General features: G+C 63.9%; 52 protein-coding genes and 2 tRNA genes (1 of these 54 cut by a window edge). 31 read left to right on the forward strand and 23 right to left on the reverse strand.

Going from position 1 to position 56,542, the window contains the following annotated elements:
• From AC3YMN_RS14150 to AC3YMN_RS14185, 8 genes are all read right to left on the reverse strand, one after another.
• A protein-coding gene (locus AC3YMN_RS14150) for an alanyl-tRNA editing protein (protein WP_489890478.1) crosses the window boundary here: on the reverse strand, positions 1–627 show its 5' portion. 90 nt of this gene lie to the left of the window's left edge; 627 of the gene's 717 nt are visible here — the first part of the coding sequence; the start codon lies at positions 625–627; its stop codon lies off the left edge, out of view.
• 8 nt (positions 628–635) lie between these two features.
• Positions 636–2,087: a cardiolipin synthase gene (cls, locus tag AC3YMN_RS14155; RefSeq protein WP_248305255.1), complete on the reverse strand. Its 1,452-nt coding sequence runs from the start codon at positions 2,085–2,087 to the stop codon at positions 636–638.
• A gap of 67 nt (positions 2,088–2,154) precedes the next feature.
• Complete coding sequence (locus AC3YMN_RS14160; RefSeq protein ID WP_489890479.1) at positions 2,155–3,204, reverse strand: cysteine synthase A; 1,050 nt, start codon at positions 3,202–3,204, stop codon at positions 2,155–2,157.
• A gap of 157 nt (positions 3,205–3,361) precedes the next feature.
• A complete protein-coding gene (locus AC3YMN_RS14165; RefSeq protein WP_489890480.1) occupies positions 3,362–3,817 on the reverse strand; it encodes an SRPBCC family protein in 456 nt (151 codons plus the stop codon).
• A gap of 113 nt (positions 3,818–3,930) precedes the next feature.
• Positions 3,931–4,006, reverse strand: a tRNA-Asn gene (locus tag AC3YMN_RS14170).
• 80 nt (positions 4,007–4,086) lie between these two features.
• On the reverse strand, positions 4,087–4,716 hold the full coding sequence (gene mobA, locus AC3YMN_RS14175; protein WP_489890481.1) for a molybdenum cofactor guanylyltransferase: 630 nt from the start codon (positions 4,714–4,716) through the stop codon (positions 4,087–4,089).
• Positions 4,713–5,867: a benzoate/H(+) symporter BenE family transporter gene (locus AC3YMN_RS14180; protein ID WP_489890482.1), complete on the reverse strand. Its 1,155-nt coding sequence runs from the start codon at positions 5,865–5,867 to the stop codon at positions 4,713–4,715. Before AC3YMN_RS14180 ends, mobA begins: the two co-directional genes overlap by 4 nt.
• A 135-nt stretch (positions 5,868–6,002) precedes the next feature.
• Positions 6,003–6,076: transfer RNA gene (locus AC3YMN_RS14185), tRNA-Cys, on the reverse strand.
• 49 nt (positions 6,077–6,125) lie between these two features.
• Between AC3YMN_RS14185 and AC3YMN_RS14190 the strand changes: the two genes are divergently transcribed.
• Positions 6,126–6,494 (forward strand): hypothetical protein, encoded by a 369-nt coding sequence (locus tag AC3YMN_RS14190; RefSeq protein ID WP_489890483.1) that lies wholly within the window; start codon positions 6,126–6,128, stop codon positions 6,492–6,494.
• Between the two features lie 6 nt (positions 6,495–6,500).
• Here the strand turns inward: AC3YMN_RS14190 and AC3YMN_RS14195 are convergent, their stop codons facing one another.
• A complete protein-coding gene (locus AC3YMN_RS14195; protein WP_489890547.1) occupies positions 6,501–7,433 on the reverse strand; it encodes a GGDEF domain-containing protein in 933 nt (310 codons plus the stop codon).
• A 5-nt stretch (positions 7,434–7,438) separates the two neighbouring features.
• Complete coding sequence (locus AC3YMN_RS14200) at positions 7,439–7,678, reverse strand: hypothetical protein (RefSeq protein WP_489890484.1); 240 nt, start codon at positions 7,676–7,678, stop codon at positions 7,439–7,441.
• 349 nt (positions 7,679–8,027) lie between these two features.
• Here AC3YMN_RS14200 and AC3YMN_RS14205 point away from each other — a divergent pair, with 349 nt between their 5' ends.
• From AC3YMN_RS14205 to AC3YMN_RS14230, 6 genes are all read left to right on the forward strand, one after another.
• On the forward strand, positions 8,028–8,681 hold the full coding sequence (locus AC3YMN_RS14205) for a protein-L-isoaspartate O-methyltransferase family protein (RefSeq protein ID WP_489890485.1): 654 nt from the start codon (positions 8,028–8,030) through the stop codon (positions 8,679–8,681).
• A 129-nt stretch (positions 8,682–8,810) separates the two neighbouring features.
• Positions 8,811–10,175 carry a TolC family outer membrane protein gene (locus tag AC3YMN_RS14210; RefSeq protein ID WP_489890486.1) on the forward strand — a complete coding sequence of 455 codons (1,365 nt, stop codon included), beginning with the start codon at positions 8,811–8,813 and terminating at the stop codon, positions 10,173–10,175.
• Between the two features lie 184 nt (positions 10,176–10,359).
• Complete coding sequence (locus AC3YMN_RS14215; protein ID WP_489890487.1) at positions 10,360–11,130, forward strand: PopZ family protein; 771 nt, start codon at positions 10,360–10,362, stop codon at positions 11,128–11,130.
• Positions 11,131–11,253: 123 nt separating this feature from the next.
• Complete coding sequence (locus AC3YMN_RS14220; protein WP_489890488.1) at positions 11,254–14,010, forward strand: valine--tRNA ligase; 2,757 nt, start codon at positions 11,254–11,256, stop codon at positions 14,008–14,010.
• A 5-nt stretch (positions 14,011–14,015) separates the two neighbouring features.
• Positions 14,016–15,023 carry a CorA family divalent cation transporter gene (locus AC3YMN_RS14225; protein WP_489890489.1) on the forward strand — a complete coding sequence of 336 codons (1,008 nt, stop codon included), beginning with the start codon at positions 14,016–14,018 and terminating at the stop codon, positions 15,021–15,023.
• Between the two features lie 360 nt (positions 15,024–15,383).
• A complete protein-coding gene (locus tag AC3YMN_RS14230; protein WP_164854771.1) occupies positions 15,384–16,181 on the forward strand; it encodes a tetratricopeptide repeat protein in 798 nt (265 codons plus the stop codon).
• Positions 16,182–16,187: 6 nt separating this feature from the next.
• On the opposite strand, the gene xth is transcribed toward AC3YMN_RS14230, so the two are convergent.
• From xth to AC3YMN_RS14245, 3 genes are all read right to left on the reverse strand, one after another.
• Positions 16,188–16,967: an exodeoxyribonuclease III gene (xth, locus tag AC3YMN_RS14235; RefSeq protein ID WP_489890490.1), complete on the reverse strand. Its 780-nt coding sequence runs from the start codon at positions 16,965–16,967 to the stop codon at positions 16,188–16,190.
• Positions 16,968–17,031: 64 nt separating this feature from the next.
• Entirely contained in the window at positions 17,032–18,177 is a 1,146-nt protein-coding gene (locus AC3YMN_RS14240; protein WP_489890491.1) for a serine hydrolase domain-containing protein, read from the reverse strand.
• Between the two features lie 58 nt (positions 18,178–18,235).
• On the reverse strand, positions 18,236–18,583 hold the full coding sequence (locus AC3YMN_RS14245; protein ID WP_172122954.1) for a HesB/IscA family protein: 348 nt from the start codon (positions 18,581–18,583) through the stop codon (positions 18,236–18,238).
• 88 nt (positions 18,584–18,671) lie between these two features.
• Between AC3YMN_RS14245 and AC3YMN_RS14250 the strand changes: the two genes are divergently transcribed.
• The 11 genes from AC3YMN_RS14250 (at position 18,672) to AC3YMN_RS14300 (ending at position 31,078) form a co-directional block, all read left to right on the forward strand.
• Positions 18,672–19,865: a deoxyguanosinetriphosphate triphosphohydrolase gene (locus AC3YMN_RS14250; protein ID WP_489890492.1), complete on the forward strand. Its 1,194-nt coding sequence runs from the start codon at positions 18,672–18,674 to the stop codon at positions 19,863–19,865.
• A gap of 31 nt (positions 19,866–19,896) precedes the next feature.
• The gene (gene argS, locus AC3YMN_RS14255) at positions 19,897–21,642 is read left to right on the forward strand and encodes an arginine--tRNA ligase (RefSeq protein ID WP_489890493.1); all 1,746 of its coding nucleotides are present in this window, start codon (positions 19,897–19,899) and stop codon (positions 21,640–21,642) included.
• A gap of 102 nt (positions 21,643–21,744) precedes the next feature.
• The gene (locus AC3YMN_RS14260) at positions 21,745–24,051 is read left to right on the forward strand and encodes an SPOR domain-containing protein (RefSeq protein WP_489890494.1); all 2,307 of its coding nucleotides are present in this window, start codon (positions 21,745–21,747) and stop codon (positions 24,049–24,051) included.
• A 91-nt stretch (positions 24,052–24,142) separates the two neighbouring features.
• Positions 24,143–24,928 (forward strand): segregation and condensation protein A, encoded by a 786-nt coding sequence (locus AC3YMN_RS14265; RefSeq protein ID WP_173087556.1) that lies wholly within the window; start codon positions 24,143–24,145, stop codon positions 24,926–24,928.
• On the forward strand, positions 24,925–25,554 hold the full coding sequence (scpB, locus tag AC3YMN_RS14270) for an SMC-Scp complex subunit ScpB (RefSeq protein ID WP_489890495.1): 630 nt from the start codon (positions 24,925–24,927) through the stop codon (positions 25,552–25,554). The genes AC3YMN_RS14265 and scpB overlap by 4 nt, the downstream gene beginning before the upstream one ends.
• A gap of 121 nt (positions 25,555–25,675) precedes the next feature.
• Positions 25,676–25,891 (forward strand): twin-arginine translocase TatA/TatE family subunit, encoded by a 216-nt coding sequence (gene tatA, locus AC3YMN_RS14275; RefSeq protein WP_127752608.1) that lies wholly within the window; start codon positions 25,676–25,678, stop codon positions 25,889–25,891.
• 54 nt (positions 25,892–25,945) lie between these two features.
• Positions 25,946–26,647: a Sec-independent protein translocase protein TatB gene (gene tatB / locus AC3YMN_RS14280; protein ID WP_489890496.1), complete on the forward strand. Its 702-nt coding sequence runs from the start codon at positions 25,946–25,948 to the stop codon at positions 26,645–26,647.
• Positions 26,647–27,465, forward strand: coding sequence for a twin-arginine translocase subunit TatC (gene tatC / locus AC3YMN_RS14285; protein ID WP_172122961.1), 819 nt, complete (start codon positions 26,647–26,649; stop codon positions 27,463–27,465). The genes tatB and tatC overlap by 1 nt, the downstream gene beginning before the upstream one ends.
• Positions 27,466–27,572: 107 nt before the next feature.
• Positions 27,573–28,901, forward strand: coding sequence for a serine--tRNA ligase (gene serS, locus AC3YMN_RS14290; RefSeq protein ID WP_489890497.1), 1,329 nt, complete (start codon positions 27,573–27,575; stop codon positions 28,899–28,901).
• Positions 28,901–29,677 (forward strand): 5'/3'-nucleotidase SurE, encoded by a 777-nt coding sequence (surE, locus tag AC3YMN_RS14295; protein WP_172122963.1) that lies wholly within the window; start codon positions 28,901–28,903, stop codon positions 29,675–29,677. The genes serS and surE overlap by 1 nt, the downstream gene beginning before the upstream one ends.
• A gap of 627 nt (positions 29,678–30,304) precedes the next feature.
• Positions 30,305–31,078 carry a M23 family metallopeptidase gene (locus tag AC3YMN_RS14300; RefSeq protein WP_164854772.1) on the forward strand — a complete coding sequence of 258 codons (774 nt, stop codon included), beginning with the start codon at positions 30,305–30,307 and terminating at the stop codon, positions 31,076–31,078.
• 44 nt (positions 31,079–31,122) lie between these two features.
• On the opposite strand, the gene AC3YMN_RS14305 is transcribed toward AC3YMN_RS14300, so the two are convergent.
• Positions 31,123–31,998: an ATP-binding protein gene (locus AC3YMN_RS14305; RefSeq protein ID WP_489890498.1), complete on the reverse strand. Its 876-nt coding sequence runs from the start codon at positions 31,996–31,998 to the stop codon at positions 31,123–31,125.
• Between the two features lie 206 nt (positions 31,999–32,204).
• Between AC3YMN_RS14305 and yajC the strand changes: the two genes are divergently transcribed.
• From yajC to AC3YMN_RS14325, 4 genes are read left to right on the forward strand one after another with little or no spacing between them, the layout of a single operon-like run.
• A complete protein-coding gene (gene yajC / locus AC3YMN_RS14310; protein ID WP_489890499.1) occupies positions 32,205–32,561 on the forward strand; it encodes a preprotein translocase subunit YajC in 357 nt (118 codons plus the stop codon).
• Positions 32,562–32,609: 48 nt separating this feature from the next.
• On the forward strand, positions 32,610–35,162 hold the full coding sequence (secD, locus tag AC3YMN_RS14315; RefSeq protein ID WP_489890548.1) for a protein translocase subunit SecD: 2,553 nt from the start codon (positions 32,610–32,612) through the stop codon (positions 35,160–35,162).
• Between the two features lie 4 nt (positions 35,163–35,166).
• Positions 35,167–35,562, forward strand: a complete 396-nt coding sequence (locus AC3YMN_RS14320) for an Mth938-like domain-containing protein (protein ID WP_489890500.1) — start codon at positions 35,167–35,169, stop codon at positions 35,560–35,562.
• Positions 35,562–36,425, forward strand: coding sequence for a phytoene/squalene synthase family protein (locus AC3YMN_RS14325; RefSeq protein ID WP_489890501.1), 864 nt, complete (start codon positions 35,562–35,564; stop codon positions 36,423–36,425). The genes AC3YMN_RS14320 and AC3YMN_RS14325 overlap by 1 nt, the downstream gene beginning before the upstream one ends.
• A gap of 147 nt (positions 36,426–36,572) precedes the next feature.
• Here the strand turns inward: AC3YMN_RS14325 and AC3YMN_RS14330 are convergent, their stop codons facing one another.
• The 5 genes from AC3YMN_RS14330 to uvrA all read right to left on the reverse strand — a co-directional run bounded on the left by AC3YMN_RS14330 (position 36,573) and on the right by uvrA (position 42,156).
• On the reverse strand, positions 36,573–37,019 hold the full coding sequence (locus tag AC3YMN_RS14330) for a YiiD C-terminal domain-containing protein (protein ID WP_489890502.1): 447 nt from the start codon (positions 37,017–37,019) through the stop codon (positions 36,573–36,575).
• On the reverse strand, positions 37,016–38,401 hold the full coding sequence (trmFO, locus tag AC3YMN_RS14335; protein WP_489890503.1) for a methylenetetrahydrofolate--tRNA-(uracil(54)-C(5))-methyltransferase (FADH(2)-oxidizing) TrmFO: 1,386 nt from the start codon (positions 38,399–38,401) through the stop codon (positions 37,016–37,018). The genes AC3YMN_RS14330 and trmFO overlap by 4 nt, the downstream gene beginning before the upstream one ends.
• Before the next feature lie 257 nt (positions 38,402–38,658).
• Complete coding sequence (locus tag AC3YMN_RS14340; protein ID WP_127752621.1) at positions 38,659–38,808, reverse strand: DUF1127 domain-containing protein; 150 nt, start codon at positions 38,806–38,808, stop codon at positions 38,659–38,661.
• Between the two features lie 196 nt (positions 38,809–39,004).
• A complete protein-coding gene (locus tag AC3YMN_RS14345) occupies positions 39,005–39,157 on the reverse strand; it encodes a hypothetical protein (RefSeq protein ID WP_164854773.1) in 153 nt (50 codons plus the stop codon).
• Positions 39,158–39,264: 107 nt separating this feature from the next.
• Positions 39,265–42,156 carry an excinuclease ABC subunit UvrA gene (uvrA, locus tag AC3YMN_RS14350; RefSeq protein WP_489890504.1) on the reverse strand — a complete coding sequence of 964 codons (2,892 nt, stop codon included), beginning with the start codon at positions 42,154–42,156 and terminating at the stop codon, positions 39,265–39,267.
• 460 nt (positions 42,157–42,616) lie between these two features.
• On the opposite strand from uvrA, the gene ssb reads away from it, so the two are divergent.
• The 3 genes from ssb (at position 42,617) to bsh (ending at position 45,144) form a co-directional block, all read left to right on the forward strand.
• Positions 42,617–43,117, forward strand: coding sequence for a single-stranded DNA-binding protein (ssb, locus tag AC3YMN_RS14355; RefSeq protein WP_172122972.1), 501 nt, complete (start codon positions 42,617–42,619; stop codon positions 43,115–43,117).
• 282 nt (positions 43,118–43,399) lie between these two features.
• Positions 43,400–44,107: a hypothetical protein gene (locus AC3YMN_RS14360; RefSeq protein WP_489890505.1), complete on the forward strand. Its 708-nt coding sequence runs from the start codon at positions 43,400–43,402 to the stop codon at positions 44,105–44,107.
• 62 nt (positions 44,108–44,169) lie between these two features.
• Positions 44,170–45,144 carry a choloylglycine hydrolase gene (gene bsh / locus AC3YMN_RS14365; protein WP_489890506.1) on the forward strand — a complete coding sequence of 325 codons (975 nt, stop codon included), beginning with the start codon at positions 44,170–44,172 and terminating at the stop codon, positions 45,142–45,144.
• Here bsh and AC3YMN_RS14370 read toward each other — a convergent pair.
• Positions 45,113–45,577, reverse strand: coding sequence for a DUF2267 domain-containing protein (locus AC3YMN_RS14370; protein ID WP_489890507.1), 465 nt, complete (start codon positions 45,575–45,577; stop codon positions 45,113–45,115). The two genes, bsh and AC3YMN_RS14370, sit on opposite strands and share 32 nt — an antisense overlap.
• Before the next feature lie 142 nt (positions 45,578–45,719).
• Between AC3YMN_RS14370 and AC3YMN_RS14375 the strand changes: the two genes are divergently transcribed.
• Positions 45,720–46,460 carry an SDR family NAD(P)-dependent oxidoreductase gene (locus AC3YMN_RS14375; protein WP_489890508.1) on the forward strand — a complete coding sequence of 247 codons (741 nt, stop codon included), beginning with the start codon at positions 45,720–45,722 and terminating at the stop codon, positions 46,458–46,460.
• A 67-nt stretch (positions 46,461–46,527) separates the two neighbouring features.
• Here AC3YMN_RS14375 and AC3YMN_RS14380 read toward each other — a convergent pair whose 3' ends face one another.
• From AC3YMN_RS14380 to AC3YMN_RS14390, 3 genes are all read right to left on the reverse strand, one after another.
• Positions 46,528–47,055: a hypothetical protein gene (locus AC3YMN_RS14380; protein ID WP_489890509.1), complete on the reverse strand. Its 528-nt coding sequence runs from the start codon at positions 47,053–47,055 to the stop codon at positions 46,528–46,530.
• Between the two features lie 122 nt (positions 47,056–47,177).
• Entirely contained in the window at positions 47,178–49,565 is a 2,388-nt protein-coding gene (locus tag AC3YMN_RS14385; protein ID WP_489890510.1) for an efflux RND transporter permease subunit, read from the reverse strand.
• 126 nt (positions 49,566–49,691) lie between these two features.
• Positions 49,692–50,567 carry an SDR family oxidoreductase gene (locus AC3YMN_RS14390; protein WP_489890511.1) on the reverse strand — a complete coding sequence of 292 codons (876 nt, stop codon included), beginning with the start codon at positions 50,565–50,567 and terminating at the stop codon, positions 49,692–49,694.
• Between the two features lie 217 nt (positions 50,568–50,784).
• Between AC3YMN_RS14390 and gyrA the strand changes: the two genes are divergently transcribed.
• From gyrA to AC3YMN_RS14415, 5 genes are all read left to right on the forward strand, one after another.
• Positions 50,785–53,562 carry a DNA gyrase subunit A gene (gene gyrA, locus AC3YMN_RS14395; RefSeq protein ID WP_489890512.1) on the forward strand — a complete coding sequence of 926 codons (2,778 nt, stop codon included), beginning with the start codon at positions 50,785–50,787 and terminating at the stop codon, positions 53,560–53,562.
• Positions 53,563–53,568: 6 nt separating this feature from the next.
• The gene (locus tag AC3YMN_RS14400) at positions 53,569–54,783 is read left to right on the forward strand and encodes an MFS transporter (protein ID WP_489890513.1); all 1,215 of its coding nucleotides are present in this window, start codon (positions 53,569–53,571) and stop codon (positions 54,781–54,783) included.
• Positions 54,784–54,814: 31 nt separating this feature from the next.
• Positions 54,815–55,309: a pantetheine-phosphate adenylyltransferase gene (gene coaD / locus AC3YMN_RS14405; RefSeq protein WP_127752640.1), complete on the forward strand. Its 495-nt coding sequence runs from the start codon at positions 54,815–54,817 to the stop codon at positions 55,307–55,309.
• Positions 55,306–55,875 (forward strand): peptidylprolyl isomerase, encoded by a 570-nt coding sequence (locus AC3YMN_RS14410; protein ID WP_489890514.1) that lies wholly within the window; start codon positions 55,306–55,308, stop codon positions 55,873–55,875. Before coaD ends, AC3YMN_RS14410 begins: the two co-directional genes overlap by 4 nt.
• Positions 55,876–56,049: 174 nt before the next feature.
• Entirely contained in the window at positions 56,050–56,529 is a 480-nt protein-coding gene (locus AC3YMN_RS14415; RefSeq protein WP_172122980.1) for a peptidylprolyl isomerase, read from the forward strand.
• Positions 56,530–56,542 lie beyond the last annotated feature (13 nt).

Here is a 56,542-nt window from a genome sequence, read left to right on the forward strand (position 1 = left end):
GGCCACATGCGTGCCCCCACAAGGCTGCAGGTCGATCGAGCCGATCCGGATCAGCCGCACCCGCCCCTGGCCCATCGGCGGCTTGACATTCATGGTCTTGATCAGCTCGGGATTGGCTTCCATCTCCGCGTCGCTGATCCATTCCTGGCTGATGGGGTGCGCCGCTTCCACCATGGCGTTGAGCGCCGCTTCCACTGCCGCCATGTCCCCGGGCACTTCTGGCATCTGGAAATCCAGCCGCCCCTTATCCGCCCCGATCGAGCCGCCAGTCACGGGGAAGGGCAGGGCAACCGACAGCAGATGCAGCGCGCTATGCATGCGCATCAGCCGGTAGCGCCGCTCCCAGTCGAGCTCGAGCACAGCTTCTTCCCCCACCTCCGGCAGCGCCGCCCCAGCCTCGGGCACATGCACGATCTGCGTCTTGTCGCCATCGGGGTGAACGGCCGTCGCAATACTGATTGCCGAGCCTTCCGCCCGCTGCAGCGTGCCGCTATCGCCCGGCTGCCCGCCCGAGGTGGCATAAAACACCGTCCGGTCGAGCACGATCCCGCCTTCGGGCGTGATCGCCGTCACGGTGGCAGCGGTGGAGCGAAGATAGCTATCGTCGCGAAACAGGAACTGGGTCATCTCGGCACTCAAAGCAGGGGGGAAAGCAGGCGCGCCGCCTGCGTCAGGAAGCGCATGGGCAGGCTCCGGGTGGTCACTTCTTCCATGTCCACCTGCCGGCAGCCCTCGAAATCCTGGATCAGCATGGATTCCACCGCCTGGATCGATTTGGGATCGGCGAACCACAAGGTGATCTCGAAATTGATCGCAAACGACCGGTTGTCGAAATTGACACTGCCCACCGATGCGATCTGGTCATCCATCAGCACCACCTTCTGGTGCAAGAAGCCGTTCACATAGCGGTAAATGGACACGCCATGCTCCACCATCGCATCGGCATGGGCAATGCTGGCGAGCCATACCATCTTGTGGTCGGGGACATTGGGCAGCATGATCCGCACATCCACGCCCCGCAGGCGGGCGGCAAACAGCGCCGTGCGGATATCGGTGTCGGGCACGAAATAGGGGCTGACGATCCACAGCCGCTCGCGCGCCCGCCCGATGATATCGGTAAAGGCGATGGCGCATTCCTCGAGCTTGTCGGCCGGCCCGCTCCCCATCACCAGCACCGATTCATCGCCTGGTGTCTTGACCACTTCGGGGGGCGTCGAGGGCAGCACTTCCCCCGTCGCCCATTCCCAATCTTCGCGGAACAGCAGCGCGCAGCCAAGCGCGGCAGGGCCCGAGACCTTCACATGGGTATCGCGCCAATGGCCGAACCGCTTGTCGAGGCCGATATACTCCACCCCCACATTGTGCCCGCCCACCCAGGCTTCCTCGCCATCCACCACCACGATCTTGCGGTGGTTGCGATAGTTGATGCGGCTCGGCCCATACATGCGCAGGAATTTGTGCCGCTGGTTAAAGCCGGCAACGCTGATACCCGCTTCGCGCAGGCGCTTGCGATACTTCCGGGGCATCCCGGTGCTGCCCACATCGTCATAGAGCAGTCGGATCTTGACGCCCGCCTTGGCGCGCTCGATCAGCCGCTCTGCCAATTCCTGCCCCAGCGCGTCGTCGCGCACGATATAGAACTGCACGAGGAGATAAGACTTGGCCCGCGCTATCCCGGCAAAGATCGAGTCGAAGGTGGCCTGCCCATCGATCAGCAGTTCCACCTCATTGCCGTTGAGAAAAGGCACCTCGGAAACCTTGCTCTGCACCGGCCAGCGCTCACTGGTTTCCCGGTCGATCAGCGACAAATCCTTGGCCCGCAACGGCCGCGCCGAACGCCCGTTGCGAATGCGGTCGGTGGCGTAGTCGTCAAAAAACTTCCAGCCAAAGATCAGGTAGAGAAACGCGGTGGGGAAGGGCAGCAGCAGCAGCGACAGCAGCCAGGCGATGGAGCCCTGCGAGGTGCGGGAATTCATGATTTCGCGCACAGCGCAAACCAGCGCCAAGAGGTAGATGAGTGCGGACGCGATGGCGATCAGGTGCAGATCGGCCGCCACCATGTCGAGAATATCTATTAAACTAAACAATGCTGTGCCCGAACCTGTTGCGGCGTCAATCTAGCAGGCGCCGGCCCGGGCACAATGGTTGAGTGGCTCAGGCCGGGTCTGCTTCCAGCACCGAGGAAATGTCGATGCTTGGGCGCTCCTCGAGCCAGCGGGGGACCGGCAGTCCCTTTGCTCGCAGGAACTCGGGATTATAGAGCTTGCTCTGATAGCGGTTGCCGTAATCGCAAAGTATGGTGACGATCGTCTTTCCGGGCCCGAGGTCACGCGCCATGCGCACCGCGCCCGCGATATTGATCGCGCTCGAGCCGCCAAGGCAGATGCCTTCATGCTCGAGCAGGTCGAACACATAGGGCAGGGCCTCTGCGTCCGGGATTTGGTAGGGATTGTCGACCGTCAAACCTTCCAGATTGGCCGTTATGCGGCCCTGGCCGATGCCTTCGGTGATCGAATCGCCCGAGGACGTCAGCTGGCCCGTCGTGTAATAGCTATAAAGCGCCGCCCCTTCGGGATCGGCCAGCCCGATGCGCACATCCGAACTGCGCGCCCGCAGGGCTTCGGCTACACCGGCGAGCGTGCCGCCCGAGCCTACCGCGCAAATAAAACCATCGATCCGGCCATTGGTCTGCTGCCAGATTTCGGGACCCGTGGTTTCCACATGCGCGCGGCGGTTCGAAACATTGTCGAACTGGTTCGCCCAGATCGCGCCGCCCGGCAACTCCCGCGCCAGCTTTTCGGCCAGCCGCCCAGAAACCTTGATGTAATTATTGGGGTGGCGATAGGGCTTGGCCGGAACCTCGATCAGCTCGGCGCCAAACAGGCGCAAGGCGTCCTTTTTTTCCTGGCTCTGGGTTTCGGGGATCACGATCACCGATTTGAAGCCGAGCGAATTGGCGACCAGCGTCAGCCCGATGCCGGTATTGCCTGCCGTGCCTTCCACGATCGTGCCGCCGGGCTTGAGCGCCCCGCTCTTGACCGCGTCATGGATGATGAACAGCGCTGCCCGGTCCTTGACTGACTGGCCGGGGTTCAAAAACTCGGCCTTGCCCCAGATTTCGCAGCCCGTCAGCTCGGAAACACGGTTGAGGCGGATCAGCGGCGTGTTGCCGATAGCGGAAATCAGGTCTTTGTGCTTGGCCATGGATCGTGTGCGTTCGGGTTGGGGAGAGCTTAGTGTAGGTGTGCACCCAACGTGTCACAAGGCAGAAGGGTGCACTGGGGGAAGCTGTTCTCCACGCACCGGCTCGGGTGGGCCCTCATGCTGGCAAGCCGCTCCCCGCTAGAACCCTGTTCCCGCGTCAGCCGATCACTTCGGCCAACTGCTCCATGGCCGCGCTCCAGGCTTCCATGGAAAAGATGCGCGTTTGCGGATCGGCATGGGGCAGGCCCCGCTCGGTGAGGGTAATCCGCGTGCGCCCTTCGCCCGCGGCCTCGAACACGATATCGAGCACGAACAGCAGCTCGTTCTCTTCGTCTTCCTCGTCCTTGTGCACCCAGGACAGCACCAGCCGCTGATTTTCGACGAACTGCAGCACTTCCCCGCTGACCACATGCTCTTCGGGGTCTTCGTCATCGCCATAGGTGACGAACCGATATTCCCCGCCCTCAAAGGCGTCGAACTCCGCATAGTCGGCCTGCCACTGCTCGATCAGTGCCGGATCGGTCCAGGCGGCAAACACATCGGCCAGTTCGGCATCGATGGTGCGGGTCAAAGTGATCTGGCTTTCGCCATCGAGGTCCATGCCGTCGCTCATCGGGGAGCCTTTCTGTGCAAGCCAGCGTCATCGGCCACAATGTCGTGGTCGCCGAACTGGTTCAATGCGGTGCTGGGTAGGTGGGGAGCTAAGCTCGACCCTTGAAAAACGAATGGCTCCGCGAGTAGGACTCGAACCTACGACCCAGCGGTTAACAGCCGCTTGCTCTACCAACTGAGCTATCGCGGAAGACATTCGGTGGCCTTCTTGCGAAGGCGTGGTCCGTGTAACCAATGTGATTTGGTTTGCCAACCCCCTAAGCCACCAGTTCACGAAATTTGCGGTGGATTATGTTGGCGCTCGCGTTTTTCGGCCGCCAGCAGCTCGGCTAGGGTGTTGATGTTGATGAAGGGATTACTCTCCCCCGCCGGCCAGTCCAGTTCCGCCGAACCCAGCTGCCGGTGCAGCGCCTTGAGGCTGGCTGGCGCGCAGCCCCTGCCAACATCCCCGGGCAGCGATTGCAGCGCCTCCAGCCGCCACGCGGCAATCGGCGGGTAGAAGTCTTGCCCATGCCTTGCATAGATCGCCTCTGCCTGCCCCAGTGCATCGGCTATCACCTGGGCAAAACCGGTCGGCAAAAACGGCGTATCCACCGGTGCCGACACCAGCACCCCCGATTCGATGCCGCTTTGCTTCAGTGCTGCCACCGCAGCCGCCAGCCCAGCCAGCGGGCCGCCAACCGGGGCAGGGAGGTCGGGGACGGCGAGCGCCCCGTCCGGCAGCGGAGCCGGCGCTCGATGAGGCCCTGTCGCAATCAACAAGGGCGCAGCGACAGGCCCGAACGCGGCTGCCACCCGCTCGAGCAGGCGCACCCCGCCGACGCGCAGTTCCGCCTTGCGCACCCCACCCAGCCGCTGCCCTGCACCCCCGGCGATGATGACGCCGAAGGGGAGGCTCATGAGCGCGTCGCTGTGTTGCGGTTCAGCTTCCAGCCCAGCAGCACCAGCATGCCGATGCCCCCGACGAGACCCCAGAACGGGGCGCCAAGTCCGGCGATGGTGATGCCGGAAGCCGTGGTGATGAAGCACATCATTGCCGGCAGCCGCACCTCTTCCTCCGCCAGCGCCCCAGTCAGCGCCGCCACGAGGCTCGACAGCAGTGCGAGGCCTGCCACCGTCTGAATCAGCAAGGGCGGCGAAGCGGCAATGAACGCCGCCGCCAGGCTCGCGGCCAAACCCAGAAACAGGTAGACGACACCCGCAGCGATTGGCGCGGGCCAGCGATGCTGAGGTTCCGGGTGGGATTCGGGGCCGGCACAAATCGCCGCAGTCAGCGCGGCCAGATTAACAGTATGCCCGCCGAACACCGCCGAAACGGCGCTGGCCAGCCCCGTCACTGTGAACAATGGCGCGGGCGCCGGGTGATAGCCATTGGCCTGCAGCACTGCGAGCCCGGGCAGATTCTGCGACGCCATGGTGACGATAAAGAGTGGCAGGCCCAGCCGCAGCGCGCCATCGAGCGTAAAGTGCGGCATCAACGGCAGCAAGGCAGGCCAGGTCCCGTCCAGCGAGCCGGGCGCCAGATGCGTCGATACCGCCAGCATGACCGCCGTCACCGCCACGGCAATCGGCACCGCATAGCGGCGGGCAAAACGCAGCGCCACCACCCAGGCCAGCAGAATCGGCAGCGCCAGCGCCGGCAGTTCCGCCACGGCGGTCAGCGGCACCAGGCAGAGCGGCAGCAGCATGCCGGCGAGCATGGCGTTGGCGATCGGAGCCGGAATCGCGCCCACCAGCCGCGCCAGGGGTTTGAACAGGCCCGTCAGCACGATCAGCCCGGCTGCCACCATGAACCCGCCCAGCACCGCCGGGAACCCACCCTCGGTCGCCCCCGCCGTCAGCAAGAACGCCATGCCCGGTGTTGACCAGGCAAAGCTCACCGGCACGCGCAGCCTTGCGCTGCCCACAATGTTGAGGACCCCGATCACCAGGCACGCAGCAAACAGCCCCGATCCGGCCTGCTGGGGCGAAGCGCCGGCTGCGGTCAGCGCCGCCAGCACCACGGTAAAGGTGCTGGCATAGCCAACCACCGCCGCGAGCGCGCCAGCCATGATTGGCTGCAGATAGATTCGCCAGCCAGTGTCTTGTGTTGATGTGTTGGTGGACACGCTTGCTCTTCCCAGTGGCGACCGCCCAAGCTGCGCCGCAACAAGGCGCCGGTTGCTCGGGCTCCTGGGATGATGATTTGGAGGCCACGCCCGGAATTGAACCGGGGTTCACGGATTTGCAATCCGCTGCGTCACCACTCCGCCACGTGGCCTCACCGGCGAGGTTTCTAAGTTAGCCCCTTGGCTTGCGCAAGAGCGCTGATGCAATTTCGCTCGTCATTCGCGATTAGCAGTCAACTGGCCGGTGCCGCCGCTGCATCCGCGGGTCAAGAGATGTTGAACTTCGTGGCCGCTGCGGAACCGCGCGCCACCGCGTTTCCCTCGTCCGGTATCCTGCAACAGCGGAGCGCAGCGATGAACGGCAGAGAAATCTCCAACATTGTCGAGACTTCAATCACGGCGGCGGTGCGGGAGCGCAACTCCAGGCACCCGGTACTGCCGGTGTCGCGGGCCGTGAGCCTGGCCATGGAGCGGATGAAGGCGGCGGACAAGGAGCGGGCGATGGTGTCTCGCCTGGTCTGCGACCACGGCATTCGCCGCGGCCTTGTGCTTCAGTTCGATGACAGGTGACTTCCGCTACCCAGCGGCGGCAACGGTTTTCAGCGCGATTGGAGCCATCATGGCCCGGTTCTTGCCGCTGGTCTTGGCGTGATAAAGCGCTTCGTCCGCGCTTGCCACCATGGCCGAGAGTGGCTCGGACTGGTGCCTTGTGTGGATGCCAATGCTGATGCTGAGGGGATAGTCGTCGGGCATGCCCGCGATCTGGACCCGCGGAAATGCGGCGCGGATGGATTCGGCAATCGCCAGCAACTCGCTGCGCTGGCATTGGGGAAAGAACAAAGCGAATCCTTCGCCCCCCGTCCGGCCCACCAATGGGGTCTGCCCGAAGCTGGCCAGCACCCTGCTCGCCGCCGCTATCACCTTGTCGCCCGCAATGTGGCCAAAGCTGTCATTGACCTGTTTGAAGTTGTCGATGTCGACCAGCATGATTGCCGCCTGGGCTCGTCCCGCGCCTGGGGCCGCCATTGCGGCGTGCACGCCGGCATCAAATCCCCGCCGGTTCAGCAATCCGGTCAGGTGGTCGCGGTCGGCCTCCATCCGCAACTCGCTCAGCGCCCGCACCGTCCAGGCGGCAAAGAATGCCAGGGCCGTCGTGGTGGCGAGCACCGGGGTCATGGCCTGCACCGTCGCCCAATAATCGGAGGCCTGCAGCGAGCCGCCCGCATTGGTGTCGAGCGCATGCGCCACGGTGGCAAGCGGGCGCGCCAGTGCCAGGGTAACCAGGAGCCCACCCAGCCCGACAAACAACCAGTCCACCGCTGATTTGGGTGTCGCCCGCAACAATTGCCATACTGTCACGGCACCCATGATCGCCAGGGTGGTGTTTGCCGTATAGATGCGCCCTTCCGTTGAGGGGGCAACCAGTAAGAACCACAGGAACAACACCGCCCCGAGCATATTGGTGGCGGCAAAGGCCGCAACCGGCACCGGGGCGCCAACACGCACCATGGCGCTCACACAAAGCGCACCACGGCTACCGTGAGCAGCAGATTAACCGCGATCCGAAGCCCCGGTCCCTCCCAGTGTTGCAGGAAGTCATTGGAGACAAAGGCCGCTCCGCAGCACACAAAGGCCAGCGCCAGAACGCAAAGGTAATCGTGGTTGGGTCGCAGGCGCCACAGCAGCAGGAAGGTTAGCCCCAAAACTGCCGATAATGCTGGGTTCAACAGCGCGAAAATGAACTCACCGGTCACAACTGCGAACTCACTTCCTGAACGCGGGCCTGGACCATGTCGCTGCACCGTCACCAAGAAAGGGTTAAGTTGATTGGTTGGATTGTTCCTACCCTTAACAATTCATCTGCACTGTGCATGGCTGTATACTCTCCCTGGCCCCCTGAGCTCACCTAGGTGCGGACAGTAGCGTCTCGCCAAAGCTCTGGAACGCTTCCCCTGCGGGGTCCCTTGTGGCGCAACGGCTCGATCCGGACACATTAACTAAAAATTAACCATTCTTTCGGTCGTGGTTAAAACCAGCGGCTTGCCAGCGGTCCGAGGCAGGGATATTCACGTCCGGCATATCACCTGCCAGGACGTCGAGCCGATGACCGATTACGAACGCGCGCGCAAGCAGATGGTGGAGAATCAGCTGCGCACCAACAGCGTGGTGGACCGGCGCCTTTTGGCTCAGATGGGCCACGTGCCGCGCGAACTGTTTGTTCCGCCCGAGCGCCAGCCGGTCGCCTATATCGATGACATCCAGCCACTCGGCGAAAACAGCCAGCGCTTCCTTTCCATGCCACTCACTTTTGCCCGCATGGCCCAGCTTGCCGACGTCCAGCCAGGGGACGCTGTGCTCGATATCGGCTGTGCCACCGGCTACTCGGCTGCAGTTCTGGCTGGCCTTGCCGCTTCGGTGGTAGGTCTGGAGGAGGATGAGAGCCTGGCACAATTGGCTGCCGCGACCCTCGGTGAGCTTGGCATTACCAATGCTGAGATACTGGCCGGCGGACCCGAACAGCTATCAGGGCGCGATTTCGACGTCATCATCGTTGAGGGCACGCTCGATGCCGCGCCCCAGAACCTTTATCCGCTGCTGCGTGATCACGGGCGCATGGTCGCCTTGATTCGCGATCGAGGCGTGGCGGTAGCCCACCTCTTTGTTCGCACCGGCAGCAACGTCGCCGCGCGGGCCGAGTTCAACGCCCATTTGCCGCCGCTCTGGCTCGCCAAACCCGAAGAAAACTTCGTGTTTTGAGGTGTCTGGAGTGTTGCGTTCAAAGCACGAGTTTCAACGATTCGTGCACCTTGTCGTGCTAGCTCTTGCCCGCCGGTTGTTTGCCGCGGCTGTGCAGCGTACAGTTTTTTTGAGTATTGGAGGCGCGCGATGAGCATACGCGTTAGATTAACCGCGAGCGCCTTGGCTATTGCATTGGCAATGGGTGGGACCGCCGCGCAGGCGCAGTCCATCACCCAGGCGCTGACCGCAGCATATTCCTATGCGCCCGATTTGCAGGCGGCAGTGCTTGACGCCAAGTCCCGGGCCGAGAATATCGTCCAGGCCAAGTCCCGCAAGCTCCCCACCATCGGTGCATCGGTCAACGGCACCTATAACTGGAGCATTGCAGGCGGCCAGTTCCAGGACAGCACCTCCTTGAATGCCGGGCTGTCCTACAGCCAGACCCTTTTCGACAACTTCCAGACCGAAGCGCAGATCGAAGCGGCGCGCGCCGGTGCGGAGGCTGCAGAATACCAGATCCGCAACACCGAGCAGAACGTGCTGCTCAATGTGGTGCAGGCCTATATGTCGGTGCTGAGCGACCGCCAGCTGGTCGGCCTGCGCCAGGAAAACGTCAACTTCTACAACACCCAGCTGTCTTCGGCTCGCGATCGGCTCGAAGTGGGCGAGGGCACCCGGATCGACGTTGCCCAGGCCAATGCGCGTCTGGCGCAGGGTCAGGCCGCCTATCAGGCCGCGGTCAACAGCCTTGAAGTCAGCGAAGCCACCTTCCAGCGCTATGTCGGCCAGGCGCCCCGGGACCTGCAAAGCTCGCACAGCTTTGCCCGGCTGATCCCCAATTCGCTGCAGTCTGCCATTGCCGAAGCCGAAAGCGGTCACCCCGCTATCTTGACCGCCAAGGCTGCGATCCGCGCCGCCCAGGCTGGCAGTGATGCCGCCCAGGGTGCCTTTGGTCCCACGATCGATGTCACCGGCAGCATCGGCGCCAGCGATGGCACTTCCAGACAAGGCACTCCCCAAGCCGTCAGCGGTCAGATGCGCCTCAACATCAGCGTGCCGATCTATGCCGGTGGTGCCCTGGGTTCGGGCGTCCGCCAGGCCAACCTCGATCAGATCCGCTCTGAAGTTGACGCCATGTCCATCTATGACCAGATCCGTGAAGCCGTGATTTCGGCCTGGGCGGGCATCCAGAATGCCGATGCCCAGATCCAGGCGGCCCAGTCCGCCGTTTCGGCTGGCCAGGAAGTGGTCAATGGCGTGATCCAGGAACGCGATCTTGGCACCCGCACCACGCTCGACGTCCTTAATGCCCAGGCCGAACTGATCAGCGCCCGCGAAGGACTGATCAATGCTTCGAGCAGCAAGGTCATCGCCACCTTCTCGCTCCTCGCTTCGATCGGTCGCCTGACCGCGGGCGATCTTGGCCTGCCGGTGCAAACCAAGACTGCCGTCAACTACACTCAGGAAGTGGAAGATGTCTGGCAGGAGCTGCGGGTCGTCAAGGACGAGTAGGTCCAGGCGCATCGCAACAAGTTCTGGTGGCTGGGCAGTGCTCGGCCACAACTTTTAGGGGACATCTCTCCGGGCGGCCTCGCGGGTGATTCCCCATCGCTGCGCCCGGAGTTAATGTGTTGTTGACGAATCATGCGGCTGCGCCGGCGAGCAGCCCTCGTCCAGCGCAAGCGAGAGGCCCATCATGAACAAGCCTGCACCCAAAGAACCCTCCATGGACGAGATCTTGTCGTCCATCCGCCAGATCATCGCCGATGATGATGCGGCGGGGCTTCCGCGACGCTCCTCGGCTCAGGCCGCGCCCGCGCCAATGCAGCCCGCCTCCGCTTTCGCGCGAGCCTATAGCGCCCCCGCACCCATCGACCTTGATGACCAGTTCGAGGACGCCGAGCCCCTGGCCCTGTCCCCCGCCCAGATCATCGAGCAGCGAACCGAAGAGGCCCCATCCCCGTTCAGCTTCGAGAGCATGCTCGCTGAAACGCCGTCCGTTCGCCAGGACGATGCTCAAGACGAAGAGGAGGCCCCCTTGGCCGCACCCGAACCCGTAAGCTTTGAGCCCGAGGAACCCGAGGAACGCCCGGTTGCGACCGCTGCGCCGCTGCGTGTGCCTGGCTCCGATGCACGTCCCACGCCTGAGCCCGCTCGTGCCGAAACCGTACGTGTGCCCGAGCCGCCGCGGCCCGCGGCGCCAAGTGCCCAGGCTGCAGCCTTGCCCGATCCCACGCTCAGCAGCGATTTCGCCGAAGAACTGCTTGGGCCCGCCACCAAGGCTGCTGTGCGCGGCTCCATCACCAAGCTCAACGCCATTGGCCTTGGCAATGCCGGGCTCACCATCGAGTCCTTGATGCGCGACATGCTCCGCCCCATGTTGAAGGAGTGGCTGGACGAAAACCTGCCCGCCGTGGTCGAGCGCATGGTTGAGCGCGAGATTGCCCGCGTTTCGCGCGGCGAGTAAGTTGATGCACCCTTGCGCGCGCCGCTGTTGACCATCCGGCGCGCATTTGGTTGATACACCGACAGATTTAGAGACGGCCCGCTCAGTGCGAACTGGCGGGTCATTGTTGTTGCGAGTGACGCTATGATTGAAAAGAGCTATGAGCCCGGCGCCGTTGAAGGACGCATCTACGAGCAATGGCTCGAGGCTGGCGCTTTTGCCGCCGGGGCAGGGGCCGCACCCGGTGCGGAAACTTTCACCATCGTCATTCCCCCGCCCAATGTCACCGGCTCGCTCCATATTGGGCACGCGCTCAACAACACCATCCAGGACATCCTGATCCGCTTCAACCGGATGCTCAAGAAGGATGTCCTCTGGCAGCCCGGCACCGACCATGCCGGCATTGCCACCCAGATGATCGTCGAGCGCCAGTTGGCCGCCAAGCAGATGAACCGCCGCGACATGGGGCGCGAAAAGTTCATCGAGCGCGTCTGGGAATGGAAGGCCGAGTCAGGCGGCACCATCATGAACCAGCTCAAGCGGCTGGGCGCGTCAGCCGATTTCAGCCGCGAACGCTTCACCATGGGCGATAATGGCTCGGCTGACGACCAGATGGTGCGCGCCGTCACCAAGGTGTTTGTCGAGCTGCACAAGCGCGGCCTCATCTATCGCGCCAAGCGCCTCGTCAATTGGCATCCGGGCCTCGAAACCGCGATCTCGGACCTCGAAGTCGAGAATATCGAGATCAAGGGCCATATGTGGCACCTGCGCTATCCGCTCGCCGATGGCGTCACCTATCAGTTCCCCATTGCCCATGACGAAGAGGGCAAGCCCACCGAATGGGAAACGCGCGACTACATCATCGTCGCCACCACCCGCCCCGAAACCATGCTCGGCGATGCTGGCGTTGCCGTGCATCCCGAAGATCCGCGCTATGCCGATCTCGTCGGCAAGTTCGTCGATCTGCCGCTGGTCGGGCGACGCATCCCCATCGTTGCTGATGAATATGCCGACCCCGCTCTCGGCACCGGCGCGGTCAAGATCACGCCCGCCCACGATTTCAACGACTTCGAGGTCGGCGTTCGCAACAACCTCGAACAGATCAACGTCTTTACGACGCGCGGCGCCATCGTCGATGAGCCCTTCATCCCCGCCGCTTATCGTGGCCTGGATCGTTTCGACGCCCGCAAGCGCATCGTCGCTGATCTCGCCGCGCTCGCCGAGGAAAATCCCACTCGTGGCCTCGATCACATCGAGGACAAAAAGATCATGGTGCCCCATGACGAGAAATCCAAGCTCGTCGTCATCGAGCCCTTCCTGACCGACCAGTGGTGGGTCAAGGCCGATATCCTCGCCCAGCCGGCGCTGGCCGCCGTGCGCGAGGGCCGCACCAAATTCGTGCCCCAGCAATACGAAAACACCTATTTCGCCTGGCTCGAAAACATCAAGCCCTGGTGCATCTCGCGCCAGCTCTGGTGGGGTCACCAAATTCCCGCATGGTATGGCCCGGACAACCACGCCTTTGTCGCTTCGAGCGAAGCCGAAGCCCAGGCCCAGGCCGACGCCCATTATGGCGCGCCCACCCCGATCAAGCGCGACGAAGACGTGCTCGATACCTGGTTCTCTTCGGCCCTCTGGCCGTTCTCGACCCTCGGATGGCCGGACGAAACTCCCGAGCTCAAGCGCTACTACCCCACCGATGTGCTGGTGACGGGCTTTGACATCATCTTCTTCTGGGTCGCCCGCATGATGATGATGGGCCTCGAATTCCTCAAGGAAGAACCCTTCCACACCGTCTACATGCACGCCCTGGTCCGCGACGAAAAGGGCCAGAAGATGAGCAAGACCAAGGGCAACGTCATCGACCCCCTGCAGCTCATCGATCAATATGGTGCCGACGCCACCCGCTTCACCCTCGCGGCCATGGCCGCACAGGGCCGCGACATCCGTCTCTCGATCAACCGCGTCGAGGGTTATCGCAACTTCGTCACCAAGCTCTGGAACGCCGCGCGCTTCCTCGAGATGAACGAATGCCGCCGGGTCGAGGGTTACGATCCCAAGGCCACTACGCTCCCGCTCAATCGTTGGATCGTTGGTGCCACCGCCCGTGCCGTCGCTGCGGTGCGCCGCGGCATCGAGGACTACAAATTCAACGAAGCCGCCAACTCGGCCTATGACTTTGTCTGGGGCACCTTCTGCGACTGGTATGTGGAATTCGCCAAGCCCGTCTTCATGGGCACCGATGAGGGCGCCAAGGCCGAAACCCGCGCCACGGCCGCCTGGGCGCTCGACCAGATCCTCAAAATGCTGCACCCCTTCATGCCCTTCGTCACCGAAGAGCTGTGGGCGGAGACGGGCGCTTTCGGCCCCTCGCGCGACAACCTGCTGATCCTATCGACCTGGCCTGAGCTCGATGGTCTCGAAGATCCTGCGGCCGATGCCGAGCTCAGCTGGTTGATCGAGGTGATCACCAATATCCGCTCGGTGCGCAGCGAGATGAACGTGCCCGCCAGTGCCAAGCTGCAGCTGGCTGTGATTGGCGCGGACGACACCACGCTGCGCCGCCTCGTGGCCGGTACCAGCCTCATCACCCGCCTCGCGCGGCTCGAGGCCATCAGCCCGCAAGGCAACGTGCCCGGCGAATCGGCGCAGTTCGTCGTGGGCGAAGCCACCTGGGCGCTGCCCCTGGCCGAGTTCATCGACATCACCGCCGAAAAGGCCCGCCTGCAAAAGGAAATCGGCAAGCTCGACGCCGAAGTCGCCCAGATCGACAAGAAGCTGGGTAATGAGCAGTTCGTCGCCAAGGCGCCCGAAGAGGTAATCGATGAACAAAAGGCCCGTCGCCAGGCGGCCGCCGATCGCCGCAGCCGCATCGGCGACGCCCTGCAGCGGCTCAGCTGACCGCGATGGATGGTCAGCCTCCCGAGCCGACGGCCCGCGCCATCCAGAACGGTCTGGTTGGCGTGGGCACGGTGCTCGTCTTTGACGGCAAGGGAGGGGTTGGCCGCCAAGGCCCCAGCAGCGACCAGCCAATGGTGCCAAGCCGGGGTTTCAAGCTGATCTCGGGCAATCCCAAGTCGCCCGAGTTCGCCGCCTGGCTAAAATCCGACCTCGGCGACTTCAATGCCGGCCTGCTGACGACGCCCAGCACCCGCACCCGCTGCACGGTGCTGGAAGACAAGGCGCTGGTCGTCCTGCGGGTCGCCCGGCCTGGTGCCGAGCCGGAGGATATCGGCCGGCAGTTGCTGACCTTATGGATCGAGCGCGGCCGCGTTATCATCGCCTCCGAACTCAACATCATCGACTTTCTTGGTGTGTCCAAATGGGAAGCCTCTCACCACGCTCCCCTCAGCCCGGCGGACCTGATTGCGCGGCTGGGTCTGCGGGCCGCTGATCGGCTGGAGCCGCTGGTTGAGCGCCTTGCCGAACGACTGGACGAGATTGAAGAAAAGCTGCTTTCCGAAAATGGGGCAAAGTCGCGTAGCCGGCTGGCGCATCTGCGGCGTACCCTGATCAGCTTTCGCCGTTTGATCTGGCCGCAACGCGACGTGCTCAACACGCTCGAAATCGAGGACCTCTCGTTCTTCACCGCCAAGGACCGCCTGCGCCTGCGCGAAGCCTCGGGACGAACCGGGCGAATTGGCGAGGAGCTCGCCGCCCTTTCAGAGCGTGCTGTTCTGGTCCATGAGCAACTGGCCGACGCGCGCGCCGAGCAGATGAATCACACCATGCTGATTCTTGCCGCCGTCACGGCGGTCTTCATGCCACTGACGCTGCTCACCGGTGTGCTCGGCATGAATGTGGCGGGCATTCCCTTCTCCGAAAGTGCCCACGCCTTTTGGGGCGTTTGTGTCATGCTCCTGGTGCTGGCGCTGGTGATTGTTGGGTGGATGCGCAGAAGGCGCTGGCTCTAGTCCGATTTCGCTCCGAGAGCCTGCTTGTCCGCGGCACAAGGGCTTGAATCAAACTCTGCGCCACCCGACCTTACTGCTTCCAAACACATGCGATTTTGCTCAGCAAGCATTAGGCGCATTCCTGCTTTGTGCTTATTGCGCAACAGCGCAGTTGATTCACTGCATTAACATCGTCATGCAACGATTTAGCGACATTTCCCGCCACAATGTTTGGGTATGAAGCAAGTCATGACAGGCATGGGCGTTGACCTAGGGGATCGCGGTTCCCAGTTGATCAGCATGCGGGGATTGGTCCGCGGTTTCGGGCCATGGTTCGACGACGTCCACCTTGGAGTGGGCGAAAGGAGTGAGATGCGGATCATGGGGGAACATTCCCTGATCTCCGTCGCGATGGGCGCGGTATTCGCTTTGGCGATGCTGGTACCCGCGCAGGCGCAGACTGCGGCAGATGCAGCGCTGGATATGGCCAAGATGCTCGACGGGGCAGGGGGCGGTGTGTCGGGCGACGACCTCGTCGCCGCGCTCGAGGATGCGGCCGCCGCTGGCCAGCCTATGGCCATGTGGCAGCTTGGTACCATGTATGAGAACGGCGAGGGCGTCGCCCGGGATCCGGTCAAGGCCTTTGGCTATTTCGCCCAGATTGCCAACCAGCATGCCGATGCCGCCCCCAAGGGCGTGGAGTCCGACATCGTCGCGCAGTCCTTCGTCAAGATCGGCGATTATTTCCGCGACGGCTTGCCCGATGCCGGTATCAAGGCCGACGCCGATCGCTCCCATGCTTTGCTCCTCCATGCCGCCACCTATTTTGGCGATGCGGATGCGCAATATCGCGTTGGCCTGTTGTATCTCGATGAAAATGAACTGGGCCTGAACCCTTTGCAAAGCGCCCGCTGGTTTTCGCTGGCCGCCCGCAAGGGCCATGGCGCGGCTCAGGCCCATCTGGGCGATCTGCTGTTCCACGGCGTTGCCGGGCTCGTGCCCCAGCAGGTCGAAGGCTTGATGTGGCTGTCCCTGGCGCAGGCCCGGGTCGCCGGCACGGCCGACGAGGTCTGGGTCAACAAACTGGTCAGCAATGCCATGTCGGTGGCAACGCCCGAGCAGCGCGCCGAAGCCGGTTCACTGGCCGCCAGCGTTGCCCCGCAATTCGCCTCGTTCTGAGCGGCGCTAGAAGGTAAACCAGCCTTCCACGGGCACATGGTCGCTCGGCTTGTCCCAGCCGCGCACATCCTTGTGCACCACCACATCGTCGAGCCGGTCGGCAGCCTGCGGCGACAGCAGCAGGTGATCGATGCGGATGCCGTGGTTGCGCCGCCAGGCGCCGGCTTGGAAATCCCAGAACGTATAGGACGGCTCGGCCGTGATCGCGCGCAGGGCATCGGTGAACCCCAGGTTGACCAGCGTGCGGAACCGCTCAAGGCTTTCAGGCCGGTAAAGCGCGTCGCCCCACCAGTTTTCCGGGTGATGCGCATCGATGGGGGCGGGGATCAGATTATAGTCCCCCAGGATTATAAACGGTTCTTCGAGCTTGAGCCGCTCCTCGGCAAAGGCCGTCAGCCGCTCCATCCATCGCAGCTTGTAGGGGAATTTCTCGCTATCCACCGGATTGCCGTTGGGCAGGTAGATATTGCACACGCGAATGGCCCCTGACGCGACCGAGAACACACCCTCGATCAGCCGCGCCTGCTCGTCTTCGTCATCGCCCGGCAAGCCGCGCGTCACCTCATCAAAGCGCATCAGTGACAGGATGGCGACGCCATTCCAGCTCTTTTGTCCATGCGTCTCGATATTGTAGCCCAGCGCCTCGATTTCGGCGCGCGGGAAAGCCTCGTCGACGCTCTTGATCTCCTGCAGGCAGACAATATCGGGCTTTTCCTGCTCCAGCCATTGCAGCAGCAGCCCCAAACGAGCCTTGATGCCATTGATGTTCCAGGTGGCTATGCGCATGCGATGGTCAACTCCTTGCGGGCGCGCGAAAGCTAGTCCGCAACGCCGCGCACCGCAACCGCCCTCAGGTCGGCCAATAGATGGCGTCGCGGATATCGAGGGGAAAAATCCCGTCGCTGCCCTCGAGCCCCGTATTGGTCATGGCCACGACCGATAGCCCCGCCACCGGATCGATGAACCAGCTATGCCCATAAATCCCGCCCCAGCGCATCGTGCCCACGGCACACGGGCTGTCGGCAGCGATCGGATCAACCAGATACGCCCCGAAATAGCCGAACTGCCAGCCCGGCCCGCTCGCATGCTCCAGTTGCGGCGTTTGGTTGCCCAGCCCCGCCGCCGTGGTTTCCCCCTTGATCACTTCACCGCCCCCGGTGCGTAGGGCTTCGAGCAGCACCATGAAGTCGGGCGCCGTGCCGGCCATCCCGCTGCCTCCGGAATGATAGGCCTTGGCATCAAAGATGCGCCCGGGCGAGAATGTCGTGAGCGTACCGGCGGGATTGGGGACGCTATGGGGATCGCCCATCAGCACCGGCGGCTCGCCATGCTCGGGATTGTCGGCATACGCCGCCGCCAGCCGCGGTTCTCCTTGCGGCAGCAGAAACACCGTGTCGCTCATGCCCAGCGGTCCGGTCACATGGCGCGCCACCGCCTCACCCAGCGTCGTTCCCGTGACCCGCGCCACCGCCGCGCCCAACAGATCGGTGGATTGGCCATAAGCCCAGCCCGCTCCGGGCGCAAAGGGCAGCGGCACGCCGGCAAGCAATTCCATGTTCTCGTCCAGGGACAAGTGCCAGCGATTGCCTCCCACCGCCTGCACGGCCGACTCCGCCAGATCAGTCTCCGACAGCACATATTCGCGCCCGAGCCCCGATGTGTGGGTCAACAGCTGCCGGATCGTGATCTCGGCGCCTTCGCCGCTCGCGAGCTTTGGTCGGAAATAGGGGAGATACCGGCTCACCGGCGCCTCAAGCTCGAGCAGCCCGGCATCCACCAGCGCCAGCGCCGTTGTGGCAACGATAGGCTTGGTCAGCGAGGACAACCGGAACACGGTGTCGAGCGCCATGGGGCGCTCGGCCTCCCGGTCGGCCAGCCCCAGCGCGTTCTCGTAGATGGTTTGTCCACGCTCCTTGGCGATCACCACAGCCCCGACAATGCGATTGTCGCTGATGGCGCGCTTGATCGTGGCGTCGAGGCGTTCGGCTATTGGCACATCGATTCTCCCCCTGAGGAAGAAACGATCACCGCGAAATCAGCTCAATCGCAAGTGCTTAAACGGCAAAGCTCGTGCCACAGCCGCAGGACGCCACGGCATTGGGATTGCGGATCTGGAACGCTTGCCCGATCAAATCGTCCACAAAGTCGATCTCGGCGCCGCCCATGAATTCAAGGCTCATGGCATCGATCAGTACCACCGCATCGCCTTTTTGCAGCACGACGTCGTCGGCCGCGGGCTGTTCTTGCACGAGGTTATACTCGTACTGGAAGCCCGAGCAGCCCCCGCCGGCGACCGAGATACGCAGCACCGTGCCGTCCGGCTCCTTGCTGAGGATGCGCGACACGCGCTTGGCGGCCCGATCGGTGAGCACAACTTCCGGAGCGAGGGCGATAGCTGACATTTGCGATTCCATGCCGTTTTAGGGGGACATAACGGTCAGGCTAAAATAGGAACCTTTGGGCCAATTGGAAAGAGCCCTGCGATCACCGATGAGCGACACCGCGCCCTATGCCTCCAAACCCGAACAATCCCTAGGCCGTCTTTACGGCACCGGGCCCAGTCCAACCCGTTCGGAATTTCAGCGCGACCGCGATCGCATCATCCATTCCACCGCCTTTCGCCGTCTGCAGCACAAGACGCAGGTGTTCCTGCACCATGAGGGCCGTCACTTCCGCAACCGGCTGACCCACACGCTCGAGGTCAGCCAGATGGCCCGCTCCATCGCCCGGGCCCTGAGGCTCGACGAAGACCTCGCCGAAGCCGTCGCCCTGTCCCATGATCTGGGCCATACCCCGTTCGGCCATGCCGGCGAACGGGTGTTGCAGAGCAAGATGGCGCCCTGGGGTGGGTTCGACCACAACATTCAGGCGCTTCGCGTCGTGACCCGCCTCGAAAACCGCTATGCTGAGCATGACGGGCTCAATCTCACCTGGGAAACCCTGGAAGGCATCCTCAAACACAACGGCCCCCTCATCAATGCCGATGGCACCCCCTTTGGCAAATATGCGCTTGAGGGCCTGCCCGCTGGCCTCGATGATCTGCCCGCCAGCGCCGATCTGCGCCTGTCCACCTTCGCCTCGCTCGAAGCCCAGGCGGCGGCCGTCGCTGACGACATCGCCTACAACGCCCACGACATCGACGATGCCCTGCGCGCCGGCCTCTTAACCCTCGATGCCCTCGCGCCCGTTCCCCTGGTCGGCCCCATGGTCGCCGAAGTGCGCGCCCGCTATCCCGAGGTAAGCCCCAAGCGCCAGGCCCATGAAGTGCAGCGCCGCCTCATCACCTCCAGCATCGAGGATGTTATCGCCGCGTCCTCCGCCAATATCGCCACCGCGGGGATCGAGACCGCCGAGGATGTGCGCCATGCCGGCACGACCCTTGTCAACTTCTCCCGAGCCATGGCGACGCAGGTGCAGGGCCTCAAGCAATTCCTCTTCGAGCAGGTTTATCGTCACCCCAGCGTCATGGCGCCAGTGCGCCAAAGCCAAGACGTGGTCGCGGCCCTCTTTGATCATTATCTTGCGACCCGGGATCTTCCCGAGCGCTGGGGCACTCTCGCCGCCGCCGCGCCGACTCAGGCCGAGCTTGCCCGCGTCACTGCCGACTTCATCGCCGGGATGACCGACCCCTATGCCCTCGATGAATATGCCCGGCTGTTTGACGCTCGCCCGGAATTCCGTTAACCCGGCCCTATATTCCCTGTCAGGTTGAATCATGGACGTTTTCGCGCTCTTTGCCGCACGAGTGGCCGATGCTTTGGCATCGCTCTATCCCGATCTTGCCCCCGAGCTGCTGGCGCGCATCGTCGTGGAGCCGCCGCGCGATCCCGCCCATGGCGATCTCTCCACCAATTCCGCCATGATCGTGGCCAAGCCGCTGGGCAAGAATCCGCGTGAAGTGGCCAATGCCATCGTCGAGCACTTCCAGGCCGATACCGACGTCAACTCGGTTGAAGTGGCCGGCCCCGGCTTCATAAATTTTCGGCTCGCCCCCGCCATCTGGTTCCAGGTGCTGCGCTCGGTCGCCGAGCTCGGCCCCGATTTCGGCCGCTCGACCCTGGGCAAGGGCGAAAAGGTCAACATCGAATATGTCTCGGCCAACCCCACCGGCCCCATGCATGTGGGCCACACCCGGGGCGCGGTCTTTGGCGACACCTTGGCCTCGCTCATGGCCTATTCGGGCTTTGAGGTGACGCGCGAATATTACATCAATGACGCCGGCAGCCAGATCAACACGCTCGCCAGCTCCACCCTGCTGCGCTATCGCGAGGCCTTGGGCGAAACCATCGAGATCCCCTCGGGCTTCTACCCCGGCGATTATCTGGTCCCCGTAGGGCAGGCCTTGGCCGCCGAATTCGGCCCCAAGCTGCTCGCCATGCCCGAAGCCGAAGCCCTCGCACTGGTCAAGGATCGCGTCCTTGTCGCCATGCTCGAACTGATCCAGGGCGATCTGGCCAAGCTCAACATCCACCACGACGTATTCTTTTCCGAAAAAACGCTGCACGGGCAGGGCGGGGACATCGACACCACGCTCGAATGGCTGCGCGAGCAGGGCATGGTCTATCAGGGCCGGCTCGAAGCGCCCAAGGGCAAGACCCCCGAGGATTGGGAAGACCGCGAGCAAACCCTGTTCCGCGCTACCGATTGGGGCGACGACGTCGATCGTGCGCTCGTCAAGTCAGACGGCAGCTACACCTATTTCGCCGCCGACATCGCCTATCACCGCAACAAATATCTGCGTGGCTTCAAGCACATGGTCAATGTGCTGGGCGCCGATCACTCCGGCTATGTCAAGCGCCTGCAGGCCGCCGTAAAGGCCGTGTCCGGTGGCGCCGCCGATATGGACGTCAAGATCTGCCAGCTCGTGCGGCTGATGAAGAACGGCGAGCCGTTCAAGATGAGCAAGCGCTCGGGCGATCTCGTGACCCTTGCCGACGTCGTAGAGGAAGTGGGCGCCGATGCCGTGCGCTTCATGCTCCTGTTCCGGCGCAACGATGCGGCCATGGATTTCGACTTTGCGCTGGTCAAGGAGCAGACCCGCGACAATCCGGTGTTCTATGTCCAATACGCCCATGCGCGCACCTTCTCGGTGTTCCGCACCGCTGCGCGCGACCTGCCAGAAATGGATGTGTCACCGGCAGCGCTCGCGACTGCCCAGCTTGATCGCCTCGATTCCCCAGCCGATCTCGAGCTGATCCGCGCTCTTGCGGCCTGGCCGCGCTCTGTTGCCGCAGCCGCAGTTGCCCACGAGCCGCACCGGGTTGCCTTCTACCTGCATGAGCTCGCTGCGGCCTTCCACGGCTTTTGGGCCAAGGGCAATGAAGACCAGCGCTTACGCTTTGTTAACGCTGAAGATCCAATGCTGTCATTGGCGCGGCTCGCGCTTGTTGATGCCGTTCGTCAGGTGCTTGGCAACGGCTTGGCGATCCTGGGCGTGTCTGCGCCCGAGGAGCTTTCATAATTCGGGCGTAATACTATGTTGTCTCGCCGCCAATAGCCGGGCTTCGGCTATTGCAGGAACCTAGAGGGCGCTGCTCCAATAACGACAGCGAAACCGCAGCCAATGGGTGCACAGTCCACATCCCCTGATGATCTGATCGCTGAACTCGCGCGTCTCATGGCCGAAGATGCCACGCCGACCCAGCCCAGCCCTCCACCCGCTCCGCCTGCGCCCGCACCGGCTGCGTCGGCTGCTGGCGTGCGCGTACCGGGCGCCCATGCGCCTGAGCCGAGCCAGCCTGTGCCGGCGGCGCCAGCCGCTCCGGCATCGCCGTCGCGCTATGATTTCGGCCGCTTCACCCCGGCCCCAGCACCGCGCACCGAGCCCGCGCCCGATCAGTTCCGCCTTGAGCCTCGGCCGCAGGCCGCAGCACCCACGCCCCCTGAGCCGGTGGAGCCGACTGCTCCCGCGCAGCCCGCCGCAGCCGAGCCGGCCCCGCGCCACGACCCCTTTGATTTTGACTTCGGCTTTGGCACCCCCACGGCACCGGCTCAGCCGGCAGCGTCGGCGCCGCTCGCTGCCTCCACTTCTCCCGCTGCTGATCCCGTGCCGACGCCCGAGCACGATTCCATTGGCGATCTGATCGCCGCCGAATTGTTTGGCGAAACCCGCGACGAACCTTCGCCCGGGCAAGCGCCCGACGTGGTGATGCCGGGCACCCAGTCCCGCGTCGAGCCCGAGACCGGCCGCGAGCCGGGCCAGCCACAATCGGGCGCCCGCATCGAGCCCTCCATGGGTGCGACGCGGCCAACGCCTTCGGCCCCGCCGCCATCCGCTTCGCAATGGGCCGCGCCGCCGGTGAATATGTCGCGCACTCCGGAGCCCGCGCCGGCACCCGTGAGCCCGCCACCACCTGAGCGCGAACTGCCATCCGCTGCCGCAGCGCCGGTGCGGGGTACGCCCCAGTCCGGCGCCTCGGGTGATCCTATCAGGGACATCGAAGATCTGATCGGGCGCGCTGCCCGCGTGGATATGGAAACTCCGCCCCCTCGGCCCGCGCCCGCGACACCGCAGCGCAGCCTTGCGACCCCCACTTTGCCGCCTCAGCCAACGGGCAAGCGCGTTGTTTCTGGCGCCGACGAGGCCATCCTCGCCGCTGCCGCCGCCACCGGGGCGGAAGTGGGTTGGGTGGATGATCCCGAACCGGTTGAACCCGCGCCCCGTGGCCGCCGCGTCAAGGCCGAGCGGGCACCCAAGCCGGAACGTGCGCCCAAGCCGCCGCGCGTCCGCCGCGTCAAGCCCGACCGCGCGGACAGGGCCCCGCGCTCCTTTGCTTGGAGCCGCGCCCTTATTGGTCCCGGCGTCGCGCTGGTTCTGCTCCTGCTGGCCGGTGGCGGCCTTTACTGGGTGCTTGGCAATAACGGCGACAGCGGTCCTGCGCCGCTGCTCACCGCTGACGCTACCCCCGTCAAGGAAGAGCCCCCTCCGGTCGATGAATCCGCTGCCCCCCAGCAATCGGTGATCTTCAACGAGATCGATGGCGTCGTGCCCGGCGCCGAAGAACAGCTGGTGTCGCGCGACCAGGCCGATGTCAACGAAGTCACCCAGGTGCCGCCCCCGGCAGCTGCGCCCGAGCCTGAAGGCGTGGTCAATCGCAAGGTCCGTACCGTTACGGTTCGTCCGGACGGCACCATTGTCAGCGGTGACAACAGTGTCGCCGGCAGCGCCATGCTGCCGGTGGACCGGCCCAATGTCCCGGAAGTTCCGGGCGCCAATCCCGCCGAGCCGAGCCTGCTGGGCAGCCTTGGCGCCGATCCCGCGCCCGGTCTCGCTCCTCCGCCGGGCGGCGCTGCTCCTGCAACGCCTGCCGCCCCTCCCGAGGCGCAAGTCCCCGCGGGGCCACCGGTCACCCCCGTTGTGCCTGGCTCCACGGTTCCCGCTGTTGACGTCAGCGGTGCGCCCATCCCGGGCAAGACCGCGCCAGTGCCGCTCAATCGTCCCGCTTTCACCGCCCGGCCAACCGCTGCAGCGCCAGCTGCTGCGGCGGGCGGCACCAACCTCGCGCCGCCACCGGCCGCAACTTCGCCGGTCAATGCGCTGGTTGACCCCGCACCGGCGCCGCAGGCTGCCGCTCAGCCCCCGGCTACGCAAACCGTGATCGAGGCCAGCGCTGCAACGCCCCTCAGCAACGCGCCGGCTTATGTGCAGCTCTCGTCGCAGCGCACCGAGGAAGCCGCCCGCCAAAGCGCCTTGCAGATCGCCAACCAGTACGGCCCGCTGTTCAAGGGGGCCAATCTCGAAGTGCAGCGCGTCGATTTGGGCGAACGGGGCATCTTCTATCGCGTTCGCGTCCCGGCCAACTCCACCGCCGATGCCAACCAGCTCTGCTCCAGCCTGAAATCGGCCGGCGGCGATTGCTTCACGCTTTAGTCGTGCGTATCGCCTTGCTGCGGGCCGGCTCCGCTTGACCTTGATCGGCTGAGGCGCCAGCTTGCGCGCCCAGCCACCCGCAGAACCTTTTATGACCAGCAGCATCGCCACCGATTGGCTCGACCCCAAGCCCGACCACGGCCCGGTGCTGCATGTCGATCTGGACGGCTACGAGGGTCCCCTCGATCTGCTGCTGGACCTGGCCCGCCGGCAGAAGGTCGACCTTGCCGCCATTTCCGTGCTGCAGCTGGCCGACCAATATCTCGCCTTTGTGGAAGAGCAGCGCGAACAGCGCATCGAACTCGCCGCCGATTACCTCGTGATGGCCGCTTGGCTCGCCTATCTCAAGAGCCGCTTGATGCTGCCCGCAGCGCCTGCCGATGAGGCGCCCAGTGGCGCCGAAATGGCTGCGCGGCTGCAATGGCGGCTGCGTCGCCTCGAAGCCATGCGCCAGGCCGCCACTCGCCTGCGCGATCGGCCGCGCCTCGGCATTGCGGTGCATCCCCGCGGCGATCCAGAGCCCGTCGAGATCGCCCGCCACACCCGCTGGGACACGAGCTTGCTTGATCTGCTCAAGGCCTATGCCACCCAGCGCGAGCGCGTCCATCCGCCCGCTTATTCGCCCCGCATCCGCGTCGTCTGGTCGCTCCAGGATGCGCGCGACCGGCTGCGCATTCTTGTGGGCGAAACCGGCGATTGGGTCAGCCTCGACGCCTGCCTTTCCGCCTATATCGATGATCCCGCCGAGCGGGTCACCGCCCGCGCCTCGAGCTTTGCCTCGAGCTTGGAACTGGTGCGCCAGGGCGAGATCGAGCTGCGCCAAAAGGAAACCTTTGGCCCGCTGATGCTCCGCCGCCGGAGCGGGGAGGGCGCTTGACCAACCACGATTCCCTCGCGCCCGATCAGGCGCTGCGCATCCTCGAAGCGCTGCTCTTCGCCTCGGCCGAGCCGCTGACAGCGGCCCAGCTGGGCGCGCATCTGCCCCAAGGCGCCAATGTGGAGGCCGCAATCGATCAGCTTGCCCGCCATTATGCCGGCCGCGGCGTCAATCTCGTCCGCCGTGGTGATGCCTACGCCTTTCGCACCGCGCCCGACCTGTCCTTCCTGCTCCGCGCCGAGCAGGAGGAGAGCCGTACCCTGTCGCGCGCCGCGCTCGAAACCCTTGCGATCATCGCCTATCACCAGCCCGCCACCCGCGCCGAGATCGAGGAAATCCGCGGCGTCGCCGTTGGCAAGGGCACCATGGACATCCTGCTCGAAACCGGCTGGATTCGCCTGCGCGGCCGCCGCCGGGTTCCCGGTCGCCCGGTGACCTATGGCACCACACCAGCCTTTCTCGACCATTTCGGGCTGGAAAGCCTCGCCGATCTACCTGGCATCGAAGACCTCAAGGGGGCAGGGCTGCTGGTTTCGCGCCCGCCAACTTCGCTGCGCCTGCCCTTTGATGGCCCGTTGCACGAGGATGAAGATCCGCTGCAAGACCTCGATTCCGCTGAGCAATAGTCGCCTGCGGCGTTACGGGGTGTGCAATCAGCAACACGTTCTTGTGTTTGCCCGCGATTAAACCTATTTCTCGCTATATCTGTCAGGCTATCGCGATGGACGTAGTTCAAGGGAGATTGATATGCACGCGCCAGGAATTTGGGGCATCCTCGTTGTGGCCGTTGTGGTCATCCTGTTGTTTGGCCGTGGCAAGATTTCCGGCATGATGGGTGAAGTCGCCAGCGGCATCAAAGCCTTCCAGAAAGGCATGCGCGACGACGATGACAAGCCGGTCAACCGGGTCACCACCACCGCTGATATCGAAGCCCGCGAAGCCGAAAAGACCCGCGAGCTCTAAGGTCCCGGTCATCGGGTCCGTTTAGACGACGCGTTCGTAGGCAAGGATACTTATATGCTCGGCTTGGGCTGGACAGAGATGCTGGTCATCGGGGTCGTGGCGTTGATCGTCATTGGCCCCAAGGACCTGCCCGTAGTGATGCAGCGCGTCGGCAAGATCGTCGGCCAGATCCGTCGCATGGGCAACGAGTTCCAGCGCGAGATCAACAAGACGACGGGGCTCGACGAGGTGCGGAATTTGCGCAACTCCATCACCGCGCCGCTTAAAAAGACCAGCGAAGAAATCCGGCGTGAGTTCAACGCTATGACCCCGACCGGGCCCAAGCCCAGCGGGATCATCAAGCCTGCCGATCCGGCGGCCGAAAGCGTGGTCGACGAGATACGCGCTGCCGCTGGCATCCAAACGCCCGCCGCCGAGGCGACTGCTTCGGCGCCCGCTCCGCTCCCTCCCGCTCAGATTGTTGAGGCGCCTGTGCAAGCCACCCCAGCCCCTACCGCGCCGGTCACCACCACCGAACTCGCGCCCCTCAATGCTCCGGCCACGCCCAAGACGCGCAAGCCGCGCACCAAGAAGGCGGCATCTGAGGGCGAAGTGCCCGATGCTCTGCCAACCGAGCCTGCCGATTCGCCGGCGGCCCCAACGCCCCGCCAGCCGCGCAAGCGCTCCAAGAAACCGAGCGAAACCGAACAAGTGCCCGCGCTTCCCGGCGAGCCTGCCGATAGCCCGGCAGCTCCAACGCCGCTTGAGAACAGCTGATGGCCGACGAGAAGCTCAAGATCGAAGGCACGACACCCGAGCCTGAAGACGAGCTGGCGGGCAGCGAAGCCCCGCTGCTCGAGCATCTGGTCGAGTTGCGCAAGCGCCTGATCTATTCGGCGATCGCCGTGGTCGCCCTGATGATGCTGTGCTTCGTGTTTGCCGGCAACATCTTCGACGTTCTGCTTGGGCCCTATCGCTCGATCTATTCCGATCCCGGCGATCTGGAGTTGATCTATACCGCGCCCCAGGAATTCTTCTTCACCCAGCTGAACCTCGCGCTGTTCGGTGCCATTTTCCTGGGCTTCCCGTTTATCGCCAGCCAGATCTACATGTTCGTGGCGCCCGGCCTCTACAAGCATGAGCGCCGCGCCTTTATCCCTTATCTGATCGCGACGCCCATCTTCTTCATTCTGGGCGCTTGCATGGTGTATTTCGTCGTCCTGCCCATGGCGCTGCACTTCTTTGCGGGCATGCAGACCGATGAGATCCGCATGCTCACCAGCGTCTCCGAATATCTCGGCCTAGCCATGACTCTGATCCTGGCTTTCGGCGTTTGCTTCCAGCTGCCCGTGGTGTTGACGCTCCTGGCTCAGATCGATCTGGTCCATGTCGACATGCTCAAAAAGGGCCGCCGCTACGCCATTGTGGGCATCCTGATCTTTGCTGCCTTCATCACCCCGCCAGATCCGATTTCCCAGATCGGTCTTGCCGTGCCCATGTACCTGCTCTACGAGCTTTCGATCATGTCAGTGCGCATGATCGAGCGGCGCCGCGCTGCGGCCGAAGCGGCTCGGGCGAGCGGACTGTCGTCCTGATCGCCGGCAACTGACCGACCCGCTTGGGGCCTGCCTGCCGCATCTGCTGGCGGCTAGCCTCCGCGTCCCGAAAACCCTTGAAGAGGTGGGGTGCAACCCCTCTAGCCATGTTCGATATCAAATGGATCCGCGCCAATCCCGAAGCCTTTGATGCTGGCATGTCGCGCCGCAAGGGCGTGCCTGTGCGCGCGGCCGATCTCTTGGCCATTGATGATCGCCGCCGCGACATCATCACCCGCCTCAATGACGCGCAGGAAAAGCGCAACACCCTGTCCAAGCAGATCGGCCAGGCCAAGGCACAAAAGGACGAAGCCAGGGCCGCCGCGCTGATGGCCGAGGTCGCCGGCCTCAAGGAGTTCATCCCTCAGGGCGAAGCCGAAGAGCGCGCCGTTGAGCTTGAGCTTCGCAACGCTCTCTCGGTGCTGCCCAACCTCGTCTTCGAGGATGTGCCCGATGGGACCGACGAAACCGGCAATGTCGAATATTTCGGCCGCAACGGCACCGCCGAAACCGCCGCGCAGGTGCGTGCGCCAAAGCCGAGCCTGAGCTTTGCCCCCAAGGAGCATTTTGAGCTCGGCGAAGCCATGGACGCCATGGACTTTGAAACTGCCGCCAAGCTCTCGGGCAGCCGCTTTGTTGTCCTCAAGGGTCAGCTGGCCCGCCTGGAACGCGCCCTCGGCCAGTTCATGCTCGATCTGCACACCACCGAGCATGGCTACCTCGAAGTGCAGCCGCCCTTGCTGGTGAAGGACGAGGCGCTGTTTGGCACCAACCAGCTCCCCAAATTCGAGGAAGACCTGTTCTTCACCCCGCATGGCGACAGCCGGCTCGCCCTGATCCCCACCGCCGAAGTGCCGCTCACCAATCTCGTGCGCGAAGCGATCCTCAGCGAGGAAGAACTGCCCCTGCGCTTCACTGCGCTCACCCCGTGCTTCCGCTCCGAAGCCGGCTCGGCGGGTCGCGACACCCGTGGCATGCTGCGCCAGCACCAGTTCAACAAGGTCGAACTCGTTTCGATCACCACGCCCGAAACCTCGGTCGACGAGCACGAGCGCATGCTGGGCTGTGCCGAAACCGTGCTGCAGCGCCTCGGCCTGCATTACCGCGTCATGAACCTGTGCACCGGCGATATCGGCTTTGGCGCCAAGCGCACCTATGACCTCGAGGTCTGGCTGCCCGGCCAGAACACCTATCGCGAAATCTCCTCGGTTTCGGTCTGCGGCGATTTCCAGGCCCGCCGCATGGATGCCCGTTATCGTCCCGCCGGCGAAAAGCAGGCGCCGCGCTTCGTTCATACCCTCAATGGGTCGGGCACGGCCGTAGGCCGCTGTCTTATTGCCGTCATGGAAAACTATCAGCAGGAAGATGGCACCATTGCCATTCCCGCTGTGCTCCAGCCCTATATGGGCGGCCTCACCACGATCGGACGTCCATAATGGCCTTGCGCATCCTCATCACCAATGACGACGGTGTGGATGCGCCGGGCATCGAAGTGATGACCGCCATCGCCCGCGAACTGAGCGACGATGTCTGGATCGTCGCGCCCGATGGCAACCAGAGCGGGGCAGGGCACCGCTTCACCCTCGGGCGCGAACTCAGCATCGACGAGCGCGGGCCCCGCCGCTTTGCCGTGGTCGGCGGCTCGCCCGCCGATTGTGTCGTGGCCGGCATGACCCACCTCCTGGGCGATCACCCTGCCGACCTCGTTCTTTCCGGCGTCAACGCCGGCCAGAACCTGGGCGATATCATCAATTGCTCCGGCACCGCCGGGGGCGCGCGCGAAGGCGCACTCCAGGGGGCTGTCGGCATCGCCATGAGCCAGGCCATCAATTACGAGCAGGGCCACGCCATCGATTGGTCCAATGCCCGGCGCTATGGCGCCGCTGCCGCCCGGGCAATTCTCGCTGCGTCCCCGCCGCGCGATATCTATTACAACGTCAACTTTCCCACCTGCGCCCCCGATGCGGTCAGCGGCCTCGCCGTGGTGCGCCATCAGCGCTTTTCGCGCTCGCCCTTCCGCTATTACGCCAGCGATAATCCCGGCAAGTTCTTCGTCGCCATTCCCGAAACTCCCATGCCCTTGGATCCAGCCGCCGATTTCGAGCAGCTGCGCCAAGGCCATGCGGTAACCGTAACCCCACTGGGCCTGCAGCAAACCGACACCGCCGAATTGTTGCGCATCGCCGGAACGCTGACGCTCGCCCAGGGCTGAGCGGCCTTTCCGCGCCTTAACCTTACCGAACACAAAACCCGTTCGGATTTTATGCAAATCGCGACGGCTTTAAACTCGTCTTTACCTTACCGGCCTAGATTCAAACTCGTGTTGAGTAGCCGCGTACGGATGAGAATAATGAGTACACGCGTATCCCGCCGGGCCTTAAAGAATGCCGTCGCGATCGGAGGCCTTGTGGTCGGTGCGGTTGCGCTTTCTGGCTGTTCGAGCCTGGGTAGTCGCAGCTTTGGTGACTCGACGGTCACCAGTTCTGTGGGCCAGTCCTCGCCGGCTTCGCTCAACCAGCCCATGCCATCGAGCTTGGGCGCGTCCACCCGGGTTGCCGAAGGCTCGTTCGTGCCCCCCGCTAACGTTAGCGGCGGTGGCGGCGGCTGGAATTCGCCTCCCTCAGGCTACCCACAACCGATGACCGCAATGGCGCCGGTTGCGCCGACGGGCTCGATGCCGTCCGTGCAGTCCCAAGACCTTCCAGTACTGAGTTCACAGTCTTCAATGGGAACACAACCCGCCATGCAAGCCCAGACCAGCCTTGCCCCCGTCGCTCCCCTTCCTCCCGCCGTTGCCATGGGCGCTCCGCCGTCCAACCTTGCAGCCCAGCGGCCTCAGATGGCTGCCACTCCGGCCCCAACGGCTCCCGCCGCCAGTGCCAATGGCGCCTACACCCACACCATTGCCAGCGGCGAGTCGCTCTACACCATCGCCCGTCGCTATGACGTGACCACCCAGGCCCTGGTGCAGGCCAATGGCCTGTCCTCGCCTGACAAGATCGTTGTGGGCCAGGCCGTGATCATTCCGGGCCGCTCGGATCTGGCCAAGCCAGCCGCTCCAGTGACCCAGCTGGCCAGCGCTGCACCGACTGCCGCGCCTGCCGCCACCACCATCGCCACTCTGCCCACGACGCCGACCCCAACCGCTGCGGCACCCGCCGCTCCGAGCCAGCCCGCGGCGGCACCGGCAGCGCCCACCAAGACGGCCACCGCTCCCGCGCCCGCCGCCGAGCCGGCCATGTCGGGCAATGACAAGTTCCGCTGGCCCGTCACCGGTCGCGTCCTCACCGATTTTGCCTCGTCCAAGGGTACGGGCATCAATATCGAGGCCTCCGAAGGCAGCGCTGTCGCCGCCGCCGAAAATGGCACCGTCATTTATGTCGGCTCGGGCGTCGAGGGTTATGGCAATTTGATCCTGATCCGCCACCCCAATGGCTATGTCTCGGCCTATGCGCACCTCAAGTCGATGAGCGTTGCCAAGGGTGCCGTGGTCAATCGCGGCGACACCATCGGTGCCGCCGGCATGTCGGGCTCGGTGTCCAAGCCCCAGCTCCACTTCGAGCTGCGCAAGGGCGCAACCCCGGTCGACCCGATGCCGCTGCTCGCCAGCTAGGCATCGCCTGACATCTTCGGAGACTCCTTGAAGGGCAGGGCGGTTTATACCGCCTTGCCCATTTCTCCAGCCAGCGTCCGCACCAGCTGGATCGCCACGCGGCCTGACCGCGCCCCGCGCGTCGCCGACCATTCGATCGCCCGCGCCCGCAACGTTTCCTCATCGATGTCGAGCCCGTAATGCTCGGCATAGGTTTTGACCATGAGGAGGAACGTGGGCTGGTCGCAATTGTGGAACCCCAGCCACAATCCGAATCGATCCGACAGCGACACCTTCTCCTCCACCGCTTCCCCCGGCGTGATCGCAGTGGCGCGCTCGTTCTCGATCATCTCGCGCGGCATCAGGTGCCGCCGGTTCGAGGTGGCATAGAACAGCACATTGTCCGGGCGCCCCTCGAGCCCGCCATCCAGAATGGTCTTGAGCGACTTGTAGGAGGTTTCCCCGCTGTCAAAGCTGAGGTCATCGCAAAAGACGATGAACCGCCCCTCGGCATTGGCGATCCGCCGCATCAGCACCGGCAGCGATTCCAAATCCTCGCGCGCAATCTCGATCAGCACCAGCCGCAGGAAGCCCTCATCGGTTCGCTCGACAATGTCGGCGTGAATGGCCTTGACCAGCGAGCTCTTGCCCATGCCCCGCGCGCCCCAGAGCAGCGCATTATTGGCCCCATGCCCGCGCGCAAACTGCTCGGTATTGCGCAACAGGATATCCTGCACCGCATCGATTCCCTTGAGCATGGCCAGCGGCACCCGGCTTACCCGCGGCACCGGCATCAACTGCCCGGCAGCACCGTCCCAGTGGAATGCCGAAGCGCTCGCCAACACCGCCGCCTGGTCGACGCCTGCATCCTTTGGCTGTAAGGCTTGGGCGATCCGGGCGAGGGACTGGGCGATCTCGGCGAGATAGTCTTGGCTGGTCAACGGGGCTTCCTTTGTTGTTGCCGCGGCAATGTGTGACTCCCGGATTGCCTTTGCAATGGAAGGGGGCCGCGGGTATACTCCGCGCGATTTTGATCCGGGCGCAAGTGCTGCAGCCTAGATTTGCGTCCAGTCGCGCCCTACATGCCAATCGGCTAGGCGCCCGTTCTCCAGCAAAGCCAGAAAAGAAAACCTAAAGGAGCTCGCCGATGTTTGTTACGCCCGCTTTTGCCCAGGCGGCAGGCGCCCCCGTCGCCGGTGGTGGAATTCAGGACATCATCATCCAGATGATGCCCATTCTGCTGCTCGTGGTGATCTTCTGGCTGCTGATCTTCCGCCCCCAGCAGAAGCGCCTCAAGGCGCAGCGCGAAATGCTCTCGGCGATCCGTCGTGGCGACACCGTTGTGACCACTGGCGGCATCATCGGCAAGGTCACCAAGGCCATTGACGGCGAAGACCTCGAAGTCGAGATCGCCCAGGGCGTCAAGGTCAAGCTGGTGCGCGGCATGGTTGCCGATGTTCGCACCAAAGCCGAGCCCGTCAACGACAACAAGCCTGTCGTCTAAGCAGGATCATGCCGGGGCTCTGCCCCGGTTTTTTCGTCTCTAGGACACCTGATGCAGTTCTCGCCCGTTCGTACCGCTATCATCGTCATTGTTGCCCTCTTGGGCATTCTCTTTGCCGTGCCGAGCTTCTTGCCGGACAATGTGAGGGAGAACTGGCCCGGCTGGCTGCCGAAGCAGACCGTGGTGCTGGGGCTCGATCTGCAGGGCGGCTCGCACCTGCTGCTCCAGGTCAACGAACAAGGCATCGTGTCCGAACGGCTGCAAAGCCTGCGCCGTGATGTGCGCAACGTCCTGGCCAATCAGAACGGCATCGGCAATCTCATCACCACCGATGCCGCCAACAACAGCCTCGTCATCGAGCTGACCGATCCCAGCCAGCTCGAAGCGGCGCGCAACGCCCTCCAGGGCCTGCAGAACACCGTCAGCAATTCCATGTTCGCGGCCGGCGGCGTCAACGAACTGGCCTTTGGCGAAACCCCCGATGGCAAGCTCACCGTTTCGCTGACCCGCGAAGGCATCGCCGAGCGCACCTCTTCGATCGTGTCCCAGTCCATCGAAGTCATTCGCAACCGCATCGACGAGCTTGGCACCACCGAGCCCTCCATCCAGCGCCAGGGCACCAATCGCGTTCTTGTCCAGGTTCCCGGCTTCGGCGATAGCGAGCGCCTCAAGAACCTCATTTCCCAGACCGCGCGCCTGACCTTCCACATGGTCTATCCCGGCCTGACTGCTGCCCAGGCGGAAGCCCAGGGCTTGCCCGCCGGCACCATGATCCTGCCCAGCCAGGATGGCGGCGCCGAGCTGATCTTTGAAGACGTGGCCCTTGGCGGCGAGTCGCTCGTTGATGCCCAGCCCAGCTACGACCAGCAGCGCGGCATTCCGGTCGTTTCCTTCCGCTTCGATACCAATGGCGCCCTGACCTTTGGCCAGATCACTTCGGCCAATGTCGGCCAGCGCTTTGCCATCGTGCTCGATGAGCAGGTCATCACCGCGCCCGTGATCCAGCAGCCGATCACCGGCGGCACCGGCCAGATTTCGGGCAGCTTCACCACCCAGAGCGCCAGCGATCTTGCCGTGCTGCTGCGCGCCGGCGCCTTGCCCGCCTCGCTCGATGTGGTCGAAGAGCGCACCGTTGACGCCAGCCTTGGCGCCGACTCCATCCGCTCGGGCCTGACCGCCGGTATTGTTGCCGCCGTCCTCGTCATCACTTTCATGGTGATCGCCTATGGGCTGTTCGGGGTCTTCGCCAACATCTCGCTGATCCTCAACATCGTCCTGATCTTTGGTGCCCTGTCCATGCTCGGCGCCACGCTGACGCTGCCCGGCATCGCCGGCATTGTGCTGACCATCGGCATGGCCGTGGACGCCAACGTGCTGATCTACGAGCGCATGCGCGAAGAAATGAAAGCGGGCAAGACCCCGCTGCAGGCCATCAATGCGGGCTTCGAGCGCGCCTGGGGCACCATTGTCGATTCGCACCTGACCCAGCTCGTTGCCGCCGTGGTGCTCTATTTCCTCGGCTCGGGTCCCGTGCAGGGCTTTGCCGTCACCCTCGCGCTCGGCATCGTGACCTCGCTCTTTACCTCCTACACGGTCACGCTCTACTTCGTGCGCCTGTGGTACAACTGGCGTCGCCCCAAGACCCTCAAGATCCAGCACTTCCGCTTCATTCCGGACGGCACCAAGATCCCGTTCATGAAGATCTCGCGCTATGTGATCGCCTTCTCGCTGGTCGCATCGGTGCTGTCGCTGGGCTCGGCCTATTTCAAAGGCTTCAATCTCGGCATCGACTTCGTGGGCGGCACCGCGATCGAAATTCAGCATGTCGGCGGCCCCGCCGATGTTGGGCAGGTGCGCGAGCTGCTTGAGGGCCTAGGCCTCGGCGAAGTGCAGGTGCAGGGCTTTGGCACGCCCGAGGACGTGCTGGTGCGCGTCCAGGCCCAGGAAGGCGGCCAGGATGCCGATCAGGTCGCGGTCCAGAAGGTCGTCGACGCCCTCGCCACCGAGAACTACGAAGTGCGCCGCACCGAAGCGGTGAGTGGCACCGTCTCGAGCGAATTGGCCTGGAAGGGCACGATCGCCGTGATCATCGCGCTCGTGGCCATCCTGTTCTATCTCTGGTTCCGCTTCGAATGGCAGTTCGCCATGGCCGCGGTCACGACCACCACGCACGACATCATCATGACCATCGGTCTGTTCTCCATTACCGGATTGGAGTTCAATCTGACCTCCATCGCGGCGGTGTTGACCCTGGTGGGTCTATCGCTCAACGAAACCGTGGTGATCTCGGACCGCGTCCGCGAGAACATGCGCAAGTACAAGAGCATGCCCATGCCTGAGCTGATTGATCTGTCGATCAACCAGACCATCGTGCGCACCTCGCTCACCCAGTTCACCGTGTTCCTGGCGCTCATTCCACTGGTGCTGTTTGGCGGGGAAGTGATCCGCTCCTTCACCATCGCCATGACCTTCGGTTCGCTGGTGGGCATGTATTCTTCGATCATCGTTGCCGGCCCAATCCTGATCAATTTCGGCCTCAAGTCCCGGGCTGAGCGCACCGATCTGGCCGAAAAGAAGCCCGTCGACGAGCCGGCTGTCTGAGGCCATGTCGGAGGAAGGGCGCGGCAGCGGCTTTTACCCGCAGCAGGTCGGCATTGATGCCTATGGCAAAGGCGGGTTCCGCTTTGCCGACCTGTCCCATCGCGGCTCACTCCTCTGCCTGCCCACGGGCATGCACGCCTGGGAAGTCACCGAGCCCGGTGACATCACGCTCGAAAGCCTCGCTCCGGTTTTTGCCGCGGCCGACGCCATCGATGTTCTGCTGATCGGGTTGGGCTTTGACATTTTCGGGCTGCCCCGCGGCATCCGCGAAGCCCTGCGCGAGCGTGGCATCATCGTGGAGGCCATCGCCACCGGGGGCGCGGTGCGCACCTATAATGTGCTCCTCGCCGAGCAACGCGCCGTTGGCGCCGCGCTGCTGGCCGTCGACCGGGTCCGGTGATGGCACAGGCCCAGGCGACTGGCAGCAATCAAAGCTTCAGGCATGCCGCCACGAGCCTGCGCGAACTCGACCGCGACCGCTATCTCTCGACCCTGGTGCTGGGCGAGCACCGCGACCCCGTCACCGCGCTTTATGCCTTCAGCGCCGAAGTCGCCGCCATTCGTGAGCGCGTCTCCAATCCCGCGCCCGGCGAGATTCGCCTGCAGTGGTGGAATGACGCTCTGAGCGGAGAAGGGCACGGCGAACTCCGGCAAAACCCCGTTGCCGATGCGCTGCTGCAAACCGTGGAGCGCTACGCCATCCCCGCCGGCACCCTGCAGCGCCTGCTGGGCGCGCGGCGTTTCGATCTCTACGACGATCCCATGCCTGATCTTGAAAGCTTTGAGGGTTATGCCGGCGAAACCGCCTCGACCCTGTATCAGCTCGCGGCGATGATCCTCAACAACGGCCAACTGGTCGAGCCCGGCGACGCGGCCGGTCATCTCGGCGTTGCCCACGCCCTGATCGGCCACCGCCGCGCCTTTGGCGTCCTCGCCCGGCAAGGGCGCATCATGCTGCCCTGGACCATCTTTGCCGCCAATGGCGTGCGCGAAAGCGAGATCTTTACCGGCACCGAAAGCGAAGGCCTTGCCGCCGCCCTCGGCCAGGTCGCCGAACTCGCCGCCGACCACCTCGCCAAGGCTGAGACCGCCATCGCTGCCTTGCCCGGCAATCTGCGCCCCGCCTTTGCCCCGCTCACCACGCTGCGCGCCCAGCTCGAGCGCATCAACAGCTCAGGGGAGGGTCTCTTCGCGATTCCCCCTGACTTGCCCGACTGGCAGAAAATCGCCCGCCTCTCCTGGTGGACCTTTCGCAACCGCTAGGCGTCCCCCGGGTGCAGGAGCATGGCTGGCTCCTCAGGGTGTAAGAGCAAGCCCCGAACGCCGCCCCACCCACCAGCTGTCACCCCGGCCTTGAGCCGGGGCCCATCTTGAGATGCCGGGCCAGGTGCACCGGTGCTGTGGCTAAAGCTACTCCCGCTCCCCGCCAAACGCCACAAACTCGCCCCGGAACACCCCCGCGACCTCGCCCGCAAACTCCACCTGTGACCGCACCGCGATCCGCGCCACGCCCTTGCGCGCCAGCATGCGCGTAAACGCCGCCCAGTCGCCCCCGAGGCTCGCTGTGGCGGTGAAGTCCCCCGCAACGGGGTGCAGATAGTCCATGCTATTGCGCTGGATCACCAGCCGGCTCGGCAACCCCTGCGCCGTCACCCTCACATGCAGCAGTGACCAGGCGGCAAGCGTCGCAACCGCCGAAGCGCTGCCGCCAAACACCGTATCGCGGTGATTGATATTGGGCGCGAGTGGCGCGCCCAAAGTCACGGCTTCGGCGCTGCTCGCCACCACCTGCACCCCCATCGCCCGCGACAGCGGGATATGCTCATGCAGATAGGCTTGCAGCGCCTCGTTCGTCATGCCCAGCTCTTGAGATCGTCCAGCGCCCGCGCCGTGATCATGCGCCGTTTGGCGATCACCTTGTCATTGCCGCGCCAGCGCCCCGCGCCCTCGGGCTTGGTCACCGTCACTTCCGGGAACAGCCCGAAATTGACATTCATCGGCTGGAACGAGCGTGCTCCGCTATAGCCTTCGGTTTCGAGGTGCCCGCCGGTGATATGGCCGAGCAGTGCGCCCAGCGCCGTGGTGATCGGGGGCGGAGGCAACTGCTCGCCGCGTGCCTCGGCCGCCGCCATGCGTCCGGCCAGCAGCCCGATCGCCGCGCTTTCCACATAGCCTTCAACGCCCGTCACCTGGCCGGCAAAGCGCAGCCGCGGATCAGCCTTGAGTTTGAGATCGGCGCCCAGCACCTTGGGGGAATTAAGGAAAGTGTTGCGGTGCAGGCCGCCGAGACGCGCGAACTGCGCGTTCTCGAGCCCCGGGATCATGCGGAAGATCTCGGCCTGGATGCCATAGCGCATCTTGGTCTGGAACCCGACCATGTTCCACAGCGTCCCCAAAGCATTGTCCTGCCGCAACTGCACGATCGCATAGGGCTTGACCGTGGGGTTGCGCGGATTGGTCAAACCGACCGGCTTCATCGGTCCGTGGCGCAGCGTTTCGCGGCCCCGCTCGGCCATCACTTCGATGGGCAGGCAGCCATCGAAATAGGGCACCTTCTCCCAGTCCTTGAACTCATGCAGCGGCGCTTCGATCAGCGCATCGACGAACCGGTTATACTGCTCCTGGTCCATCGGGCAGTTAAGGTAGTCCGCCCCGGTGCCGCCCGGGCCCGCCTTGTCATAGCGCGACTGCGCCCAGACAATGTCCTGGTTGATGCTGTCGTAGTGCACGATGGGCGCAATGGCGTCGAAAAACGCCAGCGCATCCTCACCCGTCAACTCCAGCACCGCTTCCGCCAGCGCCGGGGAGGTGAGGGGGCCGGTCGCCACGATCACATTGCGCCAGTCCGCTGGCGGCAAGCCGGCGACTTCCTCGCGCTCGATGGAAATATTGGGGTGGCTCTCGATCGCCTTGGTCACCTCGGCCGAAAAGCCGTGCCGGTCCACCGCCAGCGCACCGCCGGCCGGCAGCTTGTGCTGGTCGGCCGCCTGCATGATCAGCGAGCCGCAGCGCCGCATCTCTTCATGCAACAGCCCCACGGCATTCTGCTCATGGTCGTCCGAGCGGAAGCTGTTGGAACACACGAGCTCCGCCAGGCTCTCGGTCTGGTGGGCATCGGTGGGGCGCACCGGGCGCATTTCGTGGACGATGACGCGCGCGCCGGCCTGTGCCGCCTGCCAGGCAGCTTCGGAGCCGGCCAGACCGCCGCCAATGATATGGATAGGTTCTGATGAGGACATGAGCGCCCATAACAAGGCCGCTGCGTCAGCGCAACTGCCGCGTCTCGCAGCCGGGCTGCCGTCTGCTCAAATGCGCTTGAGCACTTGTTCAGCAGGCGTTCATCGCGGTGAACGGCAATCCTGCTTTGCCATATTGCTGGGCGAATCTTTGCAGCTGATTGTCAAACGAGCAGGCTCGCCTGAACAGCAAAACACCCGCATCTCAGAGAGAAGCGGGTGTTCGGTCTATGTCAAACCTGATGCTTGGGCAGTAATGCTTAAAGCGTGCTGGCATGATCGCGAGCAACACGGGTGATATCGGTACGCGAAATACCCAGATCGTTCAGCTGGCGATTGTCGAGAGCGGTAAGCTCACGGACGGTCTGCTGGTAAGCGGCCCACTTCTTGAAAGTCTTGCGGATGTCCATTCGATCTCTCCTTGCGTCTACGCCGATATATCTAGGCCATCCCGCGCAACACTTGCAGTGGGTGATTGGTCAAACGAGCCATGCACGCCAAGCGCGGCTTTAACCACCGCCGTTCATTTCCGGTTAAAGCTTCGATCAGAAATAAGGCCGCGGGATGGAGATCCCACGGCCGGTGCTTATTCTGCGCTTGGCGTGTTCAGCGGTCGAACAGCCCGCGCGTCATTTTGTTGAACTCCGGCCCGCAAAGCCCCAGCGGATCAGGCTCTCGCCGGCAGGGGAGGTTGATTTCCCGGCGGTCCTGCTTGATCTCGACAGGGCGCTTGATGCACCAGACGGCACGCACGAACATGGCCCGTGCTCCTGTTCCAAATCGCGACAAACCCAAGCATGCCGAGCTTCGCTGTCACCTTCCACTGCTCATCGGGCAGGCGCGACATGCGCCCTCCGCATGGCTGGCTACTCCGCCGCCCGCCGCGCCGTGGCCGGCCGCCGCTCCATCACCTGCTTGAGGAATGTCCCGGTATGCGACCGTGGGCTCGCCGCCACCTCTTCGGGCGTGCCTTGCGCCACGATCTCGCCGCCGCCATCGCCCCCTTCGGGGCCCAGATCGATCACCCAGTCGGCGGTTTTGATCACCTCGAGATTGTGCTCGATCACCACCACCGTATTGCCGGTATCCACCAGCTCGTGCAGCACATCGAGCAGCTTGGCGACATCGTGGAAATGCAGCCCGGTAGTCGGTTCGTCCAGCATATAAAGCGTGCGCCCGGTTGCCCGCTTGGACAACTCCTTGGAGAGCTTGACGCGTTGCGCCTCGCCGCCCGACAGCGTCGTTGCCGGTTGCCCGACCTTGACATAGCCCAGCCCCACCCGCTGCAGCGTCGTGAACTTGTCGCGGATTGTCGGCACCGCGGAAAAGAACTCCACCGCCTCGTCGATGGTCATGTCGAGCACATCCGAGATCGACTTGCCCTTGAACTGCACCTCGAGCGTTTCGCGGTTGTAGCGCTTGCCCTTGCACACATCGCAGGTGACATAAACATCGGGCAGGAAGTGCATCTCGATCTTCAGCACCCCGTCGCCCTCACACTTCTCGCAGCGCCCGCCCTTGACGTTGAACGAGAACCGCCCCGGCCCATAGCCGCGCGTCTTGGCTTCGGGCAGGCCGGCAAACCATTCGCGCAGCGGCGTGAACGCGCCGGTATAGGTCGCCGGATTGGAGCGCGGCGTGCGCCCGATGGGGGACTGGTCGATGTCGATAACCTTGTCGAGATGCTCGAGCCCGGTCAGCGATTTGTGCGGCGCCGGCATTACCCGTGCCCCGTTAAGGCGCCGCGCGATAGCGGTATACATGGTGTCGATCATCAGGGTCGACTTGCCGCCGCCCGACACCCCGGTAATGGCCACGAACATGCCGAGCGGCACATCCACATCCACATCCTTGAGGTTGTTGCCAGTGGCGCCGCGCACCGAAAGATACTTGCCGGTCTTGCCCTCGCGGCGCTCGGCCGGAATGGCAATGCCCATCCGGCCCGACAGATACTTGCCGGTGAGGCTGTCCTCATGCGCCAGGATCTGGTCGGGCGTGCCTTCTGCCACGATATGGCCGCCATGCACCCCGGCACCCGGGCCGATATCGACCACATAGTCGGCCGTCAGGATTGCATCCTCGTCATGCTCCACGACAATGACGGTATTGCCGAGGTCGCGCAGCCGCCGCAGCGTATCGAGCAGGCGCGCATTATCGCGCTGATGCAGCCCGATCGAGGGCTCGTCGAGCACATACAGCACGCCCGTCAGCCCCGAGCCGATCTGGCTGGCAAGGCGAATGCGCTGCGATTCCCCACCCGACAGCGTCCCTGAATTGCGCGACATGCTGAGGTAATCGAGCCCCACATCGATCAGGAAGGTCAGCCGGTCCCGGATTTCCTTGAGAATGCGCTCGCCGATCTGCTTCTGGCTCGGGGTCAGCTGCCCCATCAGCCCGGCAAACCACTCGTCCGAGGCGCGGATCGACATTTCGGTGACCTGCCCGATATGGAGCCCCGCAATCTTTACCGCGAGCGTTTCGGGCTTGAGCCGATACCCGTTGCAGGCCACGCATGGCGCCTGCGACATGTATTTCTCGATCTCCTCGCGCATCCCCGCGCTTTCGGTTTCCTTATAGCGCCGCTCGAGATTGCCGATCACCCCTTCAAAGGGCTTGGTGGTCTTGTATTGCCGCAAGCCGTCGTCATAAACGAACTCGATTGCCGTCCGTCCGGTGCCATAGAGCACCGCCTGCCGCACCTCGTCGGGCAGGTCGGCCCAGGCGGTCCCGGTCGAGGCGCCGAAATGCTTGACCACCGCGCTCAGCGTTTGCAGGTAATAGGGCGCCGAAGTCTTGGCCCAGGGCAGCACCGCCCCGTCGCGCAGGCTCAGGCTTGAATCGGGCACGACCTGGCCCGGATCGATCTTCTGCTCGGTCCCCAGCCCGTCGCACACCGGGCAGGCACCAAATGGATTGTTGAACGAAAACAGCCGCGGCTCGATCTCGGCAATGGTGAAGCCGGACACCGGGCAGGCGAACTTTTCCGAAAAGGTGATCTGGCGCGGCTTGCCGCTCTCATCGGTTTCGTCGGCCAGTTCCACCAACGCAATGCCGTCGGCGAGCTTGAGCGCCGTTTCAAAGCTTTCCGCCAAGCGCCCGCTGAGGTCGGGGCCCACGACCACCCGGTCGATCACCGCCTCGATATCGTGCTTGAACTTCTTGTCGAGGGTAGGGGCATCCTCGAGCTCGAAATATTCGCCGTCGATCTTGACGCGCTGGAAGCCCTTGCGCCCCAGCTCCGCCAGTTCCTTCTTGAACTCCCCCTTGCGCCCGCGCGCAATCGGCGCCAGCAGATAAAGCCGCGTGCCCTCGGGCAGCTCCAGCACCCGGTCCACCATTTGCGACACGGTCTGGGATTCGATCGGCAGCCCCGTGGCGGGCGAATAAGGAATGCCTACGCGAGCAAACAGCAGGCGCAGGTAATCGTAGATTTCCGTGACCGTGCCCACCGTCGAGCGCGGATTGCGCGAGGTGGTTTTCTGTTCGATGGAAATTGCGGGGGACAGCCCCTCGATATGCTCCACATCGGGCTTTTGCATCATTTCGAGAAACTGCCGCGCATAAGCGGACAGCGACTCCACATAGCGCCGCTGCCCCTCGGCATAGATCGTATCGAACGCCAGCGAGGACTTCCCCGAGCCGGACAGGCCCGTCATCACGATCAGGCTGTCGCGCGGCAGCCGGACATCGATGCCCTTGAGATTGTGTTCGCGCGCGCCGCGCACCACGATTTCACGATTAAGGCTGGGATTGGGCATCACGATCCATGTTCATAAAGGCTGCGCCAGACAGGTGTCGGCATATAACGGCCGGACGGTCGGCGGGAACTCACAAATAGGGGCGCACCACCGGGCAGGCAAGGCAAAGGGTCGGCATGGCGGCCTTGCACCCGCTGTCAACGCGCCCAACAAAGCCCCGGGGTCAGGCGCTCACCCCTTTGGAGCCACTCCATCCCGCAGGGCTGCTGACACAGCGTGTCAGTAGCGACCCCATCGCGCACCTCCCGAGCGGCCCCTTCGGCCGTCCTTGACTCACCCTGCGCTGAGAACATAAGATGAACGAAGTTAAAGGGCAATCCCCATCTACTGGGGTCCAGCGGTCAGGCGCAGCCGGCACAAACCGGTTCAAAACGCCAAAAAAGGCTGAGCGGCTGCGGTTTTGGGCGTTAAGTAGAACCCAAGCGGGCCGCAGGCCAAGCAAAGCGAAACGGAGCATGTCATGGCAGGCAGCGTCAACAAGGTCATTCTGGTAGGCAATCTGGGCAACGACCCCGAAGTGCGCAATCTTCCCAGCGGCGGCAAGGTGGTCAATCTGTCCATCGCCACCTCGGAAAACTGGAAAGACAAGAACACCGGCGAGCGGCGCGAAAAGACCGAATGGCACCGGGTGGTGATCTTTTCGGAAGGTCTGGCGCGTGTGGCCGAAAGTTACCTCAAAAAGGGCTCCAAGGTTTACATCGAAGGCCAACTCCAAACCCGCAAATGGCAGGACCAGAGCGGGCAGGACAAATACTCCACCGAGATTGTGCTGCAGGGCTTCAACTCCAACCTGACGCTGCTCGACGGCCGCGGCGAGGGTGAAGGGGCAGGGGGCGGCGAGCCCGGCGGCTTCCGCGGCGCCCGCCAGTCCGACAATGGGGGTGGTGGCGGCGGCCGCCGTCCATCCCCGAGCGCCCCGGCCTTTGAGTCCGGCGGCATGGACGACGACATCCCGTTCTGAGGCTCGACGTCTCCATAAAACCAGGAAAGTGGGTCGCTTCGGCGGCCCATTTTTTTTGCCGTAAAGCCTTTCCGGCTTCAAAGGCATGAAGCGACAGCGCGGCCCTGGGAAAAAGCCCCATTATTGACTTTGCTCAATTTGCGGCACCCGCGACGGGCTAGTTTCACGGTGAAATGAGGCGTGCATGCCCGCACCATCCAAGAGTCGCCCAGACTTTGGCGCGGTGGCACCGAGCTGCCGATCTCTGATTGCACGCAAGAGCCCTGACCGGAAGGAACCACCATGTTGACGTCCAAGGCATCTGCAGCTCTGCTCGTGACCGTCCTTGCGGGCTCGCTGGCCCTGTCCCCGCTGGCGGTGGGGCAGAACAATGCCACCCCCGCCACCACGCAAGCCGCGCCTGAGGAGCCTGATGAAGCGCACCGCGCCATCCGCTGGGCGCAAGCCCATTTGCAGGAGATGGATGCCGCCATCACCGTTCTGGAGCAAAACACCGAACAACTCGCGGGCGACGCGCGCACCAAGGCCGAAGCGGAACTCGACAAGCTGCGCGCCGTGCGGGAGGAATATCAGCGCTCCCTCGAGGAGGCGCTGGCCACCACGGACGCCAGGACCCGCGAGGAAACCGAGCGGCTGGGCAGTGCGCTCGCCACCCATTGGGACGACTTCGAGACCGATCTGGCCGCCTATTATGACGCCGCCACGGCTGATCACGACCTTCGCCGCGCCGTATTCATCGCGCGGGCCGAGGCGCAGGAAGCCGCCTTCAGGCAGGAAATCGAGGACCTCGACCAATCGGTCGCCAATGCGGCTGCAGGCGCCAAGGCCGGGCTCGACGCGCGCAAGGCAGCGTTGGAAGCCCGGCTGCAGGAAAGTCGCGAACAACTCGACCGGCTGGGCGCCGCGACCGACGCTTCCTGGCAGCAATTCGTCGATGGCCTGCACAATGCCCGCACGGCATTCCAGGCCGAGTTTGAGAAAAACCAGTAAGCCTTTGATCTATTTACAGGCACTGCAGGCCCGTCGCGGTCGGCAGAACGGGAGATCGGCAGATGTGCACCGGCGCCAACTACACCACCAAAGACCATTATTTCGGCCGCAATCTCGATCTGGAGTTCTCCTACAACGAGACGGTCACGGTCACGCCGCGCAACTTCCCCTTCGAGTTCCGCAGAATGCCCAGGCTCGACACGCACCACGCCATCATCGGCATGGCGACCATCTCGGATGGCTATCCGCTGTACTACGACGCGACCAACGAGAAGGGGCTCAGCATGGCGGGGCTCAATTTCCCCGGCAATGCCGATTACAAGCCCGAAGCCCCTGGCCAGACCAATATCACACCCTTTGAGTTCATCCCATGGATCCTGGGCAAGTTCGAAACGGTGGACCAGGTCAGGCAAGAGCTGCGCGCGTTCAACCTCGTCGATATTTCGTTCAGCGAGGCGTTCCCGCTCTCGCCACTGCACTGGATCATCTCGGACCGAAACAAGTCCATCACTGTGGAGTCGGTGCGCGACGGCTTGAAGGTCTACGACAACCCCATCGGCGTGCTCACCAATAACCCAACCTTTGACATCCAGTCCTTCAACCTCAACAACTTTATGCACCTGTCGCGCCACCCGCCCGAGCAGCATTTCTCGGACCAGCTCAGCTTCGACGTCTACAGCCGCGGCATGGGCGCGATCGGATTGCCCGGCGATCTGTCCTCGTCCTCCCGCTTCGTCAAGGCCGCCTTCACCAAGCTGAACGCGATTTCCGGGGACTCCGAGTCGGAATCGATCAGCCAGTTCTTCAAGATCTTGGAGTCGGTGGCCCAGCAGCGCGGCTGCGTGGACGTCGGCAACGGCAAATACGAGATCACCATCTACTCGTCGTGCTGCAACACCGACAAGGGCATCTATTACTACACGACCTACGAGAACAGCCAGGTCACCGGGGTCGACATGCGCAAGGAGGACCTCGACGGCTCCGCGCTTGCCGCTTATCCGCTGATCAAGGGCCAGCAGATCCAGATGCAGAACTGAGGTCTCGGCTGCCGGCCGGCCCCCAGAACTCCCGGGCGAATGGGGGCAGCTTGTCGAGGCACTCGGCAAAGCTCGATCGATCCATGCTGCGCCACAGCACCGTCGCCACATCCTCGATCGCGCTCGGGGGCGAGATATTGTGGTTGGGCCGCAACTCCCGTACCTCTCGGCGCCATGCCGCGCGGTCCAGCACCGCCACCGGTTCGGCTTGCGGGTCCCAGTCCATCACGAACAGGGCCCGCAGCATCGGCGGCAGGATCTGCACGAACATGATCCCTTCCTCGAGCGTCAACCGTCGCCGGAACGCCAGCAGCACCCCCTGCAGCATAGTATAGGCCTGATGCCGCGTCGCCAGTCCCGCTTCCTCGGCAATCGCCGCCAGCAACGCATCGAACTCAGCCGAAGCCCGCCGGTATTCGTTCGGCACCGTCATCCGCATCCTCCTCTCAGCCGATCACCAATCTGCCACCACTTGGCCGCGCGCGCACGCTGGCGGCACCAATTCGCGCCCTCCTGACAAGACCTGTCCTGCGCGGCCCTTAACCGCCAGCAGCAATCAACCAGGAGGCACGGAGATGAGTGAGTTTGCAGATAAAACCGCCCTGGTCACCGGGGCCGGCTCGGGCATCGGGGAAGCGACGGCTCGGGCCCTGCACGGGGCGGGAGCGCGGGTGTTTGTCGGCGTGCACACGCTCGAACAAGCGCAGCGCCTGCAGCGCGAACTGCCGGGCATCGTTGCCGCGCCCTGCGACGTGCGGGACCCCGCTGCCGTCGAGCGCATGGTGGCGCAGGCCGTAGCGGCGTTCGGCCGCCTCGAGCTTTGCGTCAACTGTGTCGGCATCACCGGACCCGCGCCAACCCCCATTGCCGATTACGATCCGACGGTTTGGGCCGAAGTCATCGCCACCGATCTCACCGGTATGTTCCATTGCCTCAAATACCAGGTCCCGGCGCTTGCGGCGGCTGGCGCTGGGGCCATTGTCAACATGACTTCGGCTAATGGCGTGGTCGGCATTCCCGGCATGGCTGCCTATACTGCCGCCAAGCACGGCGTCGTCGGTCTTACTCGCAGCGCTGCTCTGGAGCTCGCCAACACCGGCATTCGCGTCAACGCCGTCGCACCCGGCTATGTGGCCACGCCCAAAGTGCTCGCCGCCGGCGAAGATGCGCTGACCCTGTTCCGCCAAAGCCACCCGATGGGGCGGCTGGCCGAGCCCGAGGAAGTCGCCGAGTTCATCCTCTTCCTGCTATCCCCGCGCAGCGCCTTTGCCACTGGCGGGGTTTACGCGCTGGATGGTGGCTACACCGCCCAATGACGCCGGAGCACATACGAAAAGGGCGACCACCCGGCCGCCCCTTGCAGTCCTCCTTTGGGCTCAAAGACTATTTGCTGAACGGCACATTGGCGCGGATGCTTTCGCCAGTTTCAACATAAACCACGTTGAAGCCCACCGTGATCTCGTCCTGGTCGAGCGCAATATCGGCCGAGATATCGTATTCCTTGCCTTCTTCGTCCTGGTCGCGTTCGCGCAGGTTGAACAGCAGTCCCTTGCCGCGCTTTTGCCCCACGGCAATGCCCGAAAAAGCGGCGTTGGAGGTCATCGCCGCCTCGAACCGCCCCTGCGCGTCCACATAGGCGAGCGTGCCATTGATCGAGAGCACCTTGCCGGCCAGCGTGCAGCGCCCGCTATAATTGACCTTGTCGCTATTGCCCGTGCTGACCTTGAGCCGGCACACCACGGTTTCCGAGCGATCCCCGGTCAGCGTGCCGCGGCCGCGCCAATCCCCGATATAGGATTGGAGCAGGGCCACATCGGCCGGCGCAGCAAAGGCCGGCGCCGCACCAACAACGCCAGACAAGGCAAGACCCGCGAATGCCAGGGCACGCGCCACAGGCCCGAAATAGTTCATCCTAACCCTCCGAATGGAAAACTGCCCCCCCGGCCACAGCGCCCGAGCTTAGCAAAACCCTGCTGCCGCGCGGCAAAATTCGCGACAATGTGAACAACCCAGATCCCACGCCAGCGAGCCAGCTACGACACGATCGAGGACGGTGCCGCGCCGCGCGAAGCCGCTTCTCCGCTCGGATCATCGGGGGTCGATTCATGATCGGCCATGCGCACCTTGATCTTGCCCAGCGGGTGAAAGAACTTGCCGCCGGCGGCCAGCAAGGCCGGTAGGATGAACAGATCCCCGATCACGGCAAAGGCCAGCGTCGATACGAACAACTTGCCGAACAGCGCCACCTGCGGCAGCTCCGAAAAGGTCACGATCACCACCCCGGCGCAGAGGATAATGGTGGTGGCAACGATCGCCCCGCCGATCCGGTCCAGCGTGTGCTTGACCGCCGCCAGGTGCTCCATGCCTTCCTCGCGCCGCGCATGCAAATAATGCGACAGGAAATGCACGGTGTCGTCCACCGCGATGCCAAAGGCGATGGTCAGCGCGATCACCGTGGTCAGTTGCAGCCCGGCGCCCGAAAAATACAGCCACGCCTCCGTTCCCAGCACGGGAAAGAGGTTTGGGATGGCCGAAGCCAGCGCCACCCGGAAGCTCTGGAAGGCAAAGCCGATCAGCCCCAGATTGACCAGCACCGACAGCGTCAGGTCGAGCTGCAGCCCGCTCACGATCTGGTCGGTGGCAAAGGTCGTCATCACCCGGAACCCGCCGATTTCAGCGCCCTCGATCCCTGCCGCCCGCAGTTCCGCCGTCACCTCGGTGACGAGGTCCTTGAGGGAATCCGAATCAAGGATCGTCGGCATGAACCCGGTCACCAGCGCCTGGGAGCCGTCGTCATTGATGAAGCGCCGCTTCATGAACGGGCCCACGGCCTCAAACACCTCTTCGCGCGTAAAGCCCGCTTCGGTGTAATTGGTCATGCTCGCGGCGGAGATGACCTTGTTCTCCCCTAGGTGGGCTTCCATGATCTCGTGCACGCGCCGGATCGTCTCGAAATCCTCGGGCGCGACATTGGGATCGTTCTGCTGCAGCGGCACCCGCACATAAAGCGGCGCCACCCCGCCCACGCCCTGGTCGATCTGCTGCGCCGCGGTGATCGCGCTGGATTCGCGCGCGGTGAAATCCTCGAAGGCAAAATGCGGCTTGATCAGGAAGTAGGGGACGAACAGAACGAGCGTGACCGCGATGGCGACGATTGAAACCAGTCGCCCATAGCGCCGCGCCAGAAACCAGCTCAGGGGCAGGGGAGCCGTCAGCACCAGGCTCGAGCGCTTGGGTGCCTTGAAACCGAGCCGCAGCGAGAGCTTGAGCATCAGCGGCATGAAGGTCATCAGGCACACAAACAGCAGGAACGAGCCGATCGCCCCCGCGATCGAAAACTCGCGCACGCCCTGGCCTGGGGTCAGCGACAACGACGCAAAGCTCACCAGTGTCGTCAGCATGGTCAACGCCGCGGCCGGCCCCACCAGCTTGACCGTGGCATCCACCGCCTTGTTGGGCTCCATCCCGTCGTCGCGCCAAAAGGCTAGCCAGTTGAAAACAAAGAACATGGATTCGGCGAACGAGATCACCAGCACCAGCGTCGTCACCAGGATGGTGAGGAACGAGAACGAGCCGAAAAACAGCAGGATGATTCCCATCGTCCACATCACTGCCACAAACGGCGTCGCGGCAACGAGAATGGCTCCCGGCAGCGAGCGCAGCGCGAGGAGCGCGATCAGCGACCCCAGCCCAAAGCCCCAGACGGTGAACTTGAGCTGGTCGCTAACCGCCGCGTTCAGCATTTCCGTGGTCCAGACCGGGGGGCCGGTCAGCTCCACCTGGATGTCAGCGTCCTGGTAAAGGGCGATGGTTTCGCGCAGGGAGGCGATCATCGCCTTTTCCCCGTTTTCCTGCACCGCATCGCGGTTGGGGAACATGATCAGCACCACGCCCGACAAATCGGGTGTGATCAGGTTGCGCATCATGGGGTCGTTCTGCTGCAGCTCGCTCAGCGCCGCCGCAACCTCCGCCGGATCAGTCATCCCTTCAGGCACCGCTGGCACCGAGCCACCGCCGCCATCAGGCTTGCGCAGCGTAAACGGCGACATCGTGCCCACTGCGTATTCGCTCAGCTCCATGTCGAAGGCCAGCTCGCGCACCCGCTCGAGCACTTCCGGATCGGTCAGGCGAGGCGAGGTCACCAGCACATAGATGTCGTTTTCAAAGGTGCCGAAATTCTCTGACAGCCGCTGATAGGCGTCGTAATGCTCGCCGGAATCGGCAAACACCCGCAGTAGGTCCCCATCCACATTGGCGCGTGGAATCTGGCTGAACGCCAGGGCCGTAATCGCCAGCACGGCAAGCGCCACCGCCAGCGGATAGCGCAGTGTGGTCAAACCGATATGTTCAAGCCCAAAGCCGATGGAGCGGTCATGCGTCACCCGGGCCAGGGCGCGCTGGAGCAAAGCAGAAAAGGCCAAGACACCCGGTCTCCACGTATAAGGCGACGAATTGGGGCGATTTCTACGGCTTTGCGGCAGTTGCGTCCAGCAGCCACTGTAGTGCTGGGCGCAATGTTGTTGGTGTGTGCTTGGAAAAGCGCTGGCTTAACTTGCCAGGCGCTCGCGATGCAGGGCCAGCACCGCGTGCAGGTTTTGCGGCGCGCGGCCGGTAAACCGCTCCACCGTGTCGGCAACAATGGCGTGGTGACCCTCGGCAGCATCGCGGTCAAACGCCACCAGCAGATTGGCCATGAAGGGCGGCAGGCCCGCTGCCAGCATGCCTTCGAGCAACTGCTCGGGCGTCACCCCGATCCGGGCAATGCTCTTGCCGGACAGCTCGCTGAGCAGACGCGCAACTTCTTCCTGGGTCACCGGGGCAGGGCCGGTCACATCGAAAATGTTCTGCCCTTGCGCCTCGAGCAACGCGCCCGCCGCGGTGCGGGCGCAGTCGGCCCGGCTCACATAAGCGCGGCCCTTGCCCGCCGTGGCATCGAACATCTGCCCCGATTGCAGCGCACCCCCGGCGCCCATCAGCACCGCCTCGGCATAAATGTGATTGCGCAGCACAGTGAACTCGAGCCCCGATGCCGCCACCGCCTGCTCGGTCCAGTAATGATCGGCAATGCCCCCGGCGCTGGCGTTCGGCCGGGGATTGGGGGCTGAGGTATAGATGATGTGCTGCACGCCAGCGCTGCGGGCCGCTTGCACGGCTGCGCGCTGCTGCTCGGCCCGGTTTGCCGCGACCGTACTGATCATCAGCATGCGCTCGACGCCGTCCAGCTTGGCGGCGAGACTGGGGTCATCGAAGTCGATTTGCCGCAACTCGACCTCGCGACCTTCGAATTCCGCCAGCTTGCCCGGCTCGCGCGAGCCCGCAATGATCCGCCGGGCCCCCTTGGCCAGCAATTCCTCCACCACCAGCCGGCCCAGCTGGCCACCGGCCCCGGTTACCAGCACTGTTTTGTCGGCAAAACGGCTCATCATCGTGCTCCTTGTTCGGGCGTGAGGCAGGTGCCGGCCGGCACTTGGCCCTCGCCCCAGACTTAATGAGCGCGCAGCGGACTTGTAAGAAGGCACCTGCCTTATAGCGCCCCCCACCTTATCAATGCCCGGCGACAAGGGGTCCCACCGCAGCGATTGGTAATTTCGCGCGAAATCACCTATTTACTACTCAGCTGAATCAACCCGAATCGATACCGTGACCGATACGCCCGACACCGGAACCGGCGCGCCCCCGCCCTCCGACGATATCGCCCTCATCTCCATTACCGACGAGATGCGCAAATCCTATCTCGATTACGCCATGAGCGTGATCGTGAGTCGGGCCTTGCCCGACGTGCGCGACGGCCTAAAGCCCGTGCACCGGCGCATCCTGTTCTCGATGAGCGAGAATGGCTACGAGTGGAACAAGCCCTATCGCAAGTCGGCCCGCGTGGTCGGCGACGTTATCGGTAAATACCACCCGCACGGCGATCAGTCGGTTTACATGGCGCTGGTGCGCATGGCCCAGGATTTCTCCATGGGCCAGCTGCTGGTGGAAGGGCAGGGCAATTTCGGCTCGGTGGACGGCGATATGCCCGCCGCAATGCGTTACACCGAAGTGCGCATGCAGCGCATCACCAACAGCATGCTCGACGATCTCGACAAGGACACCGTCGATTTCCGCGACAACTATGACGGCTCCGAGCGCGAGCCTTCCGTGCTGCCGGCCCGCTTCCCCAATATGCTGGTCAATGGCGGCGGCGGTATTGCGGTGGGCATGGCCACCAATATCCCGACGCATAACCTAGCCGAAACCATCAACGCCGCGCTGATCCTGCTCGACAATGGCGAAGCCACGGTTGACGACCTGCTCGAAGTTCTGCCCGGCCCCGATTTCCCGACCGGCGGCATCATCCTTGGCCGTGCCGGCATTCGCGCCGCCTACGAAACCGGCCGCGGCTCGGTTCTGGTGCGCGGGCGCGTTGCCATCGAGGAAGTGCGCAAGGAACGCGAAGCCATCATCATCACCGAGTTGCCCTATCAGGTGAACAAGGCGACGCTGGTGGAAAAGATTGCCGAACTCGTGCGCGACAAGCGCATCGAAGGCATCTCCGACATGCGCGACGAATCCAGCCGCGAAGGCATGCGCGTCGTGGTCGAGATCAAGCGCGACGCGCTGCCCGACGTCGTGCTCAACCAGCTCTACCGCTACACTCAGCTGCAATCCTCGTTCGGCTGCAACTTCGTCGCCCTCAATGGCGGCAAGCCGCAGCTGATGACGCTCAAGGAAATCCTTGAGGCCTTTATTGCCTTCCGCCATGAAGTCGTCACCCGCCGCGCCCGGTTCCTGCTCAACAAGGCCCGTGACCGCGCCCATATCCTGGTTGGCCTGGCCGTCGCCGTCGCCAATATCGACGAAGTCATCGCCCTGATCCGCACGGCGCCCGATCCCGCGACCGCGCGCGAGCAGCTGATGACCCGCCGCTGGCCGGCTGCCGATGTAGCCCCGCTGATCGCGCTGATCGATGATCCGCGCCACCGCATCAACGAGGACGGCACCTTCAACCTCTCCGAGGAACAGGCCCGCGCCATCCTCGAGCTGCGTCTGGCCCGCCTCACCGCCCTGGGCCGCGACGAAATCGGCGAAGAACTCAACGGCCTTGGCGCCGAGATCAGCGATTACCTCGATATCCTGCGCTCGCGCGAGCGCGTGATCGAGATTATCCGCGACGAACTGGTTGCCATCCGCGACCAGTTTGGCACCCCGCGCCGCACCGAAATCGCCGACAGCCTCGCCGATTTCGACGACGAGGACCTGATCGCGCGCGAAGACATGGTCGTCACCGTTTCCCATGGCGGCTACATCAAGCGCGTGCCGCTTTCGACCTACCGGGCCCAGCGCCGCGGCGGCAAGGGCCGCTCGGGCATGCAGACGCGCGACGAGGATTTCGTTTCGCGCCTCTTTGTCGCCAGCACCCACACTCCGGTGCTGTTCTTCACCTCGCGCGGCATCGCCTATAAGCTCAAGGTCTGGCGCCTGCCGCTCGCAGCCGCCAATGCCCGCGGCAAGGCGCTGATCAACATCCTGCCGCTCGAGCAGGGTGAACGCGTCACCTCCATCCTGCCGCTGCCCGAGGACGAGGCCACCTGGTCCGATCTCGACATCATGTTCGCGACCTCGCGCGGCACGGTGCGCCGCAACTCGCTGGCCGATTTCACCTCGGTCAACCGCAACGGCAAGATCGCCATGAAGCTCGACGAGGGCGATCGCATCGTTTCGGTCGAAACCGCCAGCGCCACCGACGACATCATGCTCACCACCGCACTGGGCCGGGCCATCCGCTTCGGCATCAATGATGTGCGCGTGTTCAAGGGGCGTGACTCTACCGGCGTGCGCGGCGTGCAGCTGGGCGAGGGCGATACCGTTATCTCCATGTCGATCTTGCGGCACTTCGACGCCACCCCGGCCGAGCGCAACACCTTCATCAAGCAATACGGCGCCAATCGCCGTGCCGCGACCGGTGAAGAGGCCGAGGTCGAGCTCACCGGCAGCGAGGACAGCGAAGAGGATGTGGGCGTCACCGCACTGTCCGTCGAGCGCTACGCCGAAATGGACGCCGCCCAGCAGTTCGTCCTCACCGTCAACGAAAAGGGCTTCGGCAAGATCTCGTCTTCCTACGATTTCCGCCTGTCCAACCGCGGCGGCAAGGGCATCCGCGCTACCGACCAAAGCAAGCTCGACGAGATCGGCCATCTCGTTGCGTCCTTCCCAGTGGAGGAAAGCGATCAGCTCATGCTCGTGTCCGATCGCGGTCAACTGATCCGCGTCCCGGTCGACGGCATCCGCTTCTCGAGCCGCGCCTCCAAGGGCGTGCGCATCTTCTCGACCGGCGCGGGTGAAAAGGTCGTTTCCGTGGAACGCATCAGCGAGCCCGAAGGCGACGACCCCGGCGAAGTCGACGGCAGCGACGCCATCGCCCCCTCGGGCGAATAACCAAACATGCGGGCAGCGCCGGGGTATCGAACACTCCTGGCGCTGCCTGCCCCCCGCTGGCTGGCGCTCGCGAGCCTGCCTGCCGACTTCGCCGACTGGCTCGATTACGCCGCAGTGGTGGCGCTCCTCGTCTTTACCTGGCAGCAAGGCCCACTCGCACTCGCCCATTTTGCGCTTTGCCTGGCGCTCCCCTATCTCACTGCCGGGCCGGTGCTGGCCATCTATGTGGATCGCCTGCCGCTCCGGCGCGTCTTGTTCTGGAGCAATCTCGCCCGCGCCCTCGCCACCTCAGCCCTCCTGATCGCCCCGAACACGGCAGTTGTGCTCCTTTTGGTCTTCGTCCGCGGCTGCATCGACTCTGCCTTCAATCCCGCCCGCCAGTCCGCCATTCAGGCCTCCACCCCGGCCGACCTCCTGCCGCATGCCAATGCCCTCCACCACGCCATCAACCAGGGCTCCAAGATCCTCGGGCCGGCCTTGGGCGGGCTCTTGCTGACTGCGCTCTCGCCCCAGGGCGTCTTTGCCGTCAATGCCGGCTTCTCACTTCTTGCCGCGCTTCTCGTGCTCCCGCTGCAACTCGCCTCGCGCCAGCCCACCACCACCCCGGAACGCTTCTCGGTGGCGCTCCTCGCCGGAGTCAGCGAGTTCGGCCGCAGCCGCCTCTTGCTGACCGCCTTGGTGTTCTCCGCCATCGCGTTCTTCGCGTTCTTTCTCTACGACACCTTTATTGCCCTGCTGCTCGATGATCTCGGTTATGGACCATCCGCCCTGGGTTTCTCGCTGGCTTGTTCCGGCCTTGGCGGGTTGTTGGGGGCCGTGCTGGCCGCCCGGATGCCTCCGGAGAACCCGCTCGCCAGCATGATCAGCGGCGCGCTCATAGCTGGGCTGGCGGTCGGTGCGCTCGGCCTTGGCGCCGCGCTCGAACTGGGCCTGCCGCTCCCGGCTTACCTCGCGCTGATGGCGGTTATGGGCGGCTCCACGGCTTTCATGCTCGTGCCCTATCGCACGATCATCCAGACTGAAACTCCGCCCGACCGCATCGCCCGCGTGTCGGCCGCGGGTGAGGCCGTTACCACCGCCATCATGCTGTCCGGGCCATTTGTCGGCAGCTTCATCGCCACCCTTTGGGGCAACGCCGCTGCGTTTATTGCCGGCGCCTGCGTGCTGCTTCTGCTCGCCTTTGCCGGCCTCGTCATTCTTGCACTCCGCCCCCGCCCGTGACACAAACACCGCAAAACTGGGGGAGGGGCGCATGAGCAGGCTGGTGGGGTTTTATCCCGGATCGTTTGACCCGGTGACCAACGGCCATCTCGATGTGATCGAGCGCGCCTGCAAGCTCGTCGATACCCTGGTGGTCGCCGTTGGCATCAATCCGGGCAAGAAGTCGCCGCTCTTTGCCCATGCCGACCGACTGGCCTTGCTCAACCAGGTGCTCGCGCCCATCGGCAAGCGCACCGATACCGAGTTTCGTGTCGTTGATTTCTCCGGCCTCATGGTCAATGCCGCCCGCGAACACGGCGCCAAGCTCATCATCCGCGGCCTGCGCGACACCACCGATTACAATTACGAGATGCAGATGGTGGGCATGAACGCCCAGATGGCGCCCGATCTGCAAACCGTGTTCCTCCCCTCCAGCCCGCCCGTGCGGCACATCTCGGCCACATTGGTGCGGCAAATTGCCGAGATGGGCGGCGATATCGCTGCCTTTGTTCCTCCCATTGTGCTCAAGGCTCTGCAATCCAGATGACCAATGCTTTTCGCCCGACCCGCCGCCTGTTCAGCGCCCTGGCGCTTGCCACTCTCGCCTTCGGCGCGGCTCCCGCCTTTGCCCAGGAAACGCCCACCGGCACCCCGCACCTGCTGCTGACGCTCGAAGATGGCGTGGTCGATATCGAACTGCTGCCCGAGATTGCGCCCAAGCATGTCGAGCGCGTGGTCACCCTGACCAATGAGGGCTTCTACAATGGCCTCGTCTTTCACCGCGTGATCGAGGGCTTCATGGCCCAGACCGGCGATCCGACCGGCACCGGTATGGGCGGCTCGGAACTGCCCGATGTCGAAGCCGAGTTCAACAGCGAAAGCTTTGGCCGCGGCGTTGTCGGCGCTGCCCGCTCGCAGAACCCCAATTCCTTCAATTCCCAGTTCTTCATCACCACCGGCGATGCCTCGTTTCTTGACGGGCAATACACCGTGTTCGGCAAGGTCGTTTCCGGCATGGAAGCCGTGGACGCCCTCGAAAAAGGCCCGAAGTCGGCTAATGGCCAGGTCGAGAACCCCGACAAGATCGTCGAAGCCAAGATCGAATACAAGTAACTCGAACCGGGCTGCCCCTTCCGGCCTGCTCGCACGCGATGTCATCCCGGCCTCGAGCCGGGATCCATCCTGAGACTCATCACCACGGCAGCGCCGCGTGAACCGCCCCCAGCGGTTGCACCCGCCGCCCAATGCCCTTACATCCCGCCCCATCCATCAACGAAAGCGAAAACCATGGCCGATTACGCCGATCCCGAAAACACCCTCGTCATTGACACCACCAAGGGCGAAGTCGTTATCCAGATGCGCCCGGACCTCGCCCCCAACCACGTCGCCCACATCAAGAAGCTCGTGCGTGAAGGCTTTTACGACGGCATCGTCTTTCACCGCGTGATCGACGGCTTCATGGCCCAGACTGGCTGCCCGCGCGGCACTGGCACCGGCGGCTCCAAGTACCCGGACCTCAAGCAGGAATTCAACAACGAGCCGCATGTCCGCGGCACGGTTTCCATGGCCCGCGCCCAGAGCCCCGACAGCGCCAATTCGCAGTTCTTCATCTGCTTTGACGACGCGTCCTTCCTCAACAAGCAATACACCGTTTGGGGCCAGGTCATTTCCGGCATGGAAAACGTCGACCAGATCAAGCGCGGCGAACCCGTCCAGAACCCCGACAAGATGAACTCCGTCAAAGTCGCCGCCGACATCGCCGCCTAAGGCATTTTTCTTG

Source organism: Devosia sp. Z11_6 (genome assembly GCF_058133665.1).

Excerpts from the sequence above, each read along its gene's own strand:
- AC3YMN_RS14160 (WP_489890479.1), bottom strand. The coding sequence starts at position 3,204 with ATGGCCAAGCACAAAGACCTGATTTCCGCTATCGGCAACACGCCGCTG.
- AC3YMN_RS14165 (WP_489890480.1), bottom strand. The coding sequence starts at position 3,817 with ATGAGCGACGGCATGGACCTCGATGGCGAAAGCCAGATCACTTTGACC.
- mobA (WP_489890481.1), bottom strand. The coding sequence starts at position 4,716 with ATGAGCCTCCCCTTCGGCGTCATCATCGCCGGGGGTGCAGGGCAGCGG.
- AC3YMN_RS14180 (WP_489890482.1), bottom strand. The coding sequence starts at position 5,867 with ATGGCTGGCGCGCTCGCGGCGGTGGTTGGCTATGCCAGCACCTTTACC.
- AC3YMN_RS14190 (WP_489890483.1), top strand. The coding sequence starts at position 6,126 with ATGCAATTTCGCTCGTCATTCGCGATTAGCAGTCAACTGGCCGGTGCC.
- AC3YMN_RS14195 (WP_489890547.1), bottom strand. The coding sequence starts at position 7,433 with ATGGTGCGTGTTGGCGCCCCGGTGCCGGTTGCGGCCTTTGCCGCCACC.
- AC3YMN_RS14205 (WP_489890485.1), top strand. The coding sequence starts at position 8,028 with ATGACCGATTACGAACGCGCGCGCAAGCAGATGGTGGAGAATCAGCTG.
- AC3YMN_RS14210 (WP_489890486.1), top strand. The coding sequence starts at position 8,811 with ATGAGCATACGCGTTAGATTAACCGCGAGCGCCTTGGCTATTGCATTG.
- AC3YMN_RS14215 (WP_489890487.1), top strand. The coding sequence starts at position 10,360 with ATGAACAAGCCTGCACCCAAAGAACCCTCCATGGACGAGATCTTGTCG.
- AC3YMN_RS14220 (WP_489890488.1), top strand. The coding sequence starts at position 11,254 with ATGATTGAAAAGAGCTATGAGCCCGGCGCCGTTGAAGGACGCATCTAC.
- AC3YMN_RS14225 (WP_489890489.1), top strand. The coding sequence starts at position 14,016 with ATGGATGGTCAGCCTCCCGAGCCGACGGCCCGCGCCATCCAGAACGGT.
- AC3YMN_RS14230 (WP_164854771.1), top strand. The coding sequence starts at position 15,384 with ATGGGGGAACATTCCCTGATCTCCGTCGCGATGGGCGCGGTATTCGCT.
- xth (WP_489890490.1), bottom strand. The coding sequence starts at position 16,967 with ATGCGCATAGCCACCTGGAACATCAATGGCATCAAGGCTCGTTTGGGG.
- AC3YMN_RS14245 (WP_172122954.1), bottom strand. The coding sequence starts at position 18,583 with ATGTCAGCTATCGCCCTCGCTCCGGAAGTTGTGCTCACCGATCGGGCC.
- AC3YMN_RS14250 (WP_489890492.1), top strand. The coding sequence starts at position 18,672 with ATGAGCGACACCGCGCCCTATGCCTCCAAACCCGAACAATCCCTAGGC.
- argS (WP_489890493.1), top strand. The coding sequence starts at position 19,897 with ATGGACGTTTTCGCGCTCTTTGCCGCACGAGTGGCCGATGCTTTGGCA.
- AC3YMN_RS14260 (WP_489890494.1), top strand. The coding sequence starts at position 21,745 with ATGGGTGCACAGTCCACATCCCCTGATGATCTGATCGCTGAACTCGCG.
- AC3YMN_RS14265 (WP_173087556.1), top strand. The coding sequence starts at position 24,143 with ATGACCAGCAGCATCGCCACCGATTGGCTCGACCCCAAGCCCGACCAC.
- tatA (WP_127752608.1), top strand. The coding sequence starts at position 25,676 with ATGCACGCGCCAGGAATTTGGGGCATCCTCGTTGTGGCCGTTGTGGTC.
- tatB (WP_489890496.1), top strand. The coding sequence starts at position 25,946 with ATGCTCGGCTTGGGCTGGACAGAGATGCTGGTCATCGGGGTCGTGGCG.
- tatC (WP_172122961.1), top strand. The coding sequence starts at position 26,647 with ATGGCCGACGAGAAGCTCAAGATCGAAGGCACGACACCCGAGCCTGAA.
- serS (WP_489890497.1), top strand. The coding sequence starts at position 27,573 with ATGTTCGATATCAAATGGATCCGCGCCAATCCCGAAGCCTTTGATGCT.
- surE (WP_172122963.1), top strand. The coding sequence starts at position 28,901 with ATGGCCTTGCGCATCCTCATCACCAATGACGACGGTGTGGATGCGCCG.
- AC3YMN_RS14300 (WP_164854772.1), top strand. The coding sequence starts at position 30,305 with ATGGCTGCCACTCCGGCCCCAACGGCTCCCGCCGCCAGTGCCAATGGC.
- yajC (WP_489890499.1), top strand. The coding sequence starts at position 32,205 with ATGTTTGTTACGCCCGCTTTTGCCCAGGCGGCAGGCGCCCCCGTCGCC.
- AC3YMN_RS14320 (WP_489890500.1), top strand. The coding sequence starts at position 35,167 with ATGTCGGAGGAAGGGCGCGGCAGCGGCTTTTACCCGCAGCAGGTCGGC.
- AC3YMN_RS14325 (WP_489890501.1), top strand. The coding sequence starts at position 35,562 with ATGGCACAGGCCCAGGCGACTGGCAGCAATCAAAGCTTCAGGCATGCC.
- AC3YMN_RS14330 (WP_489890502.1), bottom strand. The coding sequence starts at position 37,019 with ATGACGAACGAGGCGCTGCAAGCCTATCTGCATGAGCATATCCCGCTG.
- trmFO (WP_489890503.1), bottom strand. The coding sequence starts at position 38,401 with ATGTCCTCATCAGAACCTATCCATATCATTGGCGGCGGTCTGGCCGGC.
- AC3YMN_RS14340 (WP_127752621.1), bottom strand. The coding sequence starts at position 38,808 with ATGGACATCCGCAAGACTTTCAAGAAGTGGGCCGCTTACCAGCAGACC.
- AC3YMN_RS14345 (WP_164854773.1), bottom strand. The coding sequence starts at position 39,157 with ATGTTCGTGCGTGCCGTCTGGTGCATCAAGCGCCCTGTCGAGATCAAG.
- uvrA (WP_489890504.1), bottom strand. The coding sequence starts at position 42,156 with ATGCCCAATCCCAGCCTTAATCGTGAAATCGTGGTGCGCGGCGCGCGC.
- ssb (WP_172122972.1), top strand. The coding sequence starts at position 42,617 with ATGGCAGGCAGCGTCAACAAGGTCATTCTGGTAGGCAATCTGGGCAAC.
- AC3YMN_RS14360 (WP_489890505.1), top strand. The coding sequence starts at position 43,400 with ATGTTGACGTCCAAGGCATCTGCAGCTCTGCTCGTGACCGTCCTTGCG.
- bsh (WP_489890506.1), top strand. The coding sequence starts at position 44,170 with ATGTGCACCGGCGCCAACTACACCACCAAAGACCATTATTTCGGCCGC.
- AC3YMN_RS14370 (WP_489890507.1), bottom strand. The coding sequence starts at position 45,577 with ATGACGGTGCCGAACGAATACCGGCGGGCTTCGGCTGAGTTCGATGCG.
- AC3YMN_RS14375 (WP_489890508.1), top strand. The coding sequence starts at position 45,720 with ATGAGTGAGTTTGCAGATAAAACCGCCCTGGTCACCGGGGCCGGCTCG.
- AC3YMN_RS14380 (WP_489890509.1), bottom strand. The coding sequence starts at position 47,055 with ATGAACTATTTCGGGCCTGTGGCGCGTGCCCTGGCATTCGCGGGTCTT.
- AC3YMN_RS14390 (WP_489890511.1), bottom strand. The coding sequence starts at position 50,567 with ATGAGCCGTTTTGCCGACAAAACAGTGCTGGTAACCGGGGCCGGTGGC.
- AC3YMN_RS14400 (WP_489890513.1), top strand. The coding sequence starts at position 53,569 with ATGCGGGCAGCGCCGGGGTATCGAACACTCCTGGCGCTGCCTGCCCCC.
- coaD (WP_127752640.1), top strand. The coding sequence starts at position 54,815 with ATGAGCAGGCTGGTGGGGTTTTATCCCGGATCGTTTGACCCGGTGACC.
- AC3YMN_RS14410 (WP_489890514.1), top strand. The coding sequence starts at position 55,306 with ATGACCAATGCTTTTCGCCCGACCCGCCGCCTGTTCAGCGCCCTGGCG.
- AC3YMN_RS14415 (WP_172122980.1), top strand. The coding sequence starts at position 56,050 with ATGGCCGATTACGCCGATCCCGAAAACACCCTCGTCATTGACACCACC.